This is a genomic window from Microbacterium sp. NPDC097977 (genome assembly GCF_040302605.1).
GTDB lineage: Bacteria > Actinomycetota > Actinomycetes > Actinomycetales > Microbacteriaceae > Microbacterium.
The window spans coordinates 1-57,671 of record NZ_JBEOUR010000008.1; the positions used below are offsets into that span (position 1 = coordinate 1).

The window sequence follows — 57,671 nt, forward strand, 5'->3', positions numbered from 1 at the left end:
CATCCAGACCTCGGCGGCCTCCTCGACGATCTTCTTGCCGATCGTGTGCACGCCGCCGTCGAGCTCCGCGACCGTGCCCGATCCCTCGGGTCGGGTCTCCGCCTTGACGCTGAGCTCGGCGAACAGCTCGTCGAAAGTCTTCACGATTCCAGGCTAGCGGCTCTGGCGCGGTCCCTGAGCCGGGTGACGGCCGCCTCGACGTCATCCGCGCCGTAGACCGCGGACCCGGCTACGAAGGTGTCGGCACCGGCGGCAGCGGCCTCCTCGATCGTCGCGTCGGAGATCCCCCCGTCGACCTGCAGCCAGACGGTCGAGCCCCGTCGCTTCGCCTCCTCCGCGAGGGCGCGCAGCTTGGGCATGGTCTCGGACATGAATCCCTGGCCGCCGAAACCCGGCTCCACGGTCATCACGAGGATCTGGTCGAACTCCTCGAGGACGCTGTACAACCCCTCCGCGGGCGTGTCGGGCTTGATGGCGACGCCCGCGCGGGCTCCGATGTCGCGCAGCCTCCTGGCGAGCGAGATCGGGTCTGCGGCGGCCTCGAGATGGAAGGTCACACTCGCGGCCCCCAGCTCGGCGTAGGCGGGGGCCCAACGCTCCGGATCGGTGATCATGAGGTGCACGTCGAGCGGGATCGGGCTGGTCGCCTGGATCCGCTCCACCATCTGCGGGCCGAACGTGAGGTTGGGCACGAAGTGGTTGTCCATCACGTCGACGTGCGCGAAGTCCGCCGACGCGATCCTGGCAAGATCACGCTGCATGTTGACGAAGTCGGCGGCCAGGATGCTGGGGTTGATGCGCGGGGCGCGGGGCAGGTCCACGTCTCTAGTCTCCTTCGTCGGCGGGCGGGATGTCTCGGGGTGCGGCCGTGTCACGGCGCAGCAGCGCCAGGAACATCGCATCGGTGCCGTGACGATGCGGCCAGAGCTGCACGCGGCCGGACCCATCGTCGGCGAGGTCGATCGGCGCGTCCGCGACGTCGGCGACCACGGAGCGGGCGTCGAGTTCGGTGACGTCGCTGCGCCCGCGAAGCACATCCTGCACCACGCCGGTCGTCTCGGCGAGGTGGGGCGAGCACGTGACGTAGGCGACGATCCCCCCGGGAGCGACGGCGTCGAGGGCGGAGCGGAGCAGCTCGACCTGCAGCGGCACGAGATCGGCGACATCGGCCGGCGACTTGCGCCAGCGGGCTTCGGGCCGGCGTCGGAGTGCGCCGAGCCCGGTGCACGGGGCATCCACGAGGATGCGATCGAAGCCGCCCGGGTGCGTGGTCCCGAACGTGCGACCGTCCTCCTCGTGCACGGTCACGTCGCCGGGAACGGCGCGCAGAGCGTTGCGGACGAGACGCGCCCTGGTGGGCACGACCTCGTTGGCCTCGAGCCGCACCTCGTGCTGCCGAGCGATCGCGGCCAGCAGCGCGGTCTTGCCGCCGGGACCCGCGCAGAGGTCGAGCCACCGCTCGCCGGGGACGATCGGTGCGGCACCGGCCAGCGCCAGCGCGACGAGCTGGGAGCCCTCGTCCTGCACGCGCACGGTGCCCCCGGATGCGGCGATCACCCGGTGCGGATCGCCACCTGCCGATGCATAGGCCGTCGGGGCGTACGGGCGCCGGGGTTCGCCCGGCTCGGCGAGTCCGGGAAGCGCGACCAGCGTGACCTCCGGCGAGGCGTTGTCGGCGTCGAGGAGCTCGTCGAGCTCGTCGACCCGTCCCTCCGCGGCGAGAGCCCGACGGAGTGCTCGGATGACCCAGACCGGATGCGCGGTGCGGAGTGCGAGCCTCTCGTCGTCCGACCGGGCGGACGCCTCGATCCGCTGCTCCCACTCCCCCGGTGTCTCACGCGAGATGCGTCGGAGCACCGCATTGGCGAAGCTGGATGCGCCACGGCCCTGGTGCGCGGCGACCAGGTTCACGGACTCGTTCACCGCGGCGTGCGACGCGACCCTGGTGGCGAGCAGCTGATGAGTCGCGAGTCGCAGCGCGTCGAGCACGGCAGGGTCGATCTCCTCTGCGGGACGATCCGCGGCCGCCGAGATGATCGCGTCGTAGGTGCCGCGTCGACGCAGCGTGCCGTACGCGAGTTCCGTGGCCAGTGCGGCGTCCTGAGGCGTGAGACCGGCGTCGGCGATCGTCGGCGGCAGGACCAGGTTGGCGTAGGCGTCGGACTCGGACACGGCCCGCAGCACGTCGTAGGCGACGCGACGCGCGGGCTGGACCGTCCGCTGCGGCGCTGCCGAGCTGCCCCGAGCCGAGCCGTTCCGCGCCGAACCGCCGCGTGCGTCGTCGCCCCGACCGGACACGGAGCGGCCGGAGCCGCCGCGGCCGCCGCGGGTGCCGTCGGCGTCGGACTTCGCATCGCGTCGCGAGCGGTCGTCCCGCTGGCCGCTCATGCGCCCACCCGCAGATCCTCGGTGCCGCGCTGTCCGCGCCACCAGTCGACAGCGTTCATCGCTCCCTTGCCCGCAGGCTGCACCCGCGTGACCGCGAGCGGCTCCGAGGCGGTGCCGATCAGCAGCGCGGACTTCGTCGCGGCGATCTGTCCGGGCTCGAGCGCATCCGCGCCCACGGAGGGAGCGGCCTCGAGGATCTTCAGCCGCAGGCCGTCGACCGTGGTGTGCGCGCCCGGTTCGGGGGTCACGCCGCGGAAGCGGGCGAACACCCGCGACAGCGGCTGGGCCCAGTCGATCAGACCGTCGTCGAGAGTGAGCTTCGGGGCGAGAGTCGGCTCCCCCTGTTGAGGAACGGCGACGGCCGAGCCCTCGGCGATCGCCGCGACCACTTCGGCGGTGAGCGCCGCGCCGTCGATCGACAGCGACTCGAGGGCGGCGTCCGCGGTCGCCTTCTCATCGACGTCGACGACGCGTGCGGCGAAGACGTCGCCGGCGTCGAGTGCAGGAACGAGCTGGAACACGCTGGCGCCGAGCTCAGGATCCCCCGCGATCAGCGCACGCTGCACCGGTGCGGCGCCCCGCCAGCTCGGCAGCAGCGAGAAGTGCAGGTTGATCCATCCCTTCGCCGGCGTCGACAGCAGTGGCTCGCGCACGAGCCCGCCGTAGGCGACGATGACCCCGAGTTCGGCGTCGAGCTCGGCGATCGCCGCCGTGACGGCGTCGTCGAGCCTGGCAGCCGCGATCACCGGAAGACCGAGCTCGGACGCGGCCTGCGCGACGGGCGACGGAGTGAGCACGCGCCTGCGCCCCAACGGCGCGTCGGGCCGCGTCACCACGGCCGCGATGTCGTGCTCGCCGGCGAGGCGGCGGAGGGTGGGGACGGCGGCCGACGGTGTGCCGGCGAAGACGAGTCGCATGAAGGTGCTCCGGAGGGATCCAGGTGGAGATCGGGTGAGTTCGAGGCGGTGCCGCGTTCAGAGCTCTGGGTCGAGGATATCGAGGCGAACCGAGAGCGCGCTCCGAGTGGACTTGCCCTTGCCCCGGCGCGCACTGACAGCTTCGGCGACCACGGCTGCGCGGAGGGTCGAGGCCACCCGCTGTCCTGCGCCGTAGTCGAAGCGGACCAGGGCGCGCACCCGCGGCGGGTAGTCGTCGGATTCGATCGGCACCGGTCCGAGCACCGCATCGGGCGGCAGAGCGAGATCGTGCAGAGACGCCAGGCCCCGGGCCACCGCGGCGACCGTCCCTTCGACCAGTGCCACCCGCGCGGCGGGGGGCATGTGCAGCGGTGCGCGCTCGGCGAGCTCGGCACGGGCGAAGCCCGAGTGGTTCCAGGTCGCGAGCGCTCGGGCGATGCCGCCGTCGACGCCCACCAGGTGGATCGGAGCGCCGGGAGCCGCGAGGGCGGCCGCGTTCGACCACCACCGCAGACACGCCTCACCGATGCGCAGGTCCGGGGCCTGCAGCATCCGCGGCCCGTCGAGCAGCACCACGGCCCGGTATCCGCCCTCGGCCAGCGGTTCGGCTCCTCTCGTCGCGACCACGAGCGACGGCTTGTCGGCGACCTGCTCGACGGGGTGCGCGCTGTCGGCGACGATCACCCGGATGCCGGGGAATGCCTTGCCCAGTTCGTCGGCCGTGCGCTCGCTGCCGGAGGATGCGAGACGCAGCTTCGTCGAGGAGCAGGCCGGGCACGCCCACGCACGAGCACCGCGACCGCACCACGCACAGACGGGCACGGCCCCGCGGTGCGTGGCTCCCAGCGGTCCGCCGCAGTGCGCGCACCGGGCCGGTGCACGGCAGTCGGCGCACACCAGCGACGGGGAGAACCCCGGGCGCGACACCTGCACGAGCACGGGCCCGTCGGCTGCGGCGTTGCGCGCGGAGAGGAACGCCGACGACGGCATCCGCTGCGCTGTCGGTGCGTCCATCTCCTGCGGCGTGCTGAGCACCACGCGCGGGAGCACCCGCCGTGTCGCCCGGACATCGTGCAGGTACCCGTGCGCGACGAGCCTCTCCACATCGGTCGTGCGGGTGTGACCGGCGTACAACAGCGCGGAATCCTCCTGCTCCTGGCGCAGGAGCGCGGCATCGCGGGCGTTGATGTACGGGGCGAGCGGTTCGCCGAGCAGCGGATCGCCGTCGTCCCAGACCGCGACGAGACCTGCCTGCACCGGGGCGTACACGGCCGAGCGATTGCCCACCACGATGCACGGGGCGTCCTCGAGCGTGCGCAGGAAGGACCGGTAGCGGTCGGGGTTCGTCAATCGCGAATCGTGCCGCACCACCGCCTCTGCGGGAGCGAGCACCTCGAGCGCCGCGAGCAGGCGGTCGAGGTCGCGGTGGTCCGGCACCACCAGCACACTCGATCGGCCCGCCGCGAGAGTGTGCACCGCCGCCGCCGCGAGCAGCGCGGCCCAGCCCTGCACCCCCTCACGGGAGACGGGCACCGCTTCGACCGCCGCCCGCGTGCCCTCGTCGAGGACCTCGGCCAGTCCGTCGTACTCGTCGACGACCCGGGCGGCCGCGGCCTGCTGCTCGTCTGTGGGGACCGGGGCCGGAGCGTCCGCCGTCCAGGCCTTCTCGACGCGCACCTGGCGCTTGGGGATCACGAGTCGCAGCACGTCGGAGGCGGAACCCGCCGCGCGGTCCGCCGCGCGCCGCGCGAGCCGGTAGAGGCGCGCGGGCAGCACCGACACCGTCGACACGACGCTGTCGACCTCCGACAGAGGACGGTCGGCGTCGTCTTCGGTGTCGAGTTCGACGATGTACCCGTCGACGACACGACCCGCGGTGCGCAGCGGCACACGCACCCGTACGCCGAGCGGAACCTCACCCAGGGCGGCGGGCAGAGCGTAGTCGAACAGTCGATCGAGCTGCGGGAGCGGGGAGTCCAGGAGCACGCGCGCGATGCGCCGGCTCTCGGTCATGAGCGCGGGGGTGCCATCGGGCCGTCCCTCAGAGGCCCGCGGCGCGACGAAGCTCCTCGGCGCGGTCGGTGCGCTCCCATGTGAAGTCGGGGAGGTCGCGACCGAAGTGACCGTACGCCGCCGTCTGCGCGTAGATCGGGCGCAGCAGGTCGAGCTGATCGATGATCGCCTGGGGTCGGAGGTCGAACACCTCGTCGATCGCACGGGTGATGACCTCGTCCGACACCTTTCCGGTGCCGAAGGTCTCGACGTACAGGCCCACGGGTCGGGCGACGCCGATGGCATAGGCCACCTGCACCTCGAGCCGGTCCGCGAGTCCCGCGGCGACCGCGTTCTTGGCGACCCACCGCGTCGCGTAGGCGCCGGAGCGGTCGACCTTCGACGGATCCTTGCCGCTGAACGCCCCACCGCCGTGACGGGCGGCGCCGCCGTAGGTGTCGATGATGATCTTGCGTCCGGTGAGACCGGCGTCGCCCTTCGGGCCGCCGGTCACGAACGGGCCGGCGGGGTTGATGTAGTAGGTGACGTCGTCGAGGTCGAGCCCCGTCGTCGCGAGGATCGGGTCGATGACGTGCTCACGGACCTGGGCCTTGATCTCGTCCTGCGAGATGTCGGGGTGATGCTGCGTCGAGAGGACCACCGCGTCGACGGTCTTCGGGGTGAAGCCCTCGTATCCGAGGGTGACCTGCGTCTTGCCGTCGGGGCGCAGGAATCCGAGCGCACCCGAGCGACGCACCTCGGCGAGCCGCTCGGCGATGCGGTGCGCGGTCCAGGCGGCCATCGGCATCAGCTGAGGCGTCTCGTTGGTGGCGAACCCGAACATGATGCCCTGATCGCCGGCGCCCAGTCCGTCGAGCGGATCGACGGACGAGCCGTCGCGGTGCTCCTGCGCGCTGTCGACCCCATGGGCGATGTCGGTGGACTGCTCGCCCACCGAGATGCTCACACCGCACGAATCCCCGTCGAAGCCGGTGTCGCTCGAGGTGTAGCCGATGCGGTTGACGACCTGACGGACGATCGTCGGGATGTCGACGTAGGCCTCAGTCCGGATCTCGCCGGCGACGTGCACGAGCCCCGTGGTGACGAGGGTCTCGACGGCGACGCGGGAACCGGGATCCTTCGCGAGGAGGCCGTCGAGGATGCTGTCCGAGATCTGGTCGCAGATCTTGTCGGGGTGCCCCTCGGTGACGGACTCGGACGTGAACAGACGCAGCGCGCTCATCGGGGCTCCAGAACGGATCGGGCAGACGGGAGGGGGTGATCCCATGATGGACCGCACCGCCGACATCGGTCGGCGGTGCGGTCATCGGACGTCACTCGGCGTGACGGAGGCGCAGCTTGTCTTCGTTGATCTCGTGCAGGGCGATCGTGAGCGGCTTGTCCTCGACCGACGAGTCGACCAGCGGGCCGACGTTGTCGAACAGGTTGCCCTCGTGGAGGTCGGAGTAGTAGTCGTTGATCTGGCGCGCGCGCTTGGCGGCGTAGATCACGAGCTCGTACTTCGAGTCGACGCGGTCGAGCAGGTTGTCGATGGGGGGATCGATGATGCCGTTGGTGTGGTGTCCGGCCATGGTGGGACCTCCTGATCAGGCGACGGGATCGTCGCGAAGACGGTGCAGCAGGCGCGCGACCTTCGACGGGCTCAGGGACCGGATGTGGAAAGATCCCCGAAATCGTGTCAGCGCGCAGAGCTCAGAGACAATTCTACGACCTCGGCGGCGGCAGCGGCGACGTCCTCGTTCACGATGAGGTGGTCGAACTCGTTCTGGGCGGCCAGTTCGACCTTCGCCGTGCGCAGTCGACGCGCCCGTTCCTCGGCGCCCTCGGTGCCGCGACCGACCAGTCGCTGCACGAGTTCGTCCCAGGTCGGCGGCAGCAGGAAGATGAGCGTGGCGGCCGGTTCGGCGCGGCGGACCTGGCGTGCGCCCTGCAGATCGATCTCGAGCAGCACCGTCCTGCCCTCGGCCAGAGCGGCGTCGATGGGCGCACGTGGCGTGCCGTAGCGCGACCGGTTGTGCACCACCGCGTATTCGAGCAGCTCGTCCTGCTCGATCAGCCGATCGAACTCGGCGTCATCCACGAAGTAGTAGTGCACGCCGTCGACCTCGCCAGGGCGCGGCGCTCTCGTCGTGGCCGAGACGGAGAGGTGGATCTCGGGGTTGTGCTCGCGGATGTGGGCCGCGACCGTGCCCTTGCCGACCGCGGTGGGGCCGGCGAGCACGAGCAGCCGGCTGCGCGCGCCCCGGGGCTCCGTCACGGGGAAGCGCGTGTCGAGCCATCCGGACAGCGCGGCGCGCTGACGAACGCCGAGGCCGCCGAGGCGCTTGACCGACGAGATGTGCAGCTCGTCGAGGATGCGGTCGCGCTTTCCCGCGCCGATCGCCGGGAGGGCGAGCAGGAAGTCGGTGATCCGCAGGGAACCCTCGACGGAGTCCGGATCCGCCGTCGCCCGCCGCAGCACGGTCTGCGGGGTGACGACCCGCGTGGTCAGGTCGCGCTTGAGCGACGCACGGGCGCGTCGTCGCTCGACCGCTTTGCGCGCGGCCGCCGCGCGGTCGACCTCGGGAACCGGACGAGACTCAGCCACGGCCGACCTCCCTGTACTCTGCGACGCGCGCGTCGATGGCTGCGGCGAGGCCCGTTGGCCCGGCCGAGAGGATGCTGCGGCTCTCGCTCGCGAGGACCGCGTCGCTCATGGACCCGAACCGGCGGTGCAGATCGGACGGCGTCGCCCCCTGCGTGCCGAAGCCCGGAGCGAGGATGGGCGCGATCGGGGCGAACGCCGCGATGCCGGCATCCGTCCAATCCACCGTGGCCCCGATCACGAAGCCGAAGCTGCCCCACTCCCCCGCGCCGATGTGCTCGGCGTTGCGGGCGGAGACGACAGAGACGATGTCGGCGGACACCGCTCGTCCCGTCTCCGAGACGGAGCGCTGCAGCGCCTCCGCCTCGGGATTGCTCGTCGCGGCGAGCACGAACAGGCCCTTTCCGTGCTGCTGCGCGAGCGAGAAGGCGCCGTCGAGGGCACCGACCCCGAGGAACGGATTGACCGTGAGGGCATCCGCTTCGAGAGGTGAGCCCGGCGTCAGCCAGGCTTCGGCGTACGCGTCCATCGTCGAGCCGATGTCGCCGCGCTTCGCATCGGCGATCACGACCAGTCCCGCCGCACGTGCGGCGGCCAGCACCTCTTCGAGCGCGGCGAAGCCCGACGAGCCGAAGCGCTCGAAGAACGACACCTGCGGCTTGACGACACCGACGCGGCCGGCCGCCGCCTCGACGGTCCTCAGCCCGAACTCCCGCGCGCCGGAGGCGTCGTCGGCGAGGCCCCACGCCGCGAGGAGCGCTGCATGGGGGTCGATGCCCACACACAGCGGTCCCCGCTCGGCGAGGGTCGTGCGGATGCGTTCGCCGAAGCGGATGCTCACACCGCGGCCTTCCGGTCGAGGGCGTATTCCTGCAGGCTCTTGACCTGGAAGCCCTCGTGCGCCGCGTCCATGCCGCTCACCGCGGCACCGAGCACGGCCATCGTGGTGAACAGCGCCTTGTCCGCCGCGACCGCCGCGGCCCTGATCTCGTACCCGTCGGCCCGTGCCGCACCGCCCGAGGGGGTGTTCACGACGATGTCGATCGAGCCGTCGTTGATCAGGTCGACGATGTTGGTCGCCCCCGACTCCTGGGTCTCGCTGTACTTCTCCACCACGGTCACGGCGATGCCGTTGCGCGAGAGGATCTCGGCGGTGCCCTCGGTGGCCACGATCGTGAACCCGAGCTGCTGCAGGCGGTGCGCCGGCAGGATCACTGCGCGCTTGTCGGAGTCGGCGACCGAGATGAACACCGTCCCGGAGGTCGGCATGCCGCCGTACGCGGCGGCCTGGCTCTTGGCGAACGCGGTCGGGAAGTCGCGGTCGATGCCCATGACCTCACCCGTCGAGCGCATCTCCGGGCCGAGGATGGAGTCGACCGTCTTGCCGTCGGCGGTGCGGAACCGCTTGAACGGCAGCACCGCCTCCTTGACGGAGACCGGCGCGTCGAGCGGCACCCGCGAGCCGTCCTGCGCGGGCAGCATGCCCTCGGCGCGCAGCTCCGCGATGGTCGATCCGGCCATCACGCGGCTCGCGGCCTTGGCCATCGGGATGCCGAGCGCCTTGGAGACGAACGGCACCGTGCGGCTGGCGCGCGGGTTGGCCTCGATGACGTAGAGTACGCCGGCGCTGATCGCGAACTGCACGTTCAGCAGGCCGCGCACGCCGACGCCCTCGGCGATCGCCAGCGTGGCCTCGCGCACGCGGTCGACGTCGGTGCGACCGAGCGACACCGGCGGCAGCGTGCAGCTGGAGTCGCCGGAGTGGATGCCCGCCTCTTCGAGGTGCTCCATGACTCCGCCGATGAACAGATCGGTGCCGTCGTAGAGAGCGTCGACGTCGAGCTCGATCGCATCATCGAGGAAGCGGTCGACCAGGAGCGGCTTGCCCTCCTCGATGACGACCTCGTCGGCGGTGCGCACGAAGTAGTCGCGCAGCGACGCCGTGTCGTAGACGATCTCCATGCCGCGACCGCCGAGCACGAAGCTCGGGCGCACGAGCACGGGGTAGCCGATCTCCTCGGCGACCGCGACCGCGCCGTCGGCGTCGACGGCGGTGCCGTGACGCGGAGCGATGAGGCCCGCCGAATCGAGCAGCTGTGAGAAGAGCTCCCGCTCCTCCGCGATGTCGATCGCCGCGGGGCTGGTGCCGAGCACCGTGTAGCCGGCGGCCTCGATGCCCTTCGCGAGTCCGAGCGGGGTCTGGCCGCCGAGCTGGCAGACGACGCCGAGGATGGTGCCGCTGGCGGCTTCCGCGTCCAGCACCTCGAGCACGTCCTCCAGCGTGAGCGGCTCGAAGTAGAGGCGATCGGAGGTGTCGTAGTCCGTCGAGACGGTCTCGGGGTTGCAGTTGACCATGACGGTCTCGAACCCGGCATCCGACAGCGCGAATGAGGCGTGCACGCACGAGTAGTCGAACTCGACGCCCTGGCCGATGCGGTTCGGGCCCGACCCGATGATCACCACCTTCGTGCGCTCCGAGGGCGCCACCTCGGTCTCGAAGTCGTAGCTCGAGTAGTGGTACGGGGTGAGAGCCGGGAACTCGCCCGCACAGGTGTCGACCGTCTTGTACACGGGCCGGATGCCGAATCCGTGGCGCACGCCGCGGATCTCGGCCTCGTCGTCACCGCGCAGCTGCGCGATCTGCGCGTCGGAGAAGCCGTGCTCCTTGGCGTACCGCAGGGTGGCGGCGTCGAGCTCGGGGGCCGTGCGGACGATCTCCGCGACCTCGTTGATGAGCACGATCTGGTCGATGAACCACGGGTCGATCGCCGTGGCGTCGAAGGCCTGCTCGATCGTCGCGCCCTTGCGCAGCGCCTGCTGCAGAGTGACGATGCGCCCGTCGGTCGGCACCTTCGAGATCTCGAGCAGCTGCTCGACCGAACGCTCCTCGGCGCCCCAGTGGAAGCTGGATCCGCGCTTCTCGAGCGAGCGGAGCGCCTTCTGCAGCGCGGTCGCGTAGTTGCGTCCGATCGCCATGGCCTCGCCGACCGACTTCATGGTCGTGGTGAGCGTGGCGTCGGCGGCGGGGAACTTCTCGAACGCGAACCGCGGCACCTTGACCACGACGTAGTCGAGCGTCGGCTCGAAGCTCGCCGGGGTCACACCCGTGATGTCGTTGGGGATCTCGTCGAGCCGGTAGCCGAGGGCGAGCTTCGCCGCGAGCTTCGCGATCGGGAATCCGGTCGCCTTCGAGGCCAGCGCGCTGGAGCGCGAGACGCGCGGGTTCATCTCGATGACGATGATGCGCCCGTTGCTGGGGTCGACCGCGAACTGGATGTTGCAGCCGCCCGTGTCCACGCCCACCGCGCGGATGATGTCGATGCCGATGTCGCGCATGTTCTGGTACTCGCGGTCGGTGAGGGTGAGCGCGGGTGCCACCGTGATCGAGTCGCCGGTGTGGACGCCGACGGGATCGACATTCTCGATCGAGCAGACGACGACCGTGTTGTCGGCCGTGTCGCGCATGAGCTCGAGCTCGTACTCCTTCCAGCCGAGGATGGACTCCTCCAGGAGCACCTCGGTGGTCGGGGAATCGCGCAGACCCGCTCCACCGATGCGACGGAGGTCCTGCTCGTCGTAGGCGAACCCGGAGCCGAGACCGCCCATGGTGAACGAGGGGCGGACGACGAGCGGGTAGCCCAGCTCGGCGGCACCCTCGAGCAGGTCGTCCATCGTGTGCGCGATGATGCTGCGCGCCACGTCGGCGCCGGCATCCAGCACCAGCTGCTTGAAGACCTGACGGTCCTCGCCCTTGTTGATCGCCTCGAAGCTCGCACCGATCAGCTCGACGTCGTACTTCTCGAGGATGCCGTGGTTGTGCAGCTCGATCGCGGCGTTCAGGGCGGTCTGACCGCCGAGGGTCGGCAGGATCGCGTCCGGACGCTCCTTGGCGATGATGGTCTCGATGACCTGCCAGGTGATCGGCTCGATGTAGGTCGCGTCGGCGAAGTCCGGATCGGTCATGATCGTGGCGGGGTTGGAGTTGACCAGGATGACCCTGACCCCCTCCTCGCGGAGGACGCGGCACGCCTGGGTGCCGGAGTAGTCGAACTCGCAGGCCTGACCGATGACGATCGGGCCGGAGCCGATGACGAGAACGGAGTTGATGTCGTCGCGCTTGGGCATTACTTGGCGTCCTTCTGGGTGTCGACGACCATGTCGCGGAATCGGTCGAAGAGGTAGTTGGCGTCGTGGGGGCCTGCGGCCGCCTCCGGGTGGTACTGCACGGAGAACGCGGGGATGTCGAGCGCGCGGAGGCCCTCGACGACGCGGTCGTTCAGACCGATGTGGCTGACCTCGACCTTGCCGTAGCCGTTCGGGCTGTCGAAGGAGCCCTCCAGCGGGGCGTCGACGGCGAAGCCGTGGTTGTGCGCGGTGATCTCGACCCGCCCCGTCGACTTGTCGAGCACGGGCTGGTTGATGCCGCGGTGCCCGAACGGCAGCTTGTACGTGCCGAGGCCGAGTGCACGGCCGAGCAGCTGGTTGCCGAAGCAGATCCCGAAGAACGGCAGCCCGTCGTCGAGCACCGCACGCAGCAGTTCGACGTGGTCGCCCGAGGCCGCGGGGTCTCCGGGGCCGTTGGAGTAGAACACCGCGACGGGGTCGATCGCGCGGATGCCGTCGATCGTGACGTCCTGCGGAAGCACGTGCACCTCGAACCCACGGGCGGCGAGGTTGTCGATCGTCGCCTGCTTGACGCCGAGGTCGAGGACGGCGAGGTTGCCGACCTTCTCGCCCACCGCCGGCGTCACCTCCGCGGTCTCCACCGAGACCTCGGCCGAGAGATTGCGGCCGGCCATCTGCGGCGCCTCGCGGACGATGCGCAGCTGCTCGTCGGCGTCGGTCTTCGCCGCGTCTCCCGAGAAGATGCCCCCGCGCATGGAACCCGCGGCGCGGATGTGGCGGGTGACCGACCTGGTGTCGATGCCGCTGATGCCGACGATCGCGTCCTGCACGAGGACCTCGTCGAGCGACGCGTTCGCGCGCCAGTTCGACACCACGCGCGAGGGATCGCGCACGATGTATCCGGCGACCCAGATGCGCCGGGACTCGGTGTCCTCGTCGTTCATGCCGGTGTTGCCGATGTGGGGTGCCGTCTGCAGCACGATCTGGCCGGCGTACGAGGGGTCGGTGAGCGTCTCCTGGTAACCGGACATGCCGGTGGCGAAGACGACCTCGCCCAGCGTGGTTCCGAGCGCGCCGTAAGCGCGACCGACGTGGCGGGTCCCGTCTTCGAGGACGAGGACGGCGGGTTCGGGGAGGGCTGTCATGACGTTGCTCCTGTGTCGTGGGCGGCGGTGTCGTCCGTGGTGCCCGAGGCGGGGACGAGTCGCTGCAGTTCTGCGATGAAGTTCTGGGGATCCCCGTCGGTGAGACGGAGGTAGGAATCGACGGGTGTGCCGTCGTCGGCGGTCCACGAGACCCGCACCAGGCCGCCGGGCTCGACCACACGGTCGATCGTGACGGTCGCCCGATCGACCCCGATGAGGCGTGCGGCCCCGAGGAAGACCGTCGGCGCTCCGTCGAGGCAGAGGGCCAGCCCGCGGTCGGTGATCGCGGCCTCACCCCGCGCCCGGTAGGTCAGGGGGCGGATGGCCAGTCGCTCCAGCGGCTGCTCGTGCCGGGTCGTCGAGACGTACAGCACCTCGCGCCGGTCGAGGACCTCCGCGTGCTCGGGGACCCCGAGCGGCGCCGCGAGACCCGAATCGCGTCGGAGTCGTCGTCGCCACGCGAAGAACATCGCGGCGAGGACGAAGACGGCCAGCCCGATCATGATCGCGATGGCGAGATCCCTGGGGATCATGCGCGCAGCTCCTCGACCACGGTGCCGCCGTCGACGGTCAGCAGTCCGCCGTGCACGGTGTACTCGACGCGACCGGGCAGGTCGCGCCCGAGGTACGGCGAGTTCACGCTGCGCCCGTGAAGGTCGGACTCGGTGAAGACGCCGGCGACCGACGCGTCGTACAGCGCGATGTGAGCGGGGGCCCCGACCTCGAGGGGCGTCCCGTGCCCGGAGAGGCGGCCGATGCGCGCCGGGGCGGCGCTCATCACGCGCGCGACGTCCTCCCAGCCGATCAGACCGGTCTGGACCATCGACTGGTGCACGACACGCAGGGCGCTCTCGAGGCCGACCATGCCGTTCGCCGCCGCCTGCCACTCGCACGCCTTGCTCTCGCCGGGATGCGGTGCGTGGTCGGTCGCGACGATGTCGATCGTGCCGTCGGCGAGTCCCTCGCGCACGGCGAGCACGTCCTCCTCGCGGCGCAGCGGCGGGTTCACCTTGTAGCGCGCGTCGTAGCCGCGCACCAGCTCGTCGGTCAGCAGCAGGTGGTGCGGTGTGACCTCGGCGGTGACGTCGATGCCGCGCTTCTTGGCCCAGCGGATGATGTCCACCGACCCCGCGGTCGACAGGTGGCAGACGTGCAGACGCGAGCCGACGTGCTCCGCCAGCAGCACGTCGCGGGCGATGATCGATTCCTCGGCCACCGCCGGCCACCCGGCGAGACCCAGCTCGGCCGACACGGTGCCCTCGTTCATCTGGGCGCCCTCGGTGAGTCGGGGATCCTGCGCGTGCTGTGCGATGACCCCGCCGAACGACTTCACGTACTCCAGCGCGCGACGCATGATGAGGGGATCGAACACGCAGAACCCGTCATCGCTGAACACCCGCACCCGGGCGCGGGAGGTGGCCATGGCTCCGAGCTCGGCGAGCCGTTCGCCCTTCTGTCCCACGGTCACGGCGCCGATCGGCTGGACCGTGGCATAGCCCGCGGCCTCGCCGAGGGCGAGCTCTTGCTCGACCACGCCGGCGGTGTCGGCTACCGGCGAGGTGTTGGGCATCGCGAACACCGCGGTGAATCCGCCTGACGCGGCGGCGCGAGTGCCGGTGAGGATCGTCTCGGACGCCTCGTATCCGGGCTCGCGCAGATGCGTGTGCAGGTCGACCAGGCCCGGGAGTGCGACGAGCCCGGCGGCGTCGAGGACCCGGGCGCCGGAACGCGAGAGTCCGGTGCCGATCTCGGCGATCACGCCGTTCTCGACGATGATGTCGGCGCTCTCCGCGCCGAGAAGCCGTGCGCCGGTGATGACGAGGGTCTCGTTCACTGGTCTCCCCCTCGTTCGTCGTCTCGTTCTCCTGCCAGAAGCAGGTACAGCACCGCCATCCGGACGGACACCCCGTTCGTCACCTGTTCGAGCACGGTGGACCGTGGCGAATCGGCGGCTTCCGAGGAGATCTCCAACCCGCGGTTCATGGGTCCGGGGTGCATCACAATGCTACCGTCCGGCAGACCGGCCACTCGCCGTGCGTCGAGACCCCATCGCCGGGAATACTCCCGCTCAGTCGGGAAATACGCGGCGTTCATCCGCTCGAGCTGGATGCGCAGCATCATGACCGCATCCGGCGACTCGGCGAGGGCCTCGTCGAGGTCGTAGACGACCTTCGCGGGCCACAGCGACACGTTCTGCGGCACGAGCGTCGGAGGAGAGACCAGAGTGACCTCCGCGCCGAGGGTGGCGAGCAGCCAGACGTTCGAGCGGGCGACACGGGAGTGCAGCACGTCGCCGACGATCACGACGCGGACGCCGCGAAGGTCGCGCCCCCGGCTCTCCGCGCCGAAACGGCGCTTGCGGATCGTGAAGGCATCCAGCAGGGCCTGGGTCGGATGCTCGTGCGTGCCGTCCCCCGCGTTGACGACTCCGGCCGAGATCCAGCCGCTCGTGGCGAGGGTCTGCGGAGCGCCGGAGGCGGGGTGGCGGATGACGACGGCGTCGGCCCCCATCGCCTGCAGGGTCTGGGCGGTGTCCTTCAGGCTCTCGCCCTTGGAGACGCTCGACCCTTTGGCGGCGAAGTTGATCACATCGGCCGAGAGGCGCTTGGCGGCGGCCTCGAAGGAGATGCGCGTGCGGGTGGAGTCCTCGAAGAAGAGGTTCACGACGGTCTTGCCGCGCAGGGTCGGCAGCTTCTTGACTTCGCGGGACTGCGTGTCCGACATGTCCTCGGCGACGTCGAGGATGCGCAGTGCCGTCGCGCGGTCGAGGGTGCGGGTGTCGAGCAGGTGTCTCATGCCTCGATCGTCACCCCCTCGGTCCCGTCGTCCTCGGCGAGGCGCACGTTGACGCGCTCCTGACGGGACGAGGGGATGTTCTTGCCGACGAAGTCCGGACGGATCGGCAGCTCGCGGTGTCCTCGGTCGACGAGGATGGCCAGGCGCACCGCGGCGGGGCGTCCGATGGACTGCAACGCGTCGAGGGCCGCGCGGATGCTGCGGCCCGAGAACAGCACGTCGTCCACCAGGACCACGGTCCTGCCGTCGATGCCGTCTGCGGGGATCGCGGTCGGGCGCGGCGATCGGGTGGGCTGCGATGCGAGGTCGTCGCGGAACAGCGTCACATCCAGCGCGCCGACCGGAACGGTCGTGTGTGCGATCTCACCGATGGCGGCGGCCAGGCGATGGGCGAGCGTGACGCCGCGGGTCGGAATGCCCAGCAGGACGAGGTTCTCAGCCCCTCGGTTCGATTCGAGGATCTCGTGCGCGATGCGGGTCAGAGCCCGCGAGATATCGGCTTCGTGCAAGACGGTGCGTGCACTCATCAGCCGCTCCCTTCTCCGCCTCACAGGACGGTGTTAAAGGTTGCTTGATGCCCCCAGTCTAGCGTGACCTCAGCGCCACCCCAGCACGTCGCGGACGACCGCCTGCGAGGCCGGCGATCCGTCGTCGGGAAGCGCGCGCAGGGACTCGTGGGAGAGCATGGCGCCCTCTGCCCCCGCCGCGGCGGTGATGCCCTCGAGCGCTCTCGCGATGCGCGGACCCGCCGCCCACGAGTAGTCCGAGTCACCGCGGCGCGAGGCGTGCGGGAACACCACGAGCTCGGCCACTCCCTTGGCGACATGACGCGAGGCGACGATCACCAGTGTCGGCGGGATGACGTGGTGCAGCGCCCGCGGCAACGGGATCGGCAGGTCGTCGAGGAACAGGCTCCTCCAGATGCCGCGGCGCGAGCCCTCTTCGTCACCGATCTCCAGAGCCGCCGCACTCCACTCCGACCCCTGAGAATCGAGCGTGTCAGCGAACCCGTCGGCGCGACGCTCGAATCCTTCGGCCTCCAGGAACTCGGCGGCTATGGACACGAGCCGGGAGGCGTCCGAGCGGACGATCCAGCGCGCTCCGCGCAGCGTGCCCCGCCGACCCAGCCGCGAGGTACGCGCGCGACGCCCGGAGCCGTCGCGGTGTGCGGTGCGCACCACCGTCACCCGGCCTCGCTGAGCACGGCGTCGGTGACCTCGTCGATCTTGGTGGAGCGGATCGGGTGCCCGCTGGTCGACAGGCAGCGACCGGTCTTCAGGTCCCACTTCCAGTCGTGCATGCTGCAGGTGAGGATCCCGTCGTCATCGACCTTGCCGGTCTTCGTCAGGTCCGCACGCAGATGCGGACACCGGCGCTGCACGACCCAATCGCCGATCTCGGCGTCCTCGGTCTGGTCGGTCTGCTCCTGGTACCAGTTCTCGACGTACTCGATGCGGTCGACCGAGAGGCACTTGAGGAACGTCGTGAGGAACTCGTTGAACTTGCCGCTGCGCCCGACCTGGAACTGCATCGACAGGAAGATCGAATTCGACCAGTCGATCTCGTGGTCGCGGATGTTGGTCGACACGAGATCGGCGGGGATCGTGTACCAGTAGATGCACTCCTCGCCCGCGTACTCGCGAACCTTGGCCCGGGGGAAGTCGACGACCATGTCGAGCTCGCCGATCCGGAACCGTACGGCGCCGCCGACGCCGAGACGGATGGTGCGCGACTTCTTCAGCAGCGGCTCCCACCAGCCCTTGAGCGCCTCGAGCATCTCGGCCGGCGGGATGATCTCGGCTCGCGAGGCCTCCTCGTCGCGGATCTCCTGCTGACGGGTCGCGCGCTGCTCCTCGAGATAGTCCCACTTCTCGTCGAAGATGTGCGAGAGCTCCTGGTCGGTGTACAGCGTCTGCTCGGTCGCGACCTCTCCCCCGGCGACGGTGACCACCGTGCCCGGCACGAACAGGTGGCCGTCGTACTGGGGCGACAGCTCCTTCATGTGCGCGAGGAACTGCTTCTGGTCGGTGAAGATCGACTCTCCGTTGCGCCCGAGGCCGTTGAAGTCGAAGAGGTCGTCGCGGAGGAACATCGGGGGTCCCGCCATCGGGAACACGTGCGGGGCGTCGACCTTGTCGATGTAGTACATGGCGCGCTTGTTCTGCGCATCGCGCTTGAGCTTCGCGAAGTTCTGCTTCGCGTCGAGCGGCAGGTCGTAGACCATCGGCCACCAGATGGCGCCCGAGACCTGGGTGAAGTACGCGTCGGGCTTGCCGAAGTGCAGCAGGGTGTCGAGGTCGAGCGGGTGCGAGTCGTTCTGATTGAGCACAGACCCCGTCCCGTCGTCGACGCTGAGCGACGAATCGCCGATCGGGCCGTCGCTCGGGGCGCGCAGCGGGGTGATCATGATCTTCAGGTCGCCGCGCTCGATGATCTGCCCGGCCGGGGCATGCGTGATGTTCGTGTAGCCGAGCGCCCTGATGTCCTGCTCGAGATCATCGATCGGGTACTCGGGAAGCAGCACCTCGATGTCCTTGCGGATGTAGCGCTCGAGCAGCGCAGGGTCGAAGTGGTCGCGGTGCCGGTGCGAGATGTAAAGGAAGTCCGCATCACGGCCGAACCGCTCCCAGTCGAGGCCGCGATTGTCGGGGAAGGGGAACCAGGAGCCGAAGAACGAGGGGCCGAGGACCGGGTCGCAGATGATGTTCCCGCCCACCGTCTCGATGAACATCCCGGCGTGGCCGAGTCCCGTGATCCGCATGCATTCCTCCTGAAGTCAGACGTTCGATTCTACCGGCGGGGTCCTGGGCGGACGCGGTGACCCGGCCGGGAGAAATCAGTTGTCGTCGAACAGGCCCTTGATGTCGTCCGACGTGAGCGACTGGGCGAACAGCTCATCGTCGTCCATCACCGCGGTGAACAGCCGGGCCTTGCGGCGCTGCAGCTCGAGCACCTTCTCCTCGATCGTGCCCGTCGCGATCATCCGGTACACGAACACCTGGCTCGTCTGTCCGATCCGGTGCGTGCGGTCGATGGCCTGCTCCTCCGCCGCGGGATTCCACCAGGGGTCGAGCAGGAAGACGTAGTCGGCCTCCGTCAGGGTCAGCCCGAACCCGCCGGCCTTGAGGCTGATGAGGAACACCGGCTGCTGACCTGCCTTGAATCCGTCGATCACCCGCTCACGGTGCCTGGTCGATCCGTCGAGGTGGGCGTAGGGGATGCCGGCCTCCTCGAGTCTCGCGGCGGCGAGATCGAGGAAAGAGGTGAACTGGCTGAACACCAGCGCGCGATGCCCCTCGGCCTGCAGCTCGCGCACCCGTTCGAGCAGGGTGTCGAGCTTGCTCGATCCGATCTCGGCATGGGCCTCGTCGATCAGCGCGGGCGCGAGACTCAGCATCCGCAGCAGCGTGAGGGAGCGGAACACGATGAAGCGATGGCGATCGAGGTCGTCGAGCAGACCGAGCACCTTCTGGCGTTCCCTCTGCAGCACGACGTCGTAGAGGGCGCGGTGATCGGGACTCAACTCGACCTCGAGCAGCTGTTCCTGCTTGGCGGGGAGGTCGGGCGCCACCAGCTCCTTCGTGCGGCGCAGCATGAGCGGTCGCACACGTCGGCGCAGCTGGGCGAGGCGGCGGGCGCGATACTCGCCGCCCTCGGCGTTCTCGGGAACCTTGCCCTTCTCGATCGGTTGGATGTAGCGGTCCTTGAACTTCCGCGCAGAGGGGAACAGGCCGGGCGCGGCGAGCTTGAGCAGCGACCAGAGCTCCGAGAGGCTGTTCTCCATCGGCGTGCCGGTGACGGCGTAGGTCACCTCGGCCGAGAACGACGAGATCGCGCGGTGCAGCCTGGTCTTCGGATTCTTGACGAACTGGGCCTCGTCGAGGATGAGCGCGGCCCATCCGATCGAGCGGAACTCCTCCTCGTCGAGCCGTGCGACCGTGTACGAGCTCACCACCAGGTCGGCGGATGCGGCCGCGCCCCGAAGCACCCCCGCACGCTTGCCGCTGGTGCTGTCGACCACCACGACGCGCAACCCCGGGGTGAAGCGGGCGGCCTCCGAGCGCCAGGTCCCCAGCACCGAGGTCGGGGCGAGCACCAGGAACGGCCGTGTCTCACCCTGCTCCCGCGTGTGCTGGATGAAGGTCAGCAGCTGGATGGTCTTGCCCAGCCCCATGTCGTCGGCGAGGATCCCGCCGAGCCGATGGCGCCAGAGGAAGGCGAGCCAGTCGAAGCCGGACTTCTGATACGGCCGCAGCTCGGCGACCAGACCGGCGGGCACGGCCGTCTCGGGCACGCCCGTGGCCTGGCGGAGCCCATCGGCCGTGGCGCGCCAGCTCACCGCCGGCTCGGCCTCGTCGGCGAGATCCTCGAACTCCTCCCAGAGATCGATCTGATAGCGGCTGATCCGCGGACCCGTCTCCCACTCGTCGAGCTCGCCCGCCTCCTCGATCAGGTCGCGGAGGCGATCGAGCGCAGGATGGCTGAGCGAGAAGTACCCGCCGTCGGAGAGCAGCAGCTTCTTGCGCCCGCGGCTCAGCGCCGTGAACAGCGGGCCGAAGGGGATGCGTCTGCCATCGATCGTCACGAGGATGCCGAGGTCGAACCAGTCGGAGTCGGTCGTCTCGACGGTCGTGACCTTGACCTGCGGGTCGCCCGTCAGCTCGCGGTACTCCTTGCGCGTACCCTTCGAGGTGACCGAGACGCCGATCGCCTCGAGAGCGGGCACGCACTCCGCGACGAAGGCGGCCGCATCGATGTCGTGCAGCGATCCGGCGGGACGGAAGTTCGTGGTGCGGAACTCCTGCCACACGCTCTCGATGCCCGCGCGGAGCGCGGACTCGGCCTCGGCATCGCGCACGCCCGCACTGTTCCAGGCGAAGGGCACGCGGCCGAAGCGGCCGTACGACCACTCGAACGAGTAGTCGACCACGTCGCCGCGTTCGTAGGTGAGCGTCAGCGCGGGCTCCGGCGCCGGCACCTCGGGAAGGGAGAGGTCGCCCGCCGCCCGCACCGCGCTGCGGCGCGCGAGAAGCGGATAGGCGTCGGTGAGGAACGCCTGCTCGTCGGCCGCCGGCACGACGATGGGCGCCGGTGTCGCGAGCAGCGCCCTGGTCTGCTCGCTGAGTGCGGTCTCGGCGAGCACGATCTCGATCCGAGCGCCGACCAACTGAGCCGTGTACAGCCCCGTGCGTCCGATCGGGTGCGACTCCCCCGCCGGGATCTCGACGTCGTCGACCTGCACCTCGGCGGCCACGGTCAGAGCGCCGTCGTCGCCACGGGTGATCCGCGCCGAGACGTCGGCGGATGTCGCCATCCGCACGGAGGTGCTCTTCTGACTCGCCACCAGCGGGATGCCGACGTCGGCACCCGAGCGCAGCTGGCCCCACAGCAGCGGGGACTCGACCTGGTCGAGTACAAGCCACTCTCCGGCGTTCCCGGAGAGGAGCGAATCGCGGGAGATGCTGAGCAGGTCGCTGAACCAGCGGTTCTGCTCGCGCCCGAACTGCGCGGCGTCGCGACGAACGGCGTCCCACCCTGCGCCGCCCTGGATCCACGACCCGGTCTGGACGCTGCGCATGAGCGGTCGGATCGCCAGGAGCAGTTCACCCTCCCGGCGTGCGAGGTCCCGCGGCACGGCCGCGCGCACGGGCCTCGGGCCCCAGTGGTTCTCTGCCCGGGACTCGCGGTGGCGCAGCTCGACTCCCAGCGCCAGCTGCTGCGGCAGCCGTTCGACCGACGCGCCGAGCAGACTGCGCCACGAGGCGGGAGCCGCTGCACGCGGGGGCGTCACCGGTGTCGCGCTCGGCACCTGCAGCGCGGCGGACTGCTGGGAGTACTCGTGCACGTTCGACGCGAGCACGGTCGCGACGACGTGCTTGCATCCGGTGCGCACCGGGCACGTGCACCGTGTCGTGCGCATGCGTCGGGTGCCGTTCGACGAGCCGAACGCGATCCCGGTCACGTACTGCGCGTCACCGCTGCCCTGCACGTGCCCCTCGAGCTCGAGCAGTTCCTCATGCCACACGACATCGAGCACGTTGCCGGCGCGGAAGTACGCGAGACCGCGCTGGTAACCGCCGACGTCCGTGATGTGCATGAGATCACGCAGATCGACGTGTGGCGCGGACATGGTCCCATCCTTCCCGCGACCCCCGACATCGGGGATGCCGCGGTGGCCGTCGGTGCTCAGGCGGCGCGGAAGACGCGTGCGAGCACGCCGTGCACGAATGCGCCGGAATCGTCGGTCGAGAACTCCTTGGCCAGTTCCACGGCCTCGTCGATCGCCACCGCTGTGGGCACCTGGTCGTTGAAGAGGATCTCCCAGACGCCGATGCGCAGCAGGGCGCGATCGACCGCGGGCATCCGCTCCAGCTTCCAGTCGCGGCTGTGAGTCGTGATCTGCTCGTCGATCTCGTCACCGTGATCGATGATGCCGTCGACGATCTCACGGGCGTAGAGCCAGGACGCCTCGCGAGCGGGTTCGCTCGCCGCGCGTCGTGCCTCGGCGGCCAGAGTGACCGAGAGCTCGTCGCCGCGGACATCGGCGGAGAAGAGGATGTCGAGCGCGCGCTTGCGCGCCTTCGTGCGTGCGCTCACGCCTTACTTCTCGCGACCGAGGTAGTCGCTGGTGCGCGTGTCGACCTTGACCTTGGTGCCGGCCTCGACGAACAGCGGGACCTGGATCTCGTATCCGGTCTCGAGCGTGGCGGGCTTGGTGCCGGCCGACGAGCGGTCGCCCTGCAGGCCCGGCTCCGTGTAGGTGATCTCGAGCACGACGGATGCCGGCAGGTCGATGTACAGCGGGTTGCCGTTGTTCAGTGCGATCGTGACCTGCTGGTTCTCGAGCAGGAAGTTCTTCGCGTCGCCGACCGTGGCGGCCGGAACGGTGATCTGGTCGAAGTCGCTCTGGTCCATGAAGACGTAGCCGTCGCCGTCGGTGTACAGGTACGTGAAGTCACGACGGTCGACGTTCTCGATCTCGATCTTCGCGCCAGCGTTGTAGGTGCGGTCGACGACCTTGCCCGAGACGACGTTCTTCAGCTTGGTGCGGACGAACGCACCGCCCTTGCCCGGCTTGACGTGCTGGAACTCGATGACGCTCCAGAGCTGCCCATCGATGCTGAGGACGACGCCGTTCTTGATGTCTGCGGTAGATGCCATGCGCTGGGCTTTCCGTTTCTCGAGTCTGGGGGCCGCTCACATCCGGATGGACGGGTGGGCCGACAGTCGATTCTACGGGATGAGCGCCGCGAGCTGCCGCACCGCGCTCGCGTACCCTCCGACGCCCTCGCCGATCACGCGCACCGCGGCCACGTCGTGCAGGTACGAATGGTGTCGGAACTCCTCACGGGCGTAGACGTCGGAGATGTGCACCTCGGCGAACGGCAGAGCGACGCCCGTGAGCGCATCGCGCAGCGACACCGAGGTGTGCGTGAGCCCTCCGGGATTGATGACGATCGCCGCGCAGTCCGCGCGCGCCGCGTGGATGGCGTCGATCAGCACGCCCTCGTGGTTGCTCTGCACCGCGCGCAGCTCGAAGCCCTCGGCGGCGGCGGCATCGGCCGTCAGCTGCTCGACGTCGTCCAGCGTCGCGGTGCCGTAGACCTCGGGCTCACGACTGCCCAGCAGGTTGAGATTCGGCCCGTTGACGAGCAGCATCCGCCTGGTCATTCGCCGATCTCCTGATACGCGGCGAACAGCAGCGACTCGTCGGGCGCCTGCAGCACCGTGGGCTTGGCGATGTCGTCGAGCAGGATGAACCGCAGCATCCCGCCACGGCTCTTCTTGTCGCGCTGCATGGTCGCCAGCAGCTGCGGCCAGGCGCCGGCGCGGTAGCCGGTGGGCAGCCCGAGGGAGTCCAGGATCGTGCGGTGTCGTTCGGCTGCGGAGTCCGAGAGGCGCCCGGCGAGACGCGACAGCTCCGCCGCGTAGAGCATGCCGATCGAGACCGCCGCACCGTGGCGCCAGCGGTAGCGCTCGGCGTGCTCGATGGCGTGGCCGAGCGTGTGTCCGTAGTTGAGGATCTCTCGCTGACCGGCCTCGCGGAAGTCGTCGGAGACGACCTTCGCCTTCATGTCGATCGCGAGCTCCACGGCACGACGGAACTCCGGTGTGGTCGTGTCGACGGCGCGCGCCGGGTCCGCCTCGACGATGTCGAGGATCTCCGGCGCCCAGATGAACCCCGCCTTGACCACCTCGGCGAACCCCGCGGTCGCCTCGTTCGGGCTGAGGCTCGCCAGCTCGTCGAGGTCGCCGATCACCGCACGCGGCGCCCAGAAGGCGCCGACGAGGTTCTTGCCCTCGGCGGTGTTGATGCCGGTCTTGCCCCCCACCGATGCGTCGACGAGTCCCAGCACCGTGGTGGGCACCTGCACGAGCTGCACGCCGCGCAGCCAGGTCGCCGCGACGAAGCCGGCGAGATCCGTGACCGCGCCGCCGCCGTACCCCACGACGGCGTCCGAGCGGGTGAAGTCCGCCTGCCCCATGACCTGCCAGCAGAAGGCGGCGACCTCGATGCGCTTGCCCTGCTCGGCATCGGGCACCTCGGCGAGCAGCACCTCGCGCGGGCCGTTCTCGGTGTCGGCGAGCAGACGGTCGCGCAGCTCCGCGGCCCTGGCGGCCAGGGTCGGCGGGTGCACGACGAGGACCTTGCGCACCCCCGGGTCCAGCGCTGCGGAGACCCGGTCGAGGATCCCCCGTCCGATCGCGATGTCGTACGGGCTCTCCCCCGTCACGCTGATGGTCGTCGTCGTCATCTCAGTTCTCTCCTCCATGCCGCGATGTCCGCGGCGATGCGATGCATGGGGCGGCGCGACGTGTCGAACGTCACGGACGCCACCTCGTCGTACCAGCTCCGTCGTTCTTCGAAGATCTGCGTCCAGCGACCGACGGGGTCGTCGCCCTCCAGCAGCGGTCGGCCTCCGCTGCGGATCCGGTCTGCCACCGCCTCCGGCGTCACCGTGAGGAACACGACGGGCCGCTCTCGGAGCAGCGCTCGCGTGCCGGCATCGGTCACCGCGCCGCCGCCGAGCGAGATCACGCCGCCGGCGGGCGCGTCGAGAGCCGCCTCGACCTCGGCGCGCTCCAGAGCGCGGAAGTGTTCCTCGCCGTGATCGGCGAAGATCGCCGGGATGGGTCCGTGCGCCGACGCGACGCGCTTGTCGGTGTCGACGAAGGGCACCGACAGGGTGCGCGCGACGCGTCGACCGACACTGGTCTTGCCGGCGGCCATCGGGCCGACCAGCACCAGCGTCAGCGGGTCAGCCGCGCTCGTCATGGGCGATGAGCGCCGCCTCGGATGCGGGCGTGGTGCGCAGTTCCGCCGGGATCCCCTCGAGGTACCCCTCGAGGTTGCGGCGGGTCTCGCGGATGCTGTCGCCGCCGAACTTCTCGAGCACGGCGTTGGCGAGCTCCACCGCGACCATGGCCTCGGCGACGACGCCGGCCGCGGGCACCGCACACACGTCGGAGCGCTGGTGGTGTGCGGTGGCGTCCTCGCCCGACGCGACGTCGATCGTGCGCAGCGCGTGCGGCACCGTGGCGATCGGCTTCATGCCCGCGCGCACCCGCAGCACGGTGCCGGTGGACATCCCGCCCTCGGTGCCGCCGGCGCGATCGGAGCCGCGGGAGATGCCGTCGGCGGTCGCGAACAGCTCGTCGTGCGCGGCGGACCCGCGACGGCGCGTGGTCTCGAAGCCGTCGCCGACCTCGACGCCCTTGATCGCCTGGATGCTCATCAGGGCCTGGGCGAGACGCGCATCGAGACGACGGTCCCAGTGCACGTGCGATCCGAGTCCCGGGGGCAGGCCGTAGGCGAGCACCTCGACGATGCCGCCGAGCGTGTCGCCGTCCTTCTTCGCGTCATCGACCTCGGCGACCATCAGCGCGGAGGTCGCGGCGTCGAAGCAGCGCAGCGGATCCGCGTCCAGCGCATCGACGTCGTCGGGCGTGGGCAGCGCAGATCCCTCGGGCACCCGGACCGGGCCGATCGAGAGGGTGTGGCTGACGAGCCGGATGCCGAGCTCACCGAGGAACGAGCGTGCGATCGCACCGAGCGCGACGCGTGCGGCGGTCTCGCGCGCACTCGCCCGCTCGAGGATCGGGCGCGCCTCGTCGAAGTCGTACTTCTGCATGCCGACGAGGTCGGCATGCCCGGGCCGCGGGCGCGTCAGCGGTGCGCCGCGACCACGGGACCTGTCGGTGAGCTCGACGGGCTCGGGGTTCATGACCTCGATCCACTTCGGCCACTCGGTGTTGCCGATGCGCAGGGCGATGGGGCTGCCGAGGCTCTTCCCGTGTCGCACGCCGCCGGAGAGCGTCAACTCGTCCTGTTCGAACTTCATCCGCGAGCCGCGACCGTAGCCGAGCTTGCGACGCGCCAGGTCGGCCTGGATCGCCTCAGAGGAGACGGGGACGCCCGAGGGCAGTCCCTCCATGACGGCAATGAGTTCTGGACCGTGCGATTCGCCGGCCGTGAGCACGCGGAGCATTGCTCCAGTCTCCCACGCGTTTCGCCTCGGTTCGCGCCGCGTGTCGTCCTAGGGTCGCAGAGCAGCACGCATGGCGTCGATGACCGCCGTCTCCGACGGCAGTGCGACGTGCTGATCACCGTGGTGGAAGAGACGGATCTGGCGCACGGCCTGGTGCAGCAGCATCCCCTCGCCGGAGATCGTCGGACCCCCGGTCCATGCGGACGCGAGCGCGGAGGGCCACGGCGCGTACGCGACGTCGAAGAGCGCACCCCCGGTGTCGCCCAGCCTCGCCGTCGTGTCGGCGTCGAGCGCGGCGCCGCCGGGCAGGGTCGCCAGCGTGAGATCGACCGGAGGCGCGGCGTCGTCGAAGCCGGCCCCGGTGACCGTGACCTCCAGGCGCTCACCGAGCGCGACCAGGTCGGCCGCACGCGCGGGCCGACGGGCCCGCACCTCGATGGTCCGCGCACCGGCCTCGACGAGCGCCACCAGCGCCGAGGCGGCCGTCGCGCCCGCCCCGAGGATGCGCACGCGGTCGAGGCCGTGCAGTCGCTGCTCTCCGAGCGCATCGACGATCCCGCCGACGTCGGTGTTGAATCCGCGGCGAGATCCGTCCAGCAGCAGGGTGTTGACGGCACCGGTCAGCTGAGCTGCCCGATCCAGCACCTGCGCCGCGCGATGGGCCTGCTCCTTGAGCGGCATCGTCAGCGAGAGCCCGAGCCAGGAGCCGTCGAGGTAATCCAGGGCACTCGGGAATCCGTGCTCGTCGACGCGACGCCTCGTGTACTCCCAGTCGAGACCGAGCACCGCATAGGCCGCCGCGTGCAGCTGGGGCGACCGCGAATGCGCGATCGGGTCCCCCCAGACCGCGAGGTGCCGCCGGGTCATCCGGCCGAGCACCCGCCGTCGGGGTTCTCCTGGCACCACTGCTCCCACTTCGCCACGCCCTGCAGGTGCTCCTCGTACGTCTCTGAGAACTGCGTCTCACCGGTGGCGAGGTTGATCGTGACGAAGTACAGCCACGGGCCGTCCTCCGGGTTCATGGCCGCCTTGATCGCGGCGTCGCTGGGACTCGCGATCGGAGTGACCGGCAGCCCCGTGTGCACGTAGGTGTTCCAGTCGTTGGGGTCCTCGAGGGCCTCCGCCGAACTCGAGACCACTCCCTCGTGCAGAGAGCCGTAGCCGTACTGCGCCGTGGAGTCCATCTGGAGCTTCATGTCGATGTCGAGACGGTTCTGGATCACCCTCGACACCTTCGCGAAGTCCGCCGTCCGGCCCTCGCGCTGGATGATCGACGCGATGGTCAGGATGCGCTCCGCATCCTCGGCGGGGACGCCCGCCGCGTTCAGCGATTCGTTCGTGCGATCGACCATGCGCTGGATGACCTGGGTCGCCGTGGCATCGGGGTCGAACGTGTACACGGCGGGGAACAGCCAGCCCTCGAGGCTCGGCGCGTTGACGCCGTAGGTCGCCGGGTCGGCATCGACAGCGGCCTGCAGCTCCTCGATCGGCATGCCGAGCGACTCGGCCATGGCGGGCAGCGAGGACTCGATCGTCGCCCCCTCGCCGATGCTCGCAGAATGCTCGAGCTTGTTGTCGGGATTCTGGATGGCCTCCAGCGCGGCCGCGGCCGTCATCTTCTCCTGCAGCCGGTAGATGCCCGGGTAGAAGGTGACGGCGACGTTCTCCTTGACGAGGTAGTCGTAGAAGACGTCGTCGGTGCGCGTGACGCCGGCCTCGTGGAGCGCGGTGGACACGGGAGCCCCGGTATCGCCCTCCTTGATGGTGACGAGCACCTCGCCGGTGGCCTGACCGGCCTCCCAGTCCGCGGGCTCGCCCCACCCGAGGGCGTCGCTGATCTTGTCACCGAACGTGTTCCATGCCCAGACACCGCCGCCGACGATGCCGCCGAGAACTGCCAGAACGATGATCAGTGCGACAAGACAGCCCTTGCGACGCTTCCTCTTCGGTGGGCGGCTGCCGCCGTCATCCTCCGGAGGCGCGTGGAACAGGTCTTCGAGGCGCGCGCCTGGCACGGCAGCCGCGGTGGCACCGGGCGTGCCCTCACTGCGAGACGGACCGGACGAGGGTGCGCCCTCGCCGTGGGCCTGCGCAGCACCGACGGACGTGTCGCGCACGGAATCGCGCGCCGCCGGGGCACCGGCCGATGTGTCTTCTGTTCCCGCGGAACCGCCCGCGACCGGGAACGCCCGCGTGGCGGTGTCTTCGCCGGAGGGCACGCTCTCCGACTCACGCGCCGAGTCGTCGGCCGGGAGGGCCGCGCCGTTCGTGGCCGCTTCGCGCGCTGCTCTGCGGGAGCCTGGGGGCGGCGGCGTGTTGTCGACCGTCGGGATCTGCGGTGTCGGGTCGGGAAGGTTCTCGAACAGGTCGCCCAGCCGGGCGTCCGGATCGTGCTGGGGGGAAGCACTCTCGCGTTCGGGCATGTTCAGGGGGACTCCTCGTCGAGCGGAATCGTGACTCCGGGCGGGTTACCGGTGCTCTTCTCCGTGTCGATCGCCTGCTGCAGCAGGACCACAGCGGCGACCTGATCCACAATGCTACGAGAGTTCTTCTGTGTTCTGCCCGAAGATCTCAGCGCGGCGTGTGCGGTGACGGTGCTCAGACGTTCATCGACCAGCCGCGCCGGCACTCCCGTCCGCGCCTGCAGGGCGGCGGCGAATTCGCGCGAATCCGTCGTCGATGCCGTGTCGTCGCCCCGGAGATTCACCGGAAGACCCACCACGAACTCGAGCGGGTCGTACTCCTGAGCGATGACGGCGATCCGCTCGATGGCCGCGTCGTCGCGACGCACGGTCTCGACGGGGACGGCGAGCATGCCGTCCGGATCGCACCGTGCGACCCCGACACGGGCGCGTCCCACATCGATTCCGAGCCGCGCGCCGCGGCGAAAGCCGCTCACGCTGTCTGCAGCTCCTGTGCGATGGCGTCCAGCGCCGCAGGCAGAGCTGCGGCATCCGTTCCACCGCCCTGGGCGACGTCGTCACGACCGCCGCCTCCGCCACCGAGCACCGAGGCCGCACGCTTCGCGAGCGCACCGGCCTTCGCACCGGCCGCGCGCGCGGCGTCGTTGGTGGCGACGACCACCACAGGCCGGCCGTTCACCACGGCACCGAGGGCGACGACCGACGGCTCGGAGCCGAGCCGCTCGCGCACGCCGAGCACTAGTTCGCGCACATCGTCGGCCGAGTCGACCTCGCCGAGCGACTGCGCGGCCAGACGGAACGAACCCGCACGGGAGGCGGCATCGGCGATGGCAGGAACCCGACCGGCACGCTCCTTCGACTCGAACTGCGCGATGCGCTTCTCCGCGGCCTTCAGGCTCGCCGAGAGATCGGCGATGCGGTCGGCGAGCTGGTCGCGCGGGGTCTTGAGCGAGCTGGTGAGCTGCGACACGAGCGCGCGCTCGGCTGCGAGCTCGCGGAACGCGTCCTGACCGACCAGTGCCTCGATACGGCGGTTGGAGGCGCCCACCGAGGATTCACCGACGACGCTGACGAGACCGATCTCGGCGCTGGTGCCGACGTGGGTGCCCGCGCAGAGCTCTCGCGACCACGGACCGCCGATGTCGACCATGCGCACGACGTCGCCGTACTTCTCGCCGAACAGCGCCATGGCGCCGGCCTCCTTCGCCTCATCGAGCGTGAGGATCCGGGTCGTGACCTCGAGGGCGTCGTTGACGGCCCTGTTCGTGATCTCCTCGATCTCGGTGCGGGTCGCGGTCGACAGCGCCTGCGACCACGAGAAGTCGAAGCGCATGTATCCGGCGCGGTTGAGCGAACCCGACTGCGTGGCGGTCGGGCCGAGCGTGTCGCGCAGCGCCGCGTGCACCAGGTGCGTCGCGGAGTGCGCCTGGCGCGCGGCGCGACGGTTCGCCGCGTCGACGATCGTCGTGGCGGCGTCGTCGATCGAGACGACGCCGCGGGTCACCTCGACCGTGTGGCTGATCAGCCCCGGCACCGGTCGCTGCACGTCGAGCACCTCGAGCTCGTACCCGGGACCGACGATGACGCCCTTGTCGGCGACCTGTCCACCGGATTCGGCGTAGAGAGTGGTCTCCGCGAGAACGACCTCGGCGATCTGACCCTCCGAGGCGGTGCGAGTGGTCTGGCCGTCGATGAGGATCCCGAGGATCCGCGAATCGACCTCGAGCTCGGAGTAGCCGTCGAAGCCGGTCTCCCCCAGCGCGCGCAGCTCGCGGTAGACCGAGACGTCGGCGAGCTGACGCTTGCGATTGCGGGCGTCGGCCTTGGCGCGTGACCGCTGCTCCTGCATCAGGGTGTCGAATGCCGCTCGATCGACGTCGAGGCCGGCCTCCTCGGCCACCTCGAGGGTCAGATCGATCGGGAAGCCGTACGTGTCGTGCAGGAGGAACGCCTCGGGGCCGCTGAGGGTCGCCCCACCGCCCTTCTTCGTGTCGTCGAGCGCCAGGTCGAGGATGGTCGAGCCGGCAGCGAGCGTGCGACGGAACGTCTCCTCCTCGGCGAAGGCGGAGGAGGAGAGGGTCGCCCACTCCTTCTCGAGCACAGGGTAGGTGGCCTTCATCGCATCACGGGACGCGGCGAAGAGCTCGGGGAAGGCCGGCTCGTCGACGCCGAGCAGGCGCATCGACCGCACGGTGCGGCGCATGAGACGGCGCAGGATGTACCCGCGTCCCTCGTTCGAGGGGCGCACGCCGTCGGACAGCAGCATGAGCGACGAGCGCACGTGGTCTGCGACCACGCGGAAACGCACGTCGTCCTCGTGCACGGCGCCATAGCGGCGCCCCGAGAGCTCCACGGCGCGATCGAGGACCGGACGCACCTGATCGGTCTCGTACATGTTCTCGACGCCCTGCTTGAGGAACGCGACGCGCTCGAGCCCCATGCCGGTGTCGATGTTCTTCATCGGCAGTTCGCCGACGATGTCGAACTCGGTCTTGCCGCGGATGTTCTCGATGAAGTCCTGCATGAACACGAGGTTCCAGATCTCCAGGAACCTCGAGTCGTCGACCGCCGGACCGCCGTCCTTGCCGTATGCGGGACCGCGGTCGAAGAAGATCTCCGAGTCGGGACCACCGGGGCCGGGCTGCCCGGTGTTCCAGTAGTTGTCGGCGCGTCCGAGGCGCTGGATGCGCTCGGGCTTCAGCCCGATGACGTCGCGCCAGATGGACTCCGCCTCGTCGTCGGTCTCGTAGACCGTGACCCAGAGGTCCTTCTCATCGAACGCGAAGCCCCCGTCGGCCTCCGAGCTCGTCAGCAGCTCCCACGCGTAGCGGATCGCACCCTCTTTGAAGTAGTCGCCGAACGACCAGTTGCCCAGCATCTGGAAGAACGTCCCGTGCCGAGCCGTCCGTCCCACCTCTTCGATGTCGTTCGTGCGGATGCACTTCTGCAGATCGGCGATGCGCGGGTGCGGAGCGGGGACCACCCCGGTGAGGTACGGGATCATCGGGACCATGCCGGCAACCGTGAAGAGCAGAGACGGGTCGTCACTGACCAGCGAGGCCGAAGGGACGATGAGGTGGTCGTTCTTCTCGAAGAAATCGAGATAGCGCTGCGCGATCTCCGCAGTGTTCATAGCTGTGCCGGGTGTCCTTGCGTGCGGGGGTGGAGGAGCGGGTCCGGTGGAGCCGCGTCCGAGGGGCTGCGGAGGTCAGTCCGTCGCAGGATCCGTGAGGCGCGCCCGCTCTTCGCGGTAGGCCTCGCCGATGATCCCGGTGAACTCGTTGAATCGAGCGTCGACCTCGGCGAGGATGTCGCGACCTCGCGGGTCTTTGTTCGTGAAGTGCGCCGCGACGAAGCCGCCGATCACACCGATCAGGAACCACAGCACTTTCTTCATGTCGCCATCCTTGCCCTCGACCCGCGGAGGCGGGTGCAACCATCGTATGCGGAAACGACAGAAGGCGTCGGGTGAGACCCGACGCCTTCTGCGGAACTGAGAGAACTCAGCGAGCTGCGTAGTACTCGACGACGAGCTGCACTTCACAGGTCACGGGGACCTCGGCGCGCTTCGGACGACGGACCAGGCGAGCCTGGAGCTTGTCGAGCTCGACCTCGAGGTAGCCCGGAACGGGAGGCAGGACCTCGGCGTGACCGCCGGCGGCTGCGACCTGGAAGGGCTCGGTGCCCTCGCTCTTGGCCTTGACGTGGATGAGCTGACCCGGCTTCACGCGGAACGACGGGCGGTCGACGAGCTGGCCGTCGACCAGGATGTGACGGTGCACGACGAGCTGACGAGCCTGCGCGGTGGTGCGGGCGAAGCCCGAACGCACGACGAGAGCGTCGAGACGCATCTCGAGCAGCTCGACCAGGTTCTCACCGGTCAGGCCGTCCTGACGACGAGCCTCGTTGAACGTGTTGCGCATCTGCTTCTCGCGGATGCCGTACTGCTCGCGAAGACGCTGCTTCTCACGCAGACGGACGGCGTAGTCGCTGTCGGCCTTGCGCTTGGTGCGACCGTGCTCGCCGGGAGCGTAGGGACGCTTCTCGAGGTAGCGGGCGGCCTTCGGGGTGAGCGGGATGCCGAGTGCGCGGCTGAGGCGCACCTTGCGGCGGTCCTGGGACTTCGTGGTCACGAAGCTATCCTTCCGATGACGCGGTCGCGTCTTTCGCGACTCGCGGACGTATCACCCGCGTTCTGCCTCGGAGCGCACGCCGGGGCGCCATCGAGGTGGGGTGTGAACGAGGAGATGCCCGAAAACTGTGTTTCGAGCCGATCCAGTCTAACAGATCGTCGTCATCGTCCGTCGAGGATGCGGCGGATGCGCTCGAGACGTGCCGAGATGTCGCGCTCGGCCCCCAGGTTCTTCGGTTCGTAATACCTCTTGCCCTGCAGCTCGTCCGGCAGGTACTGCTGCGGGAGGATGCCGAATTCGCTGTCGTGCGGATACACGTAGCCGCGCCCGTGACCGAGGCGCCGCGCGCCCGGGTAGTGCGCGTCGCGGAGATGCAGCGGCACCCGTCCGAAGCCGCCGGAGCGGATGTCGGCGATCGCCGCGTCGATGCCGACGTAGGCGGCGTTCGACTTCGCGGTGGTCGCCAGATACACCGTCGCCTCGGCGAGCGGGATCCGCCCCTCCGGCATGCCGATGAAGGCGACCGCATCCGCCGCCGCGACCGCGATCGTGAGCGCCTGCGGATCGGCCAGCCCCACGTCTTCCGACGCCGAGATCACCAGACGCCGAGCGATGAACCGCGGGTCCTCCCCCGCCTCGATCATCCGCGCGAGGTAGTGCAGAGCCGCGTCGGGGTCGGAGCCGCGGATCGACTTGATGAAGGCGCTGATGACGTCGTAGTGCTCGTCGCCCTGGCGGTCGTATCGCAGCAGCGCCTTGTCGACGGCCTGGGCGACGTCATCGGCCGTGGCTGCGGGGACCACGCCGTCTTCACCGTTCGAGAGGGCGACGGCGGCCGCGGCCTCGAGACCGGTGAGTGCGCGGCGTGCATCGCCGGATGCGAGGCGGATGAGCGCGGCACGCGCGTCGTCGGCCAGGGTCACCGCACCGTTCAGTCCGCGCGCGTCGGTCACCGCGCGGTCGACGAGGAGTCCGATGTCGTCGTCGGTGAGGGGCTGCAGCGTCAGCAGCAGCGATCGCGAGAGCAGCGGCGAGATCACCGAGAACGACGGGTTCTCGGTGGTGGCCGCGATCAGCAGCACCCAGCCGTTCTCGACGCCGGGCAGGAGCGCGTCCTGCTGGGCCTTGGTGAATCTGTGGATCTCGTCGAGGAACAGGATGGTGGTCTGCCCGTACAGGTCACGCTGCGTGATCGCCTCCTGCATCACCTCGCGGACGTCCTTGACCCCCGCGGTGATCGCCGACAGCTCGACGAAGCGACGCCCCGAGGAGCGGGCGATCGCCTGCGCCAGCGTGGTCTTGCCCGTGCCGGGAGGACCCCACAGGATGATGGAGACCGCACCGGGAGAGGTCGCCGCGGGATCGGCGAGAGCGACGATGGGTGAGCCCGCCCGCAGCAGGTGCTTCTGCCCCGCGACCTCGTCGAGCGAGACGGGACGCATGCGCACGGCGAGGGGCGTCTGCCCGGAGAGCAGTTCGGCGGAGGTCATCTTCCCAGGCTAACGCGGGGCGGGGACACCGCGGACATGATCGGGGCGACGATGCCGCGCCGGTAGGCTCTCAGGCGACGGTGCACATCACGTCCATGTGCACGGCACGTCCATCAAGGGAGTACGCAATGGCCGGACGCGGCAAGAGCACGCGGCAGTCGCGGACCGAATCGGAGCGCGCACGCCTCCACGCGGCCCGCAGGGCCTGGCACGACGGCCGCATCCGTCGTCGCACCAGGGACAACGCGGTCGCCGTGGTCGTCGGTGTGCTGGTCGTCGCAGGAGCGATCGCCAGCCAGGTCGTCCACGCGCAGGTGAATCCGCCAGCCCCCTCGCCCTCCCCCACGGTCTCCCCTGTCGAGACGCCGCTGCCCGGCGATCCCCTCGCCCCCGAGGACGCTCCGTCGGACGTTCCCTCGGACGCTCCCGTCGAGTGACCACGCGCGCCCGCTGACCGTGGGCGCCGCGGCCGTCACGGCGTGGCGACGCGCACCACGGCTCAGTCCTCGATGACCGCGAGCCGGTATCCGCGTTTGACCACGGTGTGGATGAGTTCGCCGCCGCCCAGAGCCACGCGGAGTCTCGCGACGGCGGCTTCGACCGCGTGTGCGCTGCGCTCGGCGCCCAGCACGGCGCTGAGCTGCGCGCGGGACAGCACCCGACCTCCCGCGGCGGCCAGGGCGTCGAGCAGCGCGGCGGACGAGCGTGACAGCGGGATGAACCGACCGTCGACGAGCACGCCTCCGCTGCGCACCTGCACCCGACCGGCGTCCGTGAGCAGCGACGGCGCCCGCCCGTCGTCGAAGTGCGCGAGCACGGCATTCGCGAGCGATCCGTCCGGACCGCCCAGATCGATCGAGGGCTCGAGGTCGGCGTCGTTCAGCAGTGCCGTGGTCGCCTGACCCGCGGAGGCCAGCAGCAGCCGCCCCGTCTCGGACCGTCGCCGCACGCGGCCGAGGGTCTCCGACACCTCCGCGATCGCGAGCCAGGCCGCGGCGGCGGAGGCGGAGGTGAACACCACGGCATCCGCGTCGCCGTTCGCCGCCTGCAGCACCGTTCTGCGCATCGCCTCCGATCGCGGCGATGCCTCCCAGCGACGCGCGACCACGCCCCTCACCTCGGCGCCGGCCTCGCGCAGCATCGACTCGAGTTCGTCGTCACGGCCGCCGTGATGCTGGACGACGATGCGAGTGCCGCGCACACCTGCGACCCGCAGATGCGCGCCGACCTCGGCGGTCGTTCCCGTCTCGGCGACCCAGTCCGCGACGAGTCCCGTCCGGAGGATCGCCGCCTGTGCTCTCGGCCCCGCCGCCACGAGCCGCGCCCGGCGCAGCGCGTCCTGGAGCGGAGCCGAGCGTCCCTGTTCTCGAGCGACGTCGACCCAGTCGCGGAATCCCGAGCCCGTCGTCACCACCACGGCATCGGGAGGCTCGGCGATCACCTGCTCGATCACGCTGCGGAGCTCGGCGCGGTCTTGCCGGTCATCGAGCCGCGGAACGGGAGTCCGGTGGACCACGGCACCCCGGCGCTCCAGAGCATCCGCGACCTCGACGGAGCGCCGGTCCGCGACGACGATGATGGTGCAGCCGGCCAGCGCGGACTCCAGCGGCCGCGCCGCGCTCATCCGACCCCCTCCGCGATGCGGGTCCATGCGGGCCGCAGCATGCCGGACTCGGCGAGTTCTCCGATCACGATCACCGCGGTGTTCTCCTCCCCTGCCGCGGGGCCGCCGTGACCGGTCGTCCGGGTACTCGGGAACGACACGTCGAACGGACGGTCGAAACCGGAGAAGACGGCGTGGCCCCCCAGGATGCGCGTCGCCGCGACCTCGGCCATCGCGTACCCTGGCGCGACCCTCGCGACGCAGCGGCCCTCGAAGTGGGCGACCTCGCCGATCGCGAGGATGTGCGGATCGGAGGTGGTGCAGCGGTCGTCGATCACCACGCCTCCGCGCTCGGCGACCTGCAGGTTCGCATTGCGGGCCAGCTCGTCGCGTGGTCGCGGGTGCGCGGAGAGCACGACGAGATCGACGGCCTCGGTCTCCCCGTCGTCGAATCGCAGAGCGGCGACCGCACCGGACTCCTCGGGGACGAGACGTGAGACGCGCGTCTCCGAGTGCTCCACCCGCGTCGAGGCGACGCCCTGCAGCGCCGCGGCGATCTCCGCGCCCTGCGACCCCGACCCGATCACCGCCGCACGCAGGCGGCGCCCCAGCGACCGCCGTCGGTGTGCGGCGAACCGCGCGAGAGCCTCGACGTCGTCCAGGGTCCGGTCGGAGAAGCATCCCGGCAGATCCGCGCCCTCGATCGCGAGCCTCGGCGCGTACGACCCGGTGGCGAGCACCAGGGTGTCGTAGGGCACGACGACGCGAGACCGGGTCATCACGGTGCGCGCGGCCCGATCGATCCGCAGAGCGCGGTCGTCGGCCAGGAACCGCACACGGAAGTCGTCGAACACCGAGCGATCCAGCTCGAGATCGCCCGCGGCGCCTCCGGCCGCGATCCCCGCGAGGGCGATGCGGTCGTACGGCCGACGCCCCTCGTCGCCGATGACCGTCACGTGCAGCGGCGTCTGCGCACGGCTGAGCAGACTCTCGACGAAGCGGTGCGCCACCATGCCCGCGCCGACCACCACGACCTCGGCAGGAGTGACGATGGTGTCGTACATACTGCTCCGTTCGATGGATCCCTGCTGGCGACGATAGGAGGCCGGTGTTTCTCGAATGTGACGGGCGATGTTTCCTGCGTCGAACGTTCTCCTCACAGATCGGTAACGATCTCACCGCGCGCGGTTCTCACACCGCTGACGCCGCGAAGTGAGCTGTTCGCTCCATAGACGTAACGTCGCACGTCGTCGCTCGAAACGCCGCTCGTCCATGCTCGTTCCAGCTGAGCATCCCGCTCTCGTCCCGTGGAGGTCATGTGTCGTACATCAAGCCCGCCGAGCTCGCCACCCGAATGGTCGACGCCGGCGCATACAAACTGCAGCTGTCCACCCGCGATACGCTCATCCGCGCGTTCATGGGCGCGGCTCTGCTCACGATCGCCGCCGCGTTCGCGGTGACGGTGTCGACGCAGACCGGTCAGCCGCTTCTCGGCGCCGTCCTGTTCCCGGTGGGCTTCGTGATGCTCTACCTGCTCGGGTACGACCTGCTGACCGGGGTGTTCACCCTCGGTCCGCTCGCGGTACTCGACCGCCGTCCCGGCGCGACGTTCGGATCGTTGATGCGCAACTGGGGACTCGTCTTCCTCGGCAACTTCGGCGGTGCCTTCCTGGTGGCGATCCTCATGGCCGTCTACTTCACATACGGCTTCTCGACCGCGCCCAGCGCAGTCGGCGAGGCGATCAGTGAGATCGGACACGGTCGGACGGTCGGCTATGCCGATCACGGTGCGGCCGGCATGCTGACGTTGTTCATCCGTGGTGTCCTGTGCAACTGGATGGTGTCGACGGGCGTCGTGTTGGCGATGGTGTCGGACAGCACGATCGGGAAGATCGTCGCGATGTGGCTCCCGATCATGCTGTTCTTCTACATGGGGTTCGAGCATTCGATCGTGAACATGTTCCTGTTCCCGTCCGGACTTCTGATGGGCGCCGACTTCACCGTCTGGGACTACCTGGTCTGGAACGAGCTGCCGACGGTCGTCGGAAACCTCGTCGGCGGTCTCCTCTTCGTCGGGCTGCCCATCTACTTCACCCACGGGCGCCCGAAGGCTCGCGTCGCCCGCGACGCGCGTGCGATGCGACGACGAGCGCGTCTCGTCACCACCGCTGCGTCGACATCCGGCGCCTCGGTGGCCGATCGGGAGACGACCGCTGCCGAGCTCGAGCCGACACGGGTCTGAGTCGCAGCACGGGGGCGGATGCGTCGGCATCCGCCCCCGTTCCGTGCGTGGGCGAGAGCCGCCCCGGGAGGCATGGTCAGGCGGTGTGGAATCGGTCGACGACCACGTCGGCGATCCGCACGTCGACGCCGAGTGGCGCAGACACCAGGTCGGCTCCGGACTTCCGGACCAGCCCGGCGAAGTACCCGGGAGCGAGCACGTGGCTTGCGGCGATCACTCGAGCGGCGCCGTCGCGACGAGCGGATGCCACTGCCTCCCCGATCCGGGGTTCGATGGCCGAGGCGTACCCGATGGTGATCGGAGCCGGAATGAGGCGGGCCAGGTGCTCGGCCGCCGCGGCGACATCGGCGACCGCGGCGGGATTGCTCGACCCCGCTGCGGCGAGTACGACATGGTCGCCCGGGAGCCAGGCGCCCGCGATCGCCGTGCGCAGTCGGGCTGCCAGCACCTCGGCGATCAGCGGATGCGTGCCCAGGGGCTCACCCTGCCGCACATTCTCGTGCGGGCGCACCGCATCTGCGATGTCGACGGCGGTATGGAAGCCGACGGAGAGCAGCAGAGGCACCACGACGACGTCGTCGAGGCCCCGCTCGTGCTCGATCACGTCGACCACCGTCGGCTCCTGCACGTCGACGAATGCCTGCACGACTCGTGTGCCCGGCATCCGCTGCCGTACGAGATCGACGAGATCCTCGACCGTACGTCGGCCTTCTGGAGAGTCGGTGCCGTGCGAGCAGGCGATGAGGGTGCTCATTCGGGATCCTCCACCGTGAGTCGATAGCCGCGCTTCACGATCGTCTGGATCACGCTCGCTCCCCCGAGCGCCTCGCGGAGCCGTGCGACTGCCATCTCGACGGCGTGAGCGCTCTCGCCACCGCGCGGCAACGCGAGTCCGAGCTGCTCCCTCGAGAGCACCCGGCCAGCGGCGTCGAACAATTCGCTCAGGACACTGGCGCCCGCGCGGGACAGCGGCACGAAGCGACCGTCGAGCAGCACACCGCCGCTGCGCACCTCCATGACGCCGGCCGTCGTGCGTACCTGGCGCGCGGCTCCCGATGCGAAGTGATCGACGACGCAGCGGACCAGCGAACCGAGCCTGCCGCGAGCCGCGATGGTGGTGTGCAGATCGGCGTCGTGGAGCGGCGACGCGGTGATCGGGCCGACGGCGGCGAGCAGCAGCCGCCCGCCCGCCGCCCGCCGACGGATCGCATCCAGAGTGCCCGCGCGACGCGCTGCTCTGACCCACTCCGCGGCGCCGGGCGCCGAGGTGAAGAGCACCGCATCCACCTCGCCCGCGCCCGCCTGCACGACGGAGCGGTGCACGATCTTCGGGTCGGGCGGCGGACCCCACCGGTAGACCGTGATGCTGACGACATCGGCCCCGAGCTCCGCCAGCAGTGCATCGAGGCCGTCGGCGCCCGCACCATGGTGCTGTATCGCGATGCGTCGGCCGACCACTCCTTCGGCCGTGAGGTACTCCCCCACTTCCGCAGAGGTCTCGGACTCGGCCACCCAGTCCGCCGTGAACCCGGCCTGCTGAATCGCGCCGTGCGCCTTGGGCCCGCGTGCGACGAACTGAGCGTCGACCAGCGCGGCCGCCAGATCCTCGGCCAGACCGTTCTCGTGCGCGGCGTCGATCCAGCCTCGGAAGCCGACGCCCGTCGTCACGATCACGATGTCCGGTGGGTCCGCGATGAGGTCGCGGGTGCGCGCGAGGAGGTCATCGTCGTCCTCGTTCGGGATGATGCTCAGCGCAGGAGCGCGGTAGACCTGCCCGCCTCGGCGTTCGAGCGCGGAGACCAGATCACCCGCGCGTCTGTCCGCGGCGACGACGATGGTGCATCCGGCGAGGGCCGGTGGAAGCGGGGCACGGGTCGTCACGCCGGAGCAGCTCCGATCACGGCCGGAGCCGGGAGCAACAGGTGTTCGCTCGCGACGTCGCCGATCACGATGACGGCCGGGTTGCGGAGTCCGACGGTGCGCGCATCCTCGACCGCGTGCTCGAGGGTCGTGCGCGTCGTGCGCTGTTGCGGCGTGTGACCGCTCTCGACGAACGCGACGGGACGATCCTTCGGCACCCCATGCGCGAGTGCGGATTCGACCAGTCGTCCGAGAGCGGCGACACCCATCAGGACGACCGTCGTCACCATCGTGTCAGCCATGGCTTCCAAGGTACCCGGCCCGAAGCCGCCCTGTCCGTTCACCACGTGGAAGGCGGCTGCCGTGCCTCGGTGCGTGACCGGGATGCCGGCCGCCTGCGGCACGGCGATGGCGCTCGAGATCCCCGGAGTCACATCCACCGGGATCCCGGCGGCGAGGCACGAGAGCATCTCCTCGCCGCCGCGGCCGAAGACGAAGGGGTCGCCGCCCTTCAACCGGACGACCCTGCGCCCGGCTGCGGCGCGCGCGACGATGATGCGGTTGATCTCGTCCTGCGGGACGGGGTGTCGACCGGGCTGCTTGCCGACGTCGATCACCTCGACATCCGGGTCGAGCCCCTGTGTGATCTCGGCCGCCGGTCCGAGACGGTCGATGACGAGCACATCGGCCTCGGCGATCAGGCGCCGCGCGCGCACCGTCATCAGATCGGCGGGACCCGGGCCGCCGCCGACCAGGTCGACCCGTCCGCTGCGGGCCGTCCGTCGGCGCCTCAGCGGCAGCCGGCCGTCGCCGGTCAGGTCGACTATGGCATCGCGCACCGCGACGGAACGCCGGGGGTCGGCGCCGATCGTACTGGTGACGCCGACCGTGACATCCCCGATCTCCGCCTGTGCCGTGAGCCTGGCCGAGCCGTGCTCGCCATCCGAGGCGTTGATGCAGAGCACTCGCTGCGATTCGCACTGCTCGGCGACCAGGCGATCGACGCGCGGATCCCCCGTCGCCGTGTGCACGAGCCAGGCGCCGTCCAGGTCCGCCGTACGGAACTCCCGTGGCTCCCAGGCGACCTCGTGACGCTCGACGAGCCGCGCGGTGTCGTCGTGCAGCAGAGGCGCGACCATCCGCGCACTCGCGCCCTCGGCGAGAAAGCGACGCAGCCGCTTCGCAGCCACCGGGCCTCCGCCGACCAGCAGCACATCGCGTCCGGCGAGGTTGACACCCAGCATCACGGTCATCGGATCTCCTCGATGTCGAACTCCACGTGGCCGTCGACGACGGTCACCTGCCACACCTGCAGAGAAGCGGGCTCCCTGCCCTGCGTGTCGAGGCAGGCACCGGTGCGCAGGTCGAAGACCTGCTTGTGCAGGGGCGAGGCCAGGGTCGGCGCCTCGCCCCTGCTCCCGACGATGCCGCGCGACATCACGTTCGCACCGCTGTACGGGTCGAGGTTCGACACGGCATGCACCGATCCGTCTGCCAGCAGGAACAGTGCGATCTGGCGCGTTCCGAAGAGCGCGGCACGACCACGCTCGACCTCGAGGTCATCCAGGGCGCACACCCGTACCCGGCGGCCGGTGGGCGGACTCGTGAGTGTCATCGCCGCACCTCCAGAGTCGTGCCTGCGATGAGCACCGCAGGGTCGCTGCGCTCTTCCACGGTCGCCGGACGCACCTGACCCCGCTCCGGCACATACGCGAGCGACGGGTCCGGGGTATCGGTCGCGTTCACGAAGGACTCGAACCGCCGCAGTTTCGCGGGGTCGCGGAGGGTCGCCGCCCACTCGTCCTCGTAGCGGTCCACATGAACGGCCATGGCGGCGTCGAGGTCGTCGCAGATGCCGAGACTGTCGTCGAAGATCACGGCGCGCAGCCCCTCGAGTCCACCGTCGAGCTCCACGCACCATCCGGCCGTCCGCTGCAGTCGGTCCGCCGTGCGGATGTAGTACATGAAGAAGCGGTCGATCGCGCGGATGAGCCCCTCATCGTCGAGATCCGATGCCAGCAGCTCGGCGTGCCGGGGAGAGAATCCGCCGTTGCCGCCGACGTACATGTTCCAACCGGTCTCGGTCGCGATCACGCCGACGTCCTTCGACCGAGCCTCGGCGCACTCACGCGCACACCCCGAGACCCCGACCTTGAGCTTGTGCGGTGCACGCAGCCCGCGGTAGCGGAGCTCCAGTCTCACCGCCATTCCGACCGCGTCGAGCACGCCGTACCGGCACCAGGTCGACCCGACGCAGGACTTCACGGTGCGGAGTGCCTTGCCGTAGGCCTGGCCGGATTCGAAGCCGGCGTCGACCAGGCGCTGCCAGATCTGCGGCAGCTGCTCGAGTCGGGCACCGAACATGTCGATCCGCTGGCCGCCCGTGATCTTGGTATAGAGGCCGTACGACTCCGCGATGCTGCCGATCGCGATGAGTCCTGCCGGCGTGACCTCGCCACCGGGCATACGCGGCACCACCGAGTACGTGCCGTCCTTCTGCATGTTGGCCATCACGTGGTCGTTGGTGTCCTGGAGCGAGGCGTTCTCGCCGTCGAGCACGTGCGCGCCCACCAGCACGGCGAGGATGCTGGCGAGAGCCGGCTTGCAGATGTCGCACCCTCGGCCGGTGCCGAAGCGCCCGATGATGGCGCTGAATGTCGACATCTCCGATACCCGCACGGCGTCGAAGAGCTGTCTGCGCGACATCGCGAAGTGCTCGCACAGCGCATCGGACGTCGCCCGTCCGAGCTTGGTCAACTCCTGTCCGACGATCTTCTTCACCGCGAAGAGACACGAACCGCAGGTGGCTCCGGCCTTCGTGCACGCCTTGACGGCAGCGGCGTCCGTGCAGCCCTCAGCGTGGACGGCCTCGCGGATGCGTCCGGCCGTCACATTCGAGCACGAGCAGACGACGGCCGATTCCGGCAGCTCGTTGTCGGGGAGGTCCGCACCACCCTCGGGGAGCAGATACGCGGCCGGATCGGCGCCGAGGGGTGCACCCACCAGCGGACGGAGCGAGCCGTAGGCGGAGGCGTCGCCGACGAGGATGCCGCCGAGCAGCGTCTTCGCGTCGTCGGAGAGCACGAGCTTCTTGTACACCCCGTTCACGGGGTCGGTGTAGACCACGTCGAGGGCGTTCGGGGTGACGGCCATCGCGTCGCCGAAACTCGCGACGTCGACGCCGGAGAGCTTGAGCTTGGCCGAGTCGTCGTAGCCGGGGAAGGTCGCGTCGCCGCCGAGCAGGCGAGTCGCCGCGACCTCCGCCATCGCATAGCCGGGGGCGACGAGACCGACGGAGCGGCCGTCGAAGTTGGCGACCTCGCCGATCGCGAGGATGTGCTCGTCGACGGTTCGACAGCGCGAGTCGATCAGCACACCGCCGGTGGGATGTACGTCGAGCTGCGCGAGACGAGCGAGCGAGTCCTGCGGGCGCACGCCGACCGTGAAGATCACGATGTCCGCCTCGTGCATGCTGCCGTCCTGGAACTGCAGTGCGGCCACTGCGCCTGATGCGTCGGGGTCGAGACGCGTGGTGCGCGTGCCGGTCCGCACCTCGATGCCCTTCGCCTCGATGAGGCGGCGAAGGATCGTCCCGCCCGCCAGGTCGAGCTGCGCCGACATGAGCCGATCGGATGACTGCACCACCGTGCATCCGACCTGCAGACCCTGCAGGGCCCCGGCGGCTTCCAGCCCGAGCAGACCGCCGCCGATCACGGAGCCACGGAGCTGACGGCCTAGCTGCGCCTGCCGACGCTCGACGAACCGGCGAATGGCTTCGACATCGTCGAGCGTCCGATACACGAAGCAACCGGGGAGCTCGGCGCCGTCGACCGCCGGCCGCAGCGCGTACGAGCCCGTCGCCAGGACGAGTGTGCCGTAGGAATGCTGCGCGCCCGACCGCGTGCGCACGCATCGCGACGCCCGATCGATCCCCGTGACCCGGTCGTCGCGGATGAACCGGACGCGTGGATCGGCGAGAACCCCGGTATCCAGCTCCAGGTCCGTGGCGTGCGCGCCCGAGAAGTACGAGGTCAGCCCGACGCGGTCGTAGGGGGCGCGAGCCTCCTCGCCGATGAGAGTCACGGTGCGGACGTCGTCGTCCGAGCGAAGCAGACTCTCGACGAACCGGTGCGCCACCATCCCCGCACCGACCACCACGACATCCGCCGATGTGCTGTCTCGAACGATCACGAGCCCTCCTCTGTCCGTGAAGCCGACGTTAGGCATCCGGTGTTTCGCGGAACGTCCGGGCGCCGTTACGCCGAGCGAACGTTCTGCTCACATCTGGATAACGCCGAAGTGAGCCGCTCCGTGCATCCCGGCAGCGCAGCCGTGCGCGTACTAGGCTGAACCCCGTCCCTTCCCCCCTCCCGCGGGATGACCGCGCAAGGAGAGCACTCTTGTCTGCCACCGAACCAACGAAGCCGACTCCGCCAGTACCGGGCCCGCCCGTACCCGGTCCGCCGCGTCTTCCGGCACCGCCACGGGCTGCCACGCCGGCCGCCGCTCCCGCAGCACCCGCCGCAGCTCCCTCGAGCGACGGCACCGAATGGGGCCGCGTCAGTGAAGACGGCACCGTCGAGGTGCGTGAAGACGGCGAATGGCGCGTCGTCGGCCAGTACCCCGACGGCACCCCCGACGAGGCCCTCGCCTACTTCGTGCGCAAGTATGACGACATCGCCTTCAAGGTGCGCACGCTCGAGCAGCGCCATCAGGCGGGCGGCGCATCGGCCGGAGACCTGGTCAAGCAGGCCGGTCACGTGCTCGCCGAAGCGACGGATGCCGCAGCCGTCGGCGACCTCGCCGGCCTGCGTGAGCGCCTGAACGCCCTCACCGCATCGCTCTCCGAGGCCACCGCCGAGGAGGCGGCGCAGGCCAAGGCGCTCGTCGACCAGGCGATCGCCGAACGCACCGCTCTGGTCGAACGCGCCGAGGCGATCGCCGCCCGCGATCTCTCGAAGGTGCAGTGGAAGCAGGTCACCGCCGAGCTCGGCGAGCTCTTCGACGCCTGGCAGGCGCAGCAGCAGAACGGCCCTCGTCTGTCGAAGGGCGTCTCGCAGCAGCTCTGGAAGCGGTTCCGCGACGCTCGCAGCACGGTCGACAAGGCACGCCGCGCGTTCTACTCCGAGCTCGACGACACCCACAAGACCGCTCGCGACGCCAAGACCCGCCTGGTCGAGCGCGCCGAGGCGCTGGCGCCGCGCGGCGTCGACGGCATCACGTCATACCGCAACCTCCTCGACGAATGGAAGGCTGCCGGCCGCGCCGGACGCAAGGCCGACGATGCGCTCTGGGCACGGTTCAAGGCTGCCGGCGACGCGCTGTACTCGGCCCGCGCCGAGCAGAGCGCCGCCGAGGAGGCCGAGTCCGGCCCGAAGATCGAGGCGCGTCAGGCTCTCCTCGAAGAGGCCAAGGCCGTCGCCGACGAGTCCAACATCAAGAGCGCCCGTGCGATGCTCACTCGCATCCAGCGCCAGTGGGATGAGATCGGACGCATCTTCCCCCGCGAGAAGGAGCGTGCGCTCGACGACCGCCTTCGTGTCATCGAGCAGGCGCTCAAGGCCCGCGAAGAGGTCGACTGGAAGAAGAACAACCCCGAGACGAAGGCACGCGCGAACGACATGAGCTCGCAGCTGCTCGAGGCGATCGAGAAGCTCGAGACAGAGCTCGCCGACGCCGAGAAGTCCGGAGACAAGAAGGCCGCGAAGGCCGCAGCGGATGCTCTCGAGGCTCGTCGCGCCTGGCTCAACGCCCTCGGCGGCTGACCTCTCCACAGATCATCCGCGCGAGCGGATACGCGGGATGCACCACGCCAGACTGGCGTGATGCATCCCGCGTTCCTGTATCTGCCAGGCGACCGTCTCACGATCCCCGAGCTCAGCGCAGCGCGGCTCGACGGCCATGTGGTCGAGCTCGGCGAGGGCTACATCCCGGCAGACCTGGTCGAGGACGCCAGCACGCGGGCGGCATCGATCGCGGATCTCGTGCCGGCCGACACCGCGGCCTCGGGCCCGACGGCCGCATGGATCCACGGCGCCGGCGACGCGCCGCCCGCGCGTCATCATGTGCGGCGGGCGGTTCTGCGGCGCATCAGGGCCATGTCGACCGCGCGGGTCGCCCTGCACGACACGTCGCTCCGGCCCACGGATGTGCTCGTGATCGGCGGGGTGACGGTGATGACCCCCGTGCGTACGATGGTCGACCTCGCGCTGAGCGTGCACCGCGACGAATCGCTGCGTCGATGGGTGCTGCTGCTCGCTCAGACCGATCCGCGCCTCGTGGCCGAGGCGATCTCCGCCCTCGACACCATGGGGCGCGTGCCGGGCAAGAGAGCCGGTCGGGGGACCCTCGACCGGCTCCCCCTCACGACGATGTGACGCGGTAGACGTCGTACACGGCATCGATGCGGCGCACGGCGTTCAGGATCCGATCCAGGTGCACGGCATCGCCCATCTCGAACACGAAGCGACTGATCGCGAGGCGCTCGTCCGTGGTGCTGACGGTCGCCGAGAGGATGTTGACGTGATGCTCGCTGAGCACGCGTGTCACGTCCGACAGCAGACCGGAACGATCGAGGGCCTCGACCTGGATCTGCACGCGGAAGACGCTCTTGGTGGTGGGCGCCCACGACACCTCGACGAAGCGGTCCTCTTCGCCCGAGAGCGCCTTGACGTTCGGGCAGTCGGTGCGGTGGACCGACACTCCGCTGCCCCGCGTGACGAAGCCGACGATCTCATCGCCCGGCACCGGAGTGCAGCACTTGGCGACCTTCACGAGGATGTCGGAGGCTCCGCGCACGAGAACGCCCGAGTCGCCGGCGCGCGGCTCCCGTGACGGCATGCTGCCCGGCAGGTCGATGGGCCCGGTGGCCGGATCGGTCGCGGCGACCAGCGCCGTGACCTTCTCGAGCACGGACTGCGTCGAGACGTGCCCTTCGCCGACGGCCGCGTACAGCGCGGAGACGTCTTCGTACCGCAGCTGATGGGCGACCTCGGCGAACGAGTCCTGACTCATCAGTCGCTGCAGAGGCATGTTCTGGCGGCGCATCGCCCGCGCGATCGCCTCCTTGCCCTGCTCGATGGCCTCTTCGCGACGCTCCTTGGTGAACCATCCGCGGATCTTGTTGCGCGCCCGGGTGCTCTTGACGAAGCCGAGCCAGTCCTGACTCGGGCCCGCGTCGGGGTTCTTCGAGGTGAACACCTCGACCACATCGCCGCTCTTGAGCTCCGACTCCAGCGGGACCAGACGCCCGTTGACCTTCGAGCCCATCGTGCGGTGACCGATCTCGGTGTGCACGGCGTAGGCGAAGTCCACCGGTGTCGCGCCGGCCGGGAGCCCGATCACGCGCCCCTTGGGCGTGAAGACGTAGACCTCCTTCGCGCCGATCTCGAACCGCAGCGAGTCGAGGAACTCGCCGGGGTCGGCGGTCTCGGCCTGCCAGTCCGAGATGTGCGCGAGCCAGGCCATGTCGTTGTCGGCGGCCCGGACCTCGGTCTTGCCGCCGTTCATCCGCTCCTTGTACATCCAGTGCGCGGCGACACCGTACTCCGCCTGCTGGTGCATCTCGTGCGTGCGGATCTGGATCTCGACGGTCCGCCCCGACGGGCCGATCACGGTCGTGTGCAGCGACTGGTACAGGTTGAACTTCGGCGTCGCGATGTAGTCCTTGAACCGGCCGGGCAGCGGGGTCCATCGGGCGTGGATCGCGCCGAGCACGGCGTAGCAGTCCCGCACCGATGCGACCAGCACGCGGATGCCGATGAGATCGTAGATGTCGTCGAACTCGCGCCCGCGCACCACCATCTTCTGGTACACCGAATAGAGCTGCTTCGGGCGCCCCACGACCTTGCCGCGGATACGGAGATCCCGCAGGTCCACATCGATCTCCTCGACCACCTGGGCGAGATACTTCTCGCGCTGCGGGGTGCGCTGCGCGATCAGGTTGTGGATCTCGTTGTAGATCTTCGGGTGCAGGACTGCGAACGAGAGGTCCTCGAGTTCCGACTTGATCGCCTGGATGCCGAGTCGGTTGGCGAGGGGCGCGTAGATCTCGAGCGTCTCCTTGGCCTTCTTCGCCGCCTTCTCAGGCGGCACGAAGCCCCAGGTGCGGGCGTTGTGCAGGCGGTCGGCGAGCTTGATGAGGAGGACGCGGATATCCTTGGACATCGCCACGATCATCTTGCGGACGGTCTCTGCCTGCGCGCTCTCGCCGTACTTGACCTTGTCGAGCTTGGTGACGCCGTCGACGAGCATGGCGACCTCGTCGCCGAACTCGGCGGTGAGGTCGGTGAGGGCGTAGCCCGTGTCCTCCACCGTGTCGTGCAGCAGCGCGGCCGCGATCGCCCGAGGTCCGAGGCCCATCTCGGCGAGGATCTGCGCGACCGCGAGAGGGTGCGTGATGTACGGTTCGCCGCTCTGACGCTGCTGCCCGGTGTGCTTCTCCTTGGCGACGGCGTACGCGCGTTCGATGACGGCGAGGTCGCCCTTGGGGTGGTTCGCCCGGACGGTGCGGGTCAGGTTGTCGAGATCGTTGACCCGTGGGGCGCGCGAGAAGATGCGGGGAACCAGTCGTCTCAGGCTCGATCCCTGCGACGACGTCTGCGGTTCCGCCATCCGCTCACCTCCGAATCACAACAGCTTACGCGTGCCCTGCGGGGTGCGGCCCCGCCGGGCGGGAACGGTCAGACCTCTACGGCGGCCTTCTCGCGGGATTCGCGGACGCGCGAGTCGCGCGCCGTGATCTGCGGCTCGTTCTCACGGAAGAGCGAGTACAGCGGCGCCGCGACGAACAGGGTCGAGTACGTCGCCACCAGGATGCCGACGAAGATCGACAGCGAGATGTCGGTGAGCGACTCGGCCCCGAGCCAGAAGGCGCCGATGAAGAGCACCGCTCCGACCGGCAGCGCCGCGACCACGGAGGTGTTGATGGAGCGCACCAGCGTCTGGTTGACCGCCAGGTTGACGGACTCCCCGAACAGCCGCGAGGAGTTCTCGCCGTCTTCCGTCGTGTTCTCGCGGATCTTGTCGAACACCACCGTCGTGTCGTACAGCGAGTAGGCGAGGATCGTCAGGAATCCGATCACCGCGGCCGGGGAGATCTCGAATCCTGCGAGGGCGTAGACGCCCACCGTGATGACGAGCACGTCGAGCAGGCCGAGGATGGCCGCGGCCGACATCTTCCAGGTGCGGAAGTAGATCGCGAGGATCAGGAAGGTGAGCGCGAGGAAGATCGCCAGACCCCACAACGACTGCTTGGTGACGTTCTCACCCCAGGCCGGGCCGATGAACGACGACGTGACCTCGGCCGGGTCGACCTTGTACGCCTCGGCGAGGGCGTTGGCGACCTGCTGGGTCTCTGCGGAGCTCATCTGGTCGGTCTGCACACGCACGTCGGTGCTGCTGACGATGGCGACCTTGGCAGCGGCGCCGGGGACCACCGAGCGGACCGCCTCCGCCGCGGTGTCCTGATCGGTGCTGTCCGGAGCCTGCACCGTGAACTGTGATCCGCCGGTGAACTCGATCGAGAACTGGATCGGGCGGATCAGCGGCACAAGAGCCGACCCGACCACGAGCGCGATCGCGATGATGAACCACAGACGGCGCTTCGCGACGAACGGGAAGGAGGTCTTCCCGGTGTACAGGTTGTTGCCGAACTCGTTCATGGAAGCCATCACGCGTCCCCCTCACTTCCACTGTTCGTGGGTCTGTCGCCCGCGAGGGCCTGCGCGCGCTTGCGCTCGGCGATGGTCTGTCGGCGCTCTGCCTCGCCTCGGGCCCGAGAGTTCTTGGCGCCACGTCCCGCGGACGTGTCGACCGAGCGGAACTGGGCTCGTCCGCGATACACGGCGCCCAGCGCCTCGGGGTCGAGTCCGGACAGCTTGTGCCCGCCGCCGAAGAACCGGGTGCGCGCGAGCAGCTGCATCACCGGGTGCGTGAAGATGACGAAGATCAGGACGTCGATCACGGTCGTGAGCCCCAGCGTGAACGCGAAGCCCTTCACCGTGGAGTCGGCGAGGATGTACAGCACCACGGCGGCGAGGACGTTGATCGACTTGGAGATGTAGATCGTGCGCTTGGCGCGTCCCCAGCCGTCCTCCACCGCCGAGGTGATCGACTTGCCGTCGCGCAGCTCGTCGCGGATGCGTTCGAAGTAGACGATGAACGAGTCGGCGGTGAATCCGATCGACACGATCAGACCCGCGACACCGGCCAGCGAGAGCCGGAAGCCGAGTCGCCACGCCAGGATGCTGATCACGATGTAGGTCAGTACCGCCATCACGGCGATCGAGGCGATGATCACGGAGCCGAGGGCGCGATAGACGATGAGCGAGTAGATCGCCACGAGTGCGAGTCCGATCAGACCCGCGATGAGACCGACCTGCAGCTGCTGCGTGCCGAGCGTCGCAGACACCGTGTCATCGCTCTGCACGGCGAAGCTCAACGGCAGCGCACCGAACTTGAGCTGGTCGGCGAGCGTGGTGGCCGTCTCCTGCGTGAAGCTGCCCGAGATGCTCGGACGACCGTCGAGGATCTGTCCGTTCATCGTCGGGGCCGAGATGACCGACCCGTCGAGCACGAACGCGAACCGGTCACGCGGCGTCTGGCCGTCGATGCGGTTCTGGTTCAGGCGCGTGCTGACCTTGCCGAATGCATCGGCGCCGTCGGCGTTCATCGTCAGCTGCACGGTCCAGGCGCCGGACTGCGGATCGCGGCCGGCGACCGCGTTGTCGATCGCGGTGCCGGTGAGTTCGGTCGGACCGAGGATGTACTTCTCCGCACCCGTGGGGTCGCAGGCGATGAGCGGCTGATCCTGCGGGCCCTTCGAGGCGTCGTTCCCCGGTGCGGCGCAGTCGTACGCCAGGAACTCCGCCTGGAGCTTCGGGGTGACCCATGACACGTCGCTGCCGTCGGTCGGCGCCGGTGTGGGCGTGGCCGCGAGGTTCGGGTCGGGCGTCGGGTACGGCGTCTCCGTGCCGTCCTCGCCCACGAACGACGTGGCGGCTGCGCCCGTGTAGAGCACCGCGCGGAACTCCAGCTGCGCGCTGGACTGGATCCGGTCGCGTGTCTGCTGGTCGGCGACACCGGGGATCTGCACCACGATGTTGCGACCGCCCTCGGTCGTGATGTCGGCTTCCGCGACTCCCGACGCGTCGACGCGCTGGCGGATGATCGCCGCGGCCTGGTCGAGCTGCTCGCCCGACGGCGCGGCGCCGTCTTCGGTCTCGGCGCTCAGGACGATCTGGGTGCCGCCCTGCAGGTCGAGAGCGAGCTCAGGTGCCCACGAACTCGCCGGATCGCCGTTGGCGTCCTTCATGACATAGACGCCCAGCGCGTTGACGCCGAACAGGACTCCCGTCACCAGGAGCAGGCCCAGAAGGACCCGCCAGGCGTGACGGACCGGGGAAGAAGTGGCCACGTGTGATCAGCTTTCTTGGATGCCGGTCGAGGATGCCGGGCTGTCGATGTGGTGCGGCGGAACGGGGATTACTTGTCGTCGGCGTCGCGCTCGAGGCGACGACGGGTCTCCTCGGGGGTCTCGACCGCGGCTGCGCCATCGACGACAGGTGCGTCGAGGACGACGGCGGGAGCATCCATGTCGTCGACGACGACGACGTCGTCCTTCGGCTCGACGATGCGAAGGATCGCCTGGCTGTGCACCTCGATGACGGTGCCCGGTGCGATCTCGACGAGAGCGGGCGAGTCGAGGTCCTCGTGGTCGTACGCGACGATCGTGCCGTAGATGCCGCCCTGGAGGAGCACCTTCACGCCGGGGACGGTCTTGGTGGCCTTCTCCTCCTGCTCCGCCTTCATCTGCTTCTGGCGCTTGCGGCCGTTGACGAACATGAACACGACGAGGACGGCGAGAAGGCCGAACAGCAGGATTTCCATGGGCATGGCGGGGATGGGCCTTTCTCAGGTGCGCGCACCAGAGAGCGGGCGCGCAGATTATCGGGGAAGTCTCCAGCGATTATAGGTCATCCAGGCGAAGCGCCCCGTCCGGATGCGCCACGCCGAGATGCGCGTAGGCCTCCGGCATCGCCACACGGCCACGTGGCGTCCGGCCGAGGAACCCGATGCGCACCAGGTACGGCTCGACGACGCTCTCGACCGTCTCGCCCTCCTCGCCCACCGCCACGGCGAGGGTGCTGAGTCCGACGGGACCACCGCGGAAACGTCGCACGAGGGCCTCGAGAACCGCCCTGTCGAGCCTGTCGAGCCCGATCGGGTCGACGTCGTAGAGCTCGAGCGCCGCGCGGACGCCTTCGAGCGTCGCCGCGCCGCCGCCGTGCACGAGCGCGTAGTCGCGCACGCGTCGCAGCAGCCGGTTCGCGATGCGCGGTGTGCCGCGCGAGCGCCGCGCGATCTCCGAGAGGGAATCGTGCGGGAGGTCGACACCGAGCATCAGAGCGGACCGGGCGATGACCTGCTCCAGTTCCGGCTCGTCGTAGAACTCGAGGTGGCCGGTGAAGCCGAAGCGATCGCGCAGCGGATTCGGCAGCAGCCCCGAACGCGTGGTCGCCCCGACGAGTGTGAAGGGCGAGAGGTCCAGCGGGATGCTCGTCGCTCCGGCGCCCTTGCCCACCATGATGTCGATGCGGAAGTCCTCCATCGCGAGGTACAGCATCTCCTCGGCGGAGCGAGCCATGCGATGGATCTCATCGATGAAGAGCACCTCGCCCGGGACCAGGCTCGACAGCAGCGCCGCGAGGTCGCCCGCGTGCTGGATCGCCGGGCCGCTGGAGAGCCGCAGCGGCCGCTCGCTCTCATGCGCGACGATCATCGCGAGCGTCGTCTTGCCGAGTCCGGGGGGTCCCGCCAGGAGGATGTGGTCGGGCGGCCGGTTCTGGATGCGTGCGGCGTCGAGCAGCAGCTGCAGCTGACCGCGCACCTTCTGCTGGCCGACGAACTCGCCGAGACTGGTGGGGCGCAGTGCGCCCTCGATCGCGAGCTCGGTGTCGTCGGAGGGCTCCGAGGCGTCGCGGGCGTCAGACACGGGCCGGCCCCAGCAGCGCCAGCGTGCGTCGCAGCAGCGGCGCCACGGCGTCGCGTTCGACGTCGGTCGCCTCGGCGGCGGTCTGCGCAGCCGCCTCGGCGGCGACCCTCTCCGACCATCCGAGTCCGACCAGCGCCGCGGTGACCTGGTCGACGACGTCGACAGGTCCGCTCGTGGTCTGCGTCGATGCCGCACCCACCGGGTGCACCTTGCCGGCGAGCTGCAGCACGATGAGCTTGGCCGTCTTGGGTCCGATACCCGAGACGCGTCGGAAGGGCGCGTCATCCTCACCCGTCACGGCATCGGCGATCTGGTCGACGGTGAGGTGCGAGAGCACCCCGAGCGCGGACTTCGGCCCCACCCCGGTCACGCTGATCAGCAGACCGAAGATCTCCAGCTCGCTGCGATCGGCGAATCCGTAGAGCGAGAGCGCGTCCTCGCGCACGATGAGGCTGGTGTGCAGCAGCAGCTTCTCGCCCACCGTCGCTGTGTGGGCGACATCCGCGGGCACCGCGACGGAGAAGCCCACGCCGCCGACGTCGATGATGACCTGATCGGCGGTCGAGTGGAGGACGGCGCCGTGCAGCGAGGAGATCATCGCTCCAGCCTACGCACCGGGTCGTAGATATGTTCGAGCGACACGCTCCGCGTCCGCCCACGCCCGCTGGGCCGGGGTGAGCGCCCCCTGGCCCGGAGCCCCCGCGGCCCCGCGGCGCCAGGCGTGGCAGAGGGCGATGGCCAGGGCGTCCGCGGCATCCGCCGGCTGCGGCGGCGCGTCGAGGCGGAGGATCCGGGCGATCATCGCCTGCACCTGCCGCTTGTCGGCCGAGCCGTAGCCGGTCACGGCGGCCTTGACCTCGCTCGGGGTGTGCGTGGCCGCAGGCAGGCCGGCCTCCGCCGCGAGCAGCAGCGCGACGCCGCTCGCCTGCGCGGTGCCCATCACGGTGTGGGTGTTCTGCTGCGCGAACACTCGCTCGACGGCCACGGCATCCGGGCTGTGCGCGGCGATCACGTCGCGGATGCCCGCGGCCACGATCGCGAGTCGCTCGCCGATCGGCAGATCCGGGTCCGAGCGGATGACCCCGACATGCACGAGTGTGCCGCGTCGCGCCCGATCGACATCCACGACGCCGACGCCGCACCGGGTCAGACCGGGGTCGATGCCGAGCACGCGGAGCGAGGAGGAGGTCACTCCCCCAGGCTATTCGTCGCCCCGCGTCCCGACGTCTCGGCGCGCCTAGGCGTCGTCGTTCTCGAGCTCGGACTGCACCTCGGCGGTGAGGTCGAAGTTGGTGAAGACGTTCTGCACGTCCTCGCTGTCCTCCAGCGCGTCGATGAGACGGAAGATCTTGCGCGCGGTGTCGGCATCGATCTCGACCTTGAGGTTCGGCACGAACTCGATGTCGGCCGACTCGTAGTCGATGCCCGCATCCTGCAGGGCGCTGCGGACCGCGACCAGGTCGGTGGCCTCGGTGACGATCTCGAAGCCCTCGGCGTGCGGCTCGATCTCCTCGGCGCCGGCCTCGAGAGCCGCCATCATCACGTCATCCTCGGTGGTCCCCTCGGAGCCGACCACGATGACGCCCTTGCGGCTGAAGTTGTACGCGACGCTGCCGGGGTCGGCGAGCGTGCCGCCGTTGCGGCTGAGTGCGGTGCGCACCTCGGCCGCTGCCCTGTTCTTGTTGTCGGTCAGACATTCGATCATCAGGGCGACGCCGTTGGGTCCGTAGCCCTCGTACATGATCGAGGTGTACTCGACGGCCTCGCCGCCGATGCCCGCTCCGCGCTTCACCGCGCGGTCGATGTTGTCCTTCGGGACGGACGTCTTCTTCGCCTTCTGCACGGCGTCGAACAGCGTCGGGTTCCCCTGCAGGTCCGCCCCGCCGAGCTTGGCGGCGACCTCGATGTTCTTGATGAGCTTGGCCCAGGACTTGGCGCGCCTGGAGTCGATGATGGCCTTCTTGTGCTTCGTGGTGGCCCACTTGGAATGCCCGGACATATGTCTCCGCTCGTCGTATCCGCCCAGAAGCTCGCACCCAGGGCATCGTCTATTCTAACGAACTGCGCGAGTGGCGCAGGATGGAGATATGCGCAGATCCCGACACATCACCCCGACCGTCCGCTCCTCCGACGTCAGGGACGGCGAGCAGACACCGGCCGATACCCTGCGGTACCTGATCCATCTGCCGGAGGATTACGATGCCGACCCGGACAGACGCTGGCCGCTCGTGCTGTTCCTGCACGGTGCGGGCGAGCGCGGCTCCGAGCTCGATCTCGCCGCGGTCCACGGCCCCCCGAAGCTGGCGGATGCCGGCCACGAGTTCCCGTTCGTGCTCGTCACGCCCCAGTGCCCCGAGTCGAGTCAGTGGATCGCGGAGTTCTCGACGCTGTCCGGGCTGCTGGACGAGGTCATGGAGGCGCACCGGATCGATCCCGCGCGCGTGGCGGTGACCGGCCTCAGCATGGGTGGATATGGGACCTGGAGCCTGGCGGTACGGTATCCCGATCGATTCGCCGCGATCGCGCCGATCTGCGGGGGCATGTGGCTGCAGAGCGCCGCACCGCTGCAGAACACCCCGGTCTGGGCGTTCCACGGCGACGCCGACGATGTCGTTCCGATCTCCGCCACGGAGCAGATCGTGACCGAGCTCCGGTCCGTCGGCGCCGACGTGCGGTTCACGCGATATCCGGGCGTTGGCCACGATTCGTGGACCGAGACGTATGAGAACCCGGAGTTCTACGACTGGATGCTGTCCCACCGCCGCCCCCGCTGACGTCCGGGCAGGCGACTCAGCCCTCGGAGCTCCTTCTGCCGGAGCGTGCACGCGCGGCGGCCATCGCGGCGGTCGCGGGCAGCACGAGCGGAACGTCCGCCTCCTCGTCCGGCATCCACTCGTCCCACCCGTCGCCCAGCGGCCAGGCGGCGTCGACGATGAAGTCCGCTCCCGCGTGATCGGCGAGCACACGCACCGCCTCGGCCTGCTCGGGCGAGAACCGGCCCTGGTCGACCGCGGCCTCGAGTTCGTCCGCGTCCTTGAGCCAGACGTCCTCCTCCCCGCGGTGCTCGGCGTCGATCCAGAGATCCAGCACGAGGTCGCGGGTGAACACCGACGCCTCCTGGCCCGCGATGCGCCGGTGCGGAAGCTCGATGTTGACGTAGGCGCCGTCGGCTGTCCCGTCTTCACGACGGAAGAACCACACCGACCACGGCTTTCCGGTCGGTGCGACTCGCAGGATGCCCGGCCCCGTCCAGGTGCTCTCGACGGCCCGCCACGGCACGAGGAAGCGCTCTCCGAGCGGGACCTCGCGCGGGTGCCGTCCGTCGGAGGGAACGGCGTCGAGGCGCGCTGAGCCCGACGGCGTCCACGCCACGAGTCCGCGGTCGTCATCGCGAAGGACCCGTGCCGTCTCGATCACCCGCCCGTACCGCCAGAGGATCTGCTGCCCGACGGCGAACCGCGGGGCCGAGGGACTGCTCGACGCGATCGACCGTTCGTACGCGGGATCCGCATGGGCGGCGGCCTGGTCCGGCGTGTCGAGCTCGGCGATCGCCTCGGCGAGCGGGCGACTCGCTGACGCGATCCGAGTCCAGTCCGCACCGCGTCGGCCCACGAGTTCCACCGTGCCCCCGCTCGCGCTGACTCCGGTCGTCCCCCGTGGCGTTCGCATCCCGCCACCGTACCCGTCGCATCCGCCGCCGACGCACACCCGCGCGGCGACCCGGAGAACTCTGCCGGTGATGCGCTCGCGCGCCACGAGGCTCTGCCCTCGGACCGCGCGGCCCGGGCAGTCCATATCCGTCTGGCGCACGCTCTCTCGCGGGTGTAGTCCTGACCCATGGACCAGAGTGGCTTCGACGACAGAACACGTGCTCTCGACACCGCCCACCGCCGTGCGACCGAGTTCCTGGAGGACCTCGACGACCGACCGGTGTGGCCGCGTGCGAGCATCGACGAGATGCTGGATGCCTTCGGCGGACCGCTTCCGGAAGACGGCACCGATCCGGCGCAGGTCATCGAGGAGATCGCGACCCGCGCCGACCCCGGTCTCGTCGCGATCCCGGGGGGACGATTCTTCGGTTTCGTGATCGGCGGCACCCATCCCGCCGCCCTCGCCGCCGATTGGCTCGTCTCGACGTGGGACCAGAATTCCGGCTCCTCCGCGTTGGCACCTGCCACGGTCGCCATGGAGCGGATCGCAGGTCGGTGGATGCTGGACCTCTTCGGCCTGCCGGACTCGGCGAGCGTCGGATTCGTCACCGGTGGGCAGCTCGCCAACTTCACGTGTCTCGCATCCGCCCGTCAGTCGGTGCTGGCCAGGGCGGGGTGGGACGTGGCCGAACGTGGACTCCGGGAGGCACCGCCGCTGCGCGTCGTCGGCGGCGCGGATCGCCACAGCTCCATCGACCGCGCGGCGCGCTTTCTCGGGATCGGGCGGGCGGAGTTGATCGTGGTCGACTCCGACGATC

The 57,671-nt window shown here is 69.8% G+C and carries 53 protein-coding genes (1 of these 53 running past the window's edge); 6 read left to right on the forward strand and 47 right to left on the reverse strand.

Features of this window, described 5'->3' with window-relative positions; all coding sequences use genetic code 11:
* The 31 genes from ABTZ43_RS03415 to ABTZ43_RS03565 form a co-directional block, all read right to left on the reverse strand.
* Positions 1–144 (reverse strand): nucleoside triphosphate pyrophosphohydrolase family protein (locus ABTZ43_RS03415; protein WP_502885315.1); only part of this gene is annotated, 144 nt, incomplete at its 3' end.
* Entirely contained in the window at positions 141–821 is a 681-nt protein-coding gene (gene rpe, locus ABTZ43_RS03420) for a ribulose-phosphate 3-epimerase (RefSeq protein ID WP_056417564.1), read from the reverse strand. The genes rpe and ABTZ43_RS03415, both read right to left, overlap by 4 nt.
* A gap of 4 nt (positions 822–825) precedes the next feature.
* A complete protein-coding gene (locus tag ABTZ43_RS03425; protein ID WP_350537827.1) occupies positions 826–2,388 on the reverse strand; it encodes an RsmB/NOP family class I SAM-dependent RNA methyltransferase in 1,563 nt (520 codons plus the stop codon).
* Entirely contained in the window at positions 2,385–3,305 is a 921-nt protein-coding gene (fmt, locus tag ABTZ43_RS03430; protein ID WP_350537828.1) for a methionyl-tRNA formyltransferase, read from the reverse strand. Before fmt ends, ABTZ43_RS03425 begins: the two co-directional genes overlap by 4 nt.
* A gap of 57 nt (positions 3,306–3,362) precedes the next feature.
* Complete coding sequence (locus ABTZ43_RS03435; RefSeq protein WP_350537829.1) at positions 3,363–5,318, reverse strand: primosomal protein N' family DNA-binding protein; 1,956 nt, start codon at positions 5,316–5,318, stop codon at positions 3,363–3,365.
* Between the two features lie 28 nt (positions 5,319–5,346).
* Positions 5,347–6,540 carry a methionine adenosyltransferase gene (gene metK / locus ABTZ43_RS03440; protein WP_056417574.1) on the reverse strand — a complete coding sequence of 398 codons (1,194 nt, stop codon included), beginning with the start codon at positions 6,538–6,540 and terminating at the stop codon, positions 5,347–5,349.
* A gap of 91 nt (positions 6,541–6,631) precedes the next feature.
* Complete coding sequence (gene rpoZ / locus ABTZ43_RS03445; RefSeq protein WP_042536631.1) at positions 6,632–6,889, reverse strand: DNA-directed RNA polymerase subunit omega; 258 nt, start codon at positions 6,887–6,889, stop codon at positions 6,632–6,634.
* Positions 6,890–6,996: 107 nt separating this feature from the next.
* Positions 6,997–7,905 (reverse strand): guanylate kinase, encoded by a 909-nt coding sequence (gmk, locus tag ABTZ43_RS03450; RefSeq protein WP_056417577.1) that lies wholly within the window; start codon positions 7,903–7,905, stop codon positions 6,997–6,999.
* Positions 7,898–8,743, reverse strand: coding sequence for an orotidine-5'-phosphate decarboxylase (gene pyrF, locus ABTZ43_RS03455; RefSeq protein WP_350537830.1), 846 nt, complete (start codon positions 8,741–8,743; stop codon positions 7,898–7,900). Before pyrF ends, gmk begins: the two co-directional genes overlap by 8 nt.
* Positions 8,740–12,027, reverse strand: a complete 3,288-nt coding sequence (gene carB, locus ABTZ43_RS03460; RefSeq protein WP_350537831.1) for a carbamoyl-phosphate synthase large subunit — start codon at positions 12,025–12,027, stop codon at positions 8,740–8,742. Before carB ends, pyrF begins: the two co-directional genes overlap by 4 nt.
* Positions 12,027–13,172, reverse strand: coding sequence for a glutamine-hydrolyzing carbamoyl-phosphate synthase small subunit (gene carA, locus ABTZ43_RS03465; protein WP_056417587.1), 1,146 nt, complete (start codon positions 13,170–13,172; stop codon positions 12,027–12,029). Before carA ends, carB begins: the two co-directional genes overlap by 1 nt.
* The gene (locus tag ABTZ43_RS03470) at positions 13,169–13,705 is read right to left on the reverse strand and encodes a PH-like domain-containing protein (RefSeq protein ID WP_314096657.1); all 537 of its coding nucleotides are present in this window, start codon (positions 13,703–13,705) and stop codon (positions 13,169–13,171) included. The genes carA and ABTZ43_RS03470 overlap by 4 nt, the downstream gene beginning before the upstream one ends.
* On the reverse strand, positions 13,702–15,006 hold the full coding sequence (locus ABTZ43_RS03475) for a dihydroorotase (protein WP_350537832.1): 1,305 nt from the start codon (positions 15,004–15,006) through the stop codon (positions 13,702–13,704). The genes ABTZ43_RS03470 and ABTZ43_RS03475 overlap by 4 nt, the downstream gene beginning before the upstream one ends.
* Positions 15,003–15,968 carry an aspartate carbamoyltransferase catalytic subunit gene (locus ABTZ43_RS03480; RefSeq protein WP_056417597.1) on the reverse strand — a complete coding sequence of 322 codons (966 nt, stop codon included), beginning with the start codon at positions 15,966–15,968 and terminating at the stop codon, positions 15,003–15,005. The genes ABTZ43_RS03475 and ABTZ43_RS03480 overlap by 4 nt, the downstream gene beginning before the upstream one ends.
* A complete protein-coding gene (gene pyrR, locus ABTZ43_RS03485; RefSeq protein WP_350537833.1) occupies positions 15,965–16,495 on the reverse strand; it encodes a bifunctional pyr operon transcriptional regulator/uracil phosphoribosyltransferase PyrR in 531 nt (176 codons plus the stop codon). Before pyrR ends, ABTZ43_RS03480 begins: the two co-directional genes overlap by 4 nt.
* 69 nt (positions 16,496–16,564) lie before the next feature.
* Positions 16,565–17,155 (reverse strand): hypothetical protein, encoded by a 591-nt coding sequence (locus ABTZ43_RS03490; protein WP_056417605.1) that lies wholly within the window; start codon positions 17,153–17,155, stop codon positions 16,565–16,567.
* Entirely contained in the window at positions 17,152–18,729 is a 1,578-nt protein-coding gene (locus ABTZ43_RS03495) for a Rieske 2Fe-2S domain-containing protein (protein ID WP_056417608.1), read from the reverse strand. The genes ABTZ43_RS03490 and ABTZ43_RS03495 overlap by 4 nt, the downstream gene beginning before the upstream one ends.
* A 75-nt stretch (positions 18,730–18,804) precedes the next feature.
* Entirely contained in the window at positions 18,805–22,098 is a 3,294-nt protein-coding gene (locus ABTZ43_RS03500; protein ID WP_350537834.1) for an SNF2-related protein, read from the reverse strand.
* A gap of 56 nt (positions 22,099–22,154) precedes the next feature.
* Positions 22,155–22,565: a transcription antitermination factor NusB gene (gene nusB, locus ABTZ43_RS03505; protein WP_045255089.1), complete on the reverse strand. Its 411-nt coding sequence runs from the start codon at positions 22,563–22,565 to the stop codon at positions 22,155–22,157.
* Positions 22,566–22,568: 3 nt separating this feature from the next.
* Entirely contained in the window at positions 22,569–23,129 is a 561-nt protein-coding gene (gene efp, locus ABTZ43_RS03510) for an elongation factor P (protein ID WP_045255088.1), read from the reverse strand.
* A gap of 72 nt (positions 23,130–23,201) precedes the next feature.
* Complete coding sequence (gene aroQ, locus ABTZ43_RS03515) at positions 23,202–23,639, reverse strand: type II 3-dehydroquinate dehydratase (RefSeq protein WP_056417611.1); 438 nt, start codon at positions 23,637–23,639, stop codon at positions 23,202–23,204.
* Complete coding sequence (gene aroB / locus ABTZ43_RS03520) at positions 23,636–24,724, reverse strand: 3-dehydroquinate synthase (RefSeq protein ID WP_149423020.1); 1,089 nt, start codon at positions 24,722–24,724, stop codon at positions 23,636–23,638. The genes aroQ and aroB overlap by 4 nt, the downstream gene beginning before the upstream one ends.
* Positions 24,721–25,245: a shikimate kinase gene (locus tag ABTZ43_RS03525; RefSeq protein WP_350537835.1), complete on the reverse strand. Its 525-nt coding sequence runs from the start codon at positions 25,243–25,245 to the stop codon at positions 24,721–24,723. The genes aroB and ABTZ43_RS03525 overlap by 4 nt, the downstream gene beginning before the upstream one ends.
* A complete protein-coding gene (gene aroC / locus ABTZ43_RS03530; RefSeq protein WP_045255084.1) occupies positions 25,229–26,458 on the reverse strand; it encodes a chorismate synthase in 1,230 nt (409 codons plus the stop codon). The genes ABTZ43_RS03525 and aroC overlap by 17 nt, the downstream gene beginning before the upstream one ends.
* A gap of 48 nt (positions 26,459–26,506) precedes the next feature.
* Complete coding sequence (locus tag ABTZ43_RS03535) at positions 26,507–27,361, reverse strand: shikimate dehydrogenase family protein (protein ID WP_350537836.1); 855 nt, start codon at positions 27,359–27,361, stop codon at positions 26,507–26,509.
* On the reverse strand, positions 27,322–28,881 hold the full coding sequence (gene mltG, locus ABTZ43_RS03540) for an endolytic transglycosylase MltG (RefSeq protein ID WP_350537837.1): 1,560 nt from the start codon (positions 28,879–28,881) through the stop codon (positions 27,322–27,324). Before mltG ends, ABTZ43_RS03535 begins: the two co-directional genes overlap by 40 nt.
* Before the next feature lie 2 nt (positions 28,882–28,883).
* Complete coding sequence (gene ruvX, locus ABTZ43_RS03545; RefSeq protein WP_056417632.1) at positions 28,884–29,357, reverse strand: Holliday junction resolvase RuvX; 474 nt, start codon at positions 29,355–29,357, stop codon at positions 28,884–28,886.
* The gene (alaS, locus tag ABTZ43_RS03550) at positions 29,354–32,014 is read right to left on the reverse strand and encodes an alanine--tRNA ligase (protein ID WP_350537838.1); all 2,661 of its coding nucleotides are present in this window, start codon (positions 32,012–32,014) and stop codon (positions 29,354–29,356) included. The genes ruvX and alaS overlap by 4 nt, the downstream gene beginning before the upstream one ends.
* Positions 32,015–32,089: 75 nt before the next feature.
* Positions 32,090–32,278: a hypothetical protein gene (locus tag ABTZ43_RS03555; RefSeq protein WP_056417638.1), complete on the reverse strand. Its 189-nt coding sequence runs from the start codon at positions 32,276–32,278 to the stop codon at positions 32,090–32,092.
* A gap of 106 nt (positions 32,279–32,384) precedes the next feature.
* Entirely contained in the window at positions 32,385–33,014 is a 630-nt protein-coding gene (rpsD, locus tag ABTZ43_RS03560) for a 30S ribosomal protein S4 (RefSeq protein ID WP_052677824.1), read from the reverse strand.
* A gap of 161 nt (positions 33,015–33,175) precedes the next feature.
* Positions 33,176–34,504, reverse strand: a complete 1,329-nt coding sequence (locus tag ABTZ43_RS03565) for a replication-associated recombination protein A (RefSeq protein ID WP_350537839.1) — start codon at positions 34,502–34,504, stop codon at positions 33,176–33,178.
* Between the two features lie 128 nt (positions 34,505–34,632).
* Here ABTZ43_RS03565 and ABTZ43_RS03570 point away from each other — a divergent pair, with 128 nt between their 5' ends.
* Entirely contained in the window at positions 34,633–34,941 is a 309-nt protein-coding gene (locus ABTZ43_RS03570; RefSeq protein ID WP_350537840.1) for a hypothetical protein, read from the forward strand.
* Between the two features lie 62 nt (positions 34,942–35,003).
* On the opposite strand, the gene ABTZ43_RS03575 is transcribed toward ABTZ43_RS03570, so the two are convergent.
* Both ABTZ43_RS03575 and ABTZ43_RS03580 read right to left on the reverse strand, forming a co-directional pair.
* Positions 35,004–36,128 carry a uroporphyrinogen-III synthase gene (locus tag ABTZ43_RS03575; RefSeq protein WP_350537841.1) on the reverse strand — a complete coding sequence of 375 codons (1,125 nt, stop codon included), beginning with the start codon at positions 36,126–36,128 and terminating at the stop codon, positions 35,004–35,006.
* Complete coding sequence (locus tag ABTZ43_RS03580) at positions 36,125–37,171, reverse strand: NAD(P)/FAD-dependent oxidoreductase (protein ID WP_350537842.1); 1,047 nt, start codon at positions 37,169–37,171, stop codon at positions 36,125–36,127. Before ABTZ43_RS03580 ends, ABTZ43_RS03575 begins: the two co-directional genes overlap by 4 nt.
* A 254-nt stretch (positions 37,172–37,425) precedes the next feature.
* Here ABTZ43_RS03580 and ABTZ43_RS03585 point away from each other — a divergent pair, with 254 nt between their 5' ends.
* Positions 37,426–38,349 (forward strand): formate/nitrite transporter family protein, encoded by a 924-nt coding sequence (locus ABTZ43_RS03585; RefSeq protein WP_056417653.1) that lies wholly within the window; start codon positions 37,426–37,428, stop codon positions 38,347–38,349.
* 76 nt (positions 38,350–38,425) lie between these two features.
* On the opposite strand, the gene ABTZ43_RS03590 is transcribed toward ABTZ43_RS03585, so the two are convergent.
* The 5 genes from ABTZ43_RS03590 to nirB are packed head-to-tail and all read right to left on the reverse strand — an operon-like array spanning position 38,426 to position 44,349.
* The gene (locus ABTZ43_RS03590; protein WP_056417657.1) at positions 38,426–39,103 is read right to left on the reverse strand and encodes a sirohydrochlorin chelatase; all 678 of its coding nucleotides are present in this window, start codon (positions 39,101–39,103) and stop codon (positions 38,426–38,428) included.
* Positions 39,100–40,230, reverse strand: a complete 1,131-nt coding sequence (locus ABTZ43_RS03595) for a uroporphyrinogen-III synthase (protein ID WP_350537843.1) — start codon at positions 40,228–40,230, stop codon at positions 39,100–39,102. Before ABTZ43_RS03595 ends, ABTZ43_RS03590 begins: the two co-directional genes overlap by 4 nt.
* The gene (gene cobA / locus ABTZ43_RS03600; protein WP_350537844.1) at positions 40,227–41,462 is read right to left on the reverse strand and encodes a uroporphyrinogen-III C-methyltransferase; all 1,236 of its coding nucleotides are present in this window, start codon (positions 41,460–41,462) and stop codon (positions 40,227–40,229) included. Before cobA ends, ABTZ43_RS03595 begins: the two co-directional genes overlap by 4 nt.
* Entirely contained in the window at positions 41,459–41,824 is a 366-nt protein-coding gene (gene nirD, locus ABTZ43_RS03605; protein WP_056417668.1) for a nitrite reductase small subunit NirD, read from the reverse strand. Before nirD ends, cobA begins: the two co-directional genes overlap by 4 nt.
* Positions 41,821–44,349: a nitrite reductase large subunit NirB gene (nirB, locus tag ABTZ43_RS03610; RefSeq protein WP_502885316.1), complete on the reverse strand. Its 2,529-nt coding sequence runs from the start codon at positions 44,347–44,349 to the stop codon at positions 41,821–41,823. Before nirB ends, nirD begins: the two co-directional genes overlap by 4 nt.
* Positions 44,350–44,609: 260 nt before the next feature.
* On the opposite strand from nirB, the gene ABTZ43_RS03615 reads away from it, so the two are divergent.
* On the forward strand, positions 44,610–45,974 hold the full coding sequence (locus ABTZ43_RS03615; RefSeq protein WP_082539370.1) for a DUF349 domain-containing protein: 1,365 nt from the start codon (positions 44,610–44,612) through the stop codon (positions 45,972–45,974).
* 60 nt (positions 45,975–46,034) lie between these two features.
* Complete coding sequence (locus ABTZ43_RS03620; RefSeq protein ID WP_314095824.1) at positions 46,035–46,586, forward strand: type IV toxin-antitoxin system AbiEi family antitoxin; 552 nt, start codon at positions 46,035–46,037, stop codon at positions 46,584–46,586.
* Here ABTZ43_RS03620 and ABTZ43_RS03625 read toward each other — a convergent pair.
* From ABTZ43_RS03625 to ABTZ43_RS03660, 8 genes are all read right to left on the reverse strand, one after another.
* On the reverse strand, positions 46,573–48,822 hold the full coding sequence (locus tag ABTZ43_RS03625) for a RelA/SpoT family protein (RefSeq protein ID WP_253386110.1): 2,250 nt from the start codon (positions 48,820–48,822) through the stop codon (positions 46,573–46,575). The two genes, ABTZ43_RS03620 and ABTZ43_RS03625, sit on opposite strands and share 14 nt — an antisense overlap.
* Positions 48,823–48,890: 68 nt before the next feature.
* On the reverse strand, positions 48,891–49,880 hold the full coding sequence (gene secF, locus ABTZ43_RS03630) for a protein translocase subunit SecF (protein ID WP_056417679.1): 990 nt from the start codon (positions 49,878–49,880) through the stop codon (positions 48,891–48,893).
* Positions 49,880–51,625, reverse strand: coding sequence for a protein translocase subunit SecD (gene secD, locus ABTZ43_RS03635; protein ID WP_350537846.1), 1,746 nt, complete (start codon positions 51,623–51,625; stop codon positions 49,880–49,882). Before secD ends, secF begins: the two co-directional genes overlap by 1 nt.
* A 68-nt stretch (positions 51,626–51,693) precedes the next feature.
* Positions 51,694–52,104, reverse strand: coding sequence for a preprotein translocase subunit YajC (locus tag ABTZ43_RS03640; protein ID WP_308208480.1), 411 nt, complete (start codon positions 52,102–52,104; stop codon positions 51,694–51,696).
* Positions 52,105–52,177: 73 nt separating this feature from the next.
* Positions 52,178–53,203: a Holliday junction branch migration DNA helicase RuvB gene (gene ruvB / locus ABTZ43_RS03645; protein ID WP_056417689.1), complete on the reverse strand. Its 1,026-nt coding sequence runs from the start codon at positions 53,201–53,203 to the stop codon at positions 52,178–52,180.
* Positions 53,196–53,801: a Holliday junction branch migration protein RuvA gene (gene ruvA / locus ABTZ43_RS03650; RefSeq protein WP_350537847.1), complete on the reverse strand. Its 606-nt coding sequence runs from the start codon at positions 53,799–53,801 to the stop codon at positions 53,196–53,198. The genes ruvB and ruvA overlap by 8 nt, the downstream gene beginning before the upstream one ends.
* Positions 53,802–53,810: 9 nt before the next feature.
* Complete coding sequence (gene ruvC / locus ABTZ43_RS03655) at positions 53,811–54,395, reverse strand: crossover junction endodeoxyribonuclease RuvC (protein ID WP_149423003.1); 585 nt, start codon at positions 54,393–54,395, stop codon at positions 53,811–53,813.
* 45 nt (positions 54,396–54,440) lie between these two features.
* Positions 54,441–55,202 carry a YebC/PmpR family DNA-binding transcriptional regulator gene (locus tag ABTZ43_RS03660; RefSeq protein ID WP_045255064.1) on the reverse strand — a complete coding sequence of 254 codons (762 nt, stop codon included), beginning with the start codon at positions 55,200–55,202 and terminating at the stop codon, positions 54,441–54,443.
* A gap of 88 nt (positions 55,203–55,290) precedes the next feature.
* Here ABTZ43_RS03660 and ABTZ43_RS03665 point away from each other — a divergent pair, with 88 nt between their 5' ends.
* Positions 55,291–55,977: a carboxylesterase family protein gene (locus ABTZ43_RS03665; RefSeq protein ID WP_350537848.1), complete on the forward strand. Its 687-nt coding sequence runs from the start codon at positions 55,291–55,293 to the stop codon at positions 55,975–55,977.
* A 16-nt stretch (positions 55,978–55,993) separates the two neighbouring features.
* Here ABTZ43_RS03665 and ABTZ43_RS03670 read toward each other — a convergent pair whose 3' ends face one another.
* Positions 55,994–56,872: a DUF402 domain-containing protein gene (locus tag ABTZ43_RS03670; RefSeq protein WP_350537849.1), complete on the reverse strand. Its 879-nt coding sequence runs from the start codon at positions 56,870–56,872 to the stop codon at positions 55,994–55,996.
* A 168-nt stretch (positions 56,873–57,040) separates the two neighbouring features.
* Here ABTZ43_RS03670 and ABTZ43_RS03675 point away from each other — a divergent pair, with 168 nt between their 5' ends.
* Positions 57,041–57,671: the 5' portion of a pyridoxal phosphate-dependent decarboxylase family protein gene (locus ABTZ43_RS03675; protein ID WP_350537850.1), read on the forward strand. The gene runs 752 nt beyond the window's last position; the window shows 631 of its 1,383 coding nt (coding positions 1–631); it begins with the start codon at positions 57,041–57,043; its stop codon lies off the right edge, out of view.

Coding starts and splice junctions, on each gene's coding strand:
- ABTZ43_RS03425 (WP_350537827.1), bottom strand. CDS start 2,388: ATGAGCGGCCAGCGGGACGACCGCTCGCGACGCGATGCGAAGTCCGAC.
- fmt (WP_350537828.1), bottom strand. CDS start 3,305: ATGCGACTCGTCTTCGCCGGCACACCGTCGGCCGCCGTCCCCACCCTC.
- ABTZ43_RS03435 (WP_350537829.1), bottom strand. CDS start 5,318: ATGACCGAGAGCCGGCGCATCGCGCGCGTGCTCCTGGACTCCCCGCTC.
- metK (WP_056417574.1), bottom strand. CDS start 6,540: ATGAGCGCGCTGCGTCTGTTCACGTCCGAGTCCGTCACCGAGGGGCAC.
- rpoZ (WP_042536631.1), bottom strand. CDS start 6,889: ATGGCCGGACACCACACCAACGGCATCATCGATCCCCCCATCGACAAC.
- carB (WP_350537831.1), bottom strand. CDS start 12,027: ATGCCCAAGCGCGACGACATCAACTCCGTTCTCGTCATCGGCTCCGGC.
- carA (WP_056417587.1), bottom strand. CDS start 13,172: ATGACAGCCCTCCCCGAACCCGCCGTCCTCGTCCTCGAAGACGGGACC.
- ABTZ43_RS03470 (WP_314096657.1), bottom strand. CDS start 13,705: ATGATCCCCAGGGATCTCGCCATCGCGATCATGATCGGGCTGGCCGTC.
- ABTZ43_RS03480 (WP_056417597.1), bottom strand. CDS start 15,968: ATGAGACACCTGCTCGACACCCGCACCCTCGACCGCGCGACGGCACTG.
- pyrR (WP_350537833.1), bottom strand. CDS start 16,495: ATGAGTGCACGCACCGTCTTGCACGAAGCCGATATCTCGCGGGCTCTG.
- ABTZ43_RS03495 (WP_056417608.1), bottom strand. CDS start 18,729: ATGCGGATCACGGGACTCGGCCACGCCGGGATGTTCATCGAGACGGTG.
- ABTZ43_RS03500 (WP_350537834.1), bottom strand. CDS start 22,098: ATGTCCGCGCCACACGTCGATCTGCGTGATCTCATGCACATCACGGAC.
- efp (WP_045255088.1), bottom strand. CDS start 23,129: ATGGCATCTACCGCAGACATCAAGAACGGCGTCGTCCTCAGCATCGAT.
- aroQ (WP_056417611.1), bottom strand. CDS start 23,639: ATGACCAGGCGGATGCTGCTCGTCAACGGGCCGAATCTCAACCTGCTG.
- aroB (WP_149423020.1), bottom strand. CDS start 24,724: ATGACGACGACGACCATCAGCGTGACGGGGGAGAGCCCGTACGACATC.
- ABTZ43_RS03525 (WP_350537835.1), bottom strand. CDS start 25,245: ATGACGAGCGCGGCTGACCCGCTGACGCTGGTGCTGGTCGGCCCGATG.
- aroC (WP_045255084.1), bottom strand. CDS start 26,458: ATGCTCCGCGTGCTCACGGCCGGCGAATCGCACGGTCCAGAACTCATT.
- mltG (WP_350537837.1), bottom strand. CDS start 28,881: ATGCCCGAACGCGAGAGTGCTTCCCCCCAGCACGATCCGGACGCCCGG.
- alaS (WP_350537838.1), bottom strand. CDS start 32,014: ATGAACACTGCGGAGATCGCGCAGCGCTATCTCGATTTCTTCGAGAAG.
- ABTZ43_RS03555 (WP_056417638.1), bottom strand. CDS start 32,278: ATGAAGAAAGTGCTGTGGTTCCTGATCGGTGTGATCGGCGGCTTCGTC.
- ABTZ43_RS03565 (WP_350537839.1), bottom strand. CDS start 34,504: ATGACCTCCGCCGAACTGCTCTCCGGGCAGACGCCCCTCGCCGTGCGC.
- ABTZ43_RS03570 (WP_350537840.1), top strand. CDS start 34,633: ATGGCCGGACGCGGCAAGAGCACGCGGCAGTCGCGGACCGAATCGGAG.
- ABTZ43_RS03575 (WP_350537841.1), bottom strand. CDS start 36,128: ATGAGCGCGGCGCGGCCGCTGGAGTCCGCGCTGGCCGGCTGCACCATC.
- ABTZ43_RS03580 (WP_350537842.1), bottom strand. CDS start 37,171: ATGTACGACACCATCGTCACTCCTGCCGAGGTCGTGGTGGTCGGCGCG.
- ABTZ43_RS03590 (WP_056417657.1), bottom strand. CDS start 39,103: ATGAGCACCCTCATCGCCTGCTCGCACGGCACCGACTCTCCAGAAGGC.
- cobA (WP_350537844.1), bottom strand. CDS start 41,462: ATGACCGTGATGCTGGGTGTCAACCTCGCCGGACGCGATGTGCTGCTG.
- nirD (WP_056417668.1), bottom strand. CDS start 41,824: ATGACACTCACGAGTCCGCCCACCGGCCGCCGGGTACGGGTGTGCGCC.
- nirB (WP_502885316.1), bottom strand. CDS start 44,349: ATGGTGGCGCACCGGTTCGTCGAGAGTCTGCTTCGCTCGGACGACGAC.
- ABTZ43_RS03620 (WP_314095824.1), top strand. CDS start 46,035: ATGCATCCCGCGTTCCTGTATCTGCCAGGCGACCGTCTCACGATCCCC.
- ABTZ43_RS03625 (WP_253386110.1), bottom strand. CDS start 48,822: ATGGCGGAACCGCAGACGTCGTCGCAGGGATCGAGCCTGAGACGACTG.
- secF (WP_056417679.1), bottom strand. CDS start 49,880: ATGGCTTCCATGAACGAGTTCGGCAACAACCTGTACACCGGGAAGACC.
- ABTZ43_RS03640 (WP_308208480.1), bottom strand. CDS start 52,104: ATGCCCATGGAAATCCTGCTGTTCGGCCTTCTCGCCGTCCTCGTCGTG.
- ruvA (WP_350537847.1), bottom strand. CDS start 53,801: ATGATCTCCTCGCTGCACGGCGCCGTCCTCCACTCGACCGCCGATCAG.
- ABTZ43_RS03660 (WP_045255064.1), bottom strand. CDS start 55,202: ATGTCCGGGCATTCCAAGTGGGCCACCACGAAGCACAAGAAGGCCATC.
- ABTZ43_RS03665 (WP_350537848.1), top strand. CDS start 55,291: ATGCGCAGATCCCGACACATCACCCCGACCGTCCGCTCCTCCGACGTC.
- ABTZ43_RS03670 (WP_350537849.1), bottom strand. CDS start 56,872: ATGCGAACGCCACGGGGGACGACCGGAGTCAGCGCGAGCGGGGGCACG.